General features: G+C 68.4%; 59 protein-coding genes (1 of these 59 cut by a window edge). 26 read left to right on the top strand and 33 right to left on the bottom strand.

Going from position 1 to position 54475, the window contains the following annotated elements; genetic code table 11:
- Nucleotides 1-134: 134 nt before the first annotated feature.
- Nucleotides 135-1232, bottom strand: coding sequence for a ScyD/ScyE family protein (locus AB0J62_RS27385; protein WP_363877040.1), 1098 nt, complete (start codon nucleotides 1230-1232; stop codon nucleotides 135-137).
- A 97-nt stretch (nucleotides 1233-1329) separates the two neighbouring features.
- Entirely contained in the window at nucleotides 1330-2301 is a 972-nt protein-coding gene (locus AB0J62_RS27390; protein WP_363877042.1) for a heme o synthase, read from the bottom strand.
- 287 nt (nucleotides 2302-2588) lie between these two features.
- On the opposite strand from AB0J62_RS27390, the gene tkt reads away from it, so the two are divergent.
- From tkt to AB0J62_RS27430, 8 genes are read left to right on the top strand one after another with little or no spacing between them, the layout of a single operon-like run.
- Entirely contained in the window at nucleotides 2589-4790 is a 2202-nt protein-coding gene (gene tkt / locus AB0J62_RS27395) for a transketolase (RefSeq protein WP_363877044.1), read from the top strand.
- A 42-nt stretch (nucleotides 4791-4832) separates the two neighbouring features.
- Nucleotides 4833-5942, top strand: coding sequence for a transaldolase (gene tal, locus AB0J62_RS27400; RefSeq protein ID WP_363877046.1), 1110 nt, complete (start codon nucleotides 4833-4835; stop codon nucleotides 5940-5942).
- Nucleotides 5939-7522, top strand: coding sequence for a glucose-6-phosphate isomerase (locus tag AB0J62_RS27405; protein ID WP_363877049.1), 1584 nt, complete (start codon nucleotides 5939-5941; stop codon nucleotides 7520-7522). Before tal ends, AB0J62_RS27405 begins: the two co-directional genes overlap by 4 nt.
- A gap of 21 nt (nucleotides 7523-7543) precedes the next feature.
- Entirely contained in the window at nucleotides 7544-9103 is a 1560-nt protein-coding gene (gene zwf / locus AB0J62_RS27410; protein WP_363877051.1) for a glucose-6-phosphate dehydrogenase, read from the top strand.
- Nucleotides 9100-10233 carry a glucose-6-phosphate dehydrogenase assembly protein OpcA gene (locus AB0J62_RS27415; RefSeq protein WP_363877053.1) on the top strand — a complete coding sequence of 378 codons (1134 nt, stop codon included), beginning with the start codon at nucleotides 9100-9102 and terminating at the stop codon, nucleotides 10231-10233. The genes zwf and AB0J62_RS27415 overlap by 4 nt, the downstream gene beginning before the upstream one ends.
- Nucleotides 10230-10949, top strand: a complete 720-nt coding sequence (gene pgl / locus AB0J62_RS27420; protein ID WP_363877056.1) for a 6-phosphogluconolactonase — start codon at nucleotides 10230-10232, stop codon at nucleotides 10947-10949. The genes AB0J62_RS27415 and pgl overlap by 4 nt, the downstream gene beginning before the upstream one ends.
- Before the next feature lie 40 nt (nucleotides 10950-10989).
- Nucleotides 10990-11805 (top strand): isocitrate lyase/phosphoenolpyruvate mutase family protein, encoded by an 816-nt coding sequence (locus AB0J62_RS27425; protein WP_363877058.1) that lies wholly within the window; start codon nucleotides 10990-10992, stop codon nucleotides 11803-11805.
- Nucleotides 11795-12325: a hypothetical protein gene (locus tag AB0J62_RS27430; RefSeq protein ID WP_363877060.1), complete on the top strand. Its 531-nt coding sequence runs from the start codon at nucleotides 11795-11797 to the stop codon at nucleotides 12323-12325. Before AB0J62_RS27425 ends, AB0J62_RS27430 begins: the two co-directional genes overlap by 11 nt.
- On the opposite strand, the gene AB0J62_RS27435 is transcribed toward AB0J62_RS27430, so the two are convergent.
- A complete protein-coding gene (locus AB0J62_RS27435) occupies nucleotides 12284-12901 on the bottom strand; it encodes an NAD(P)-binding domain-containing protein (RefSeq protein WP_363877062.1) in 618 nt (205 codons plus the stop codon). The two genes, AB0J62_RS27430 and AB0J62_RS27435, sit on opposite strands and share 42 nt — an antisense overlap.
- Nucleotides 12902-12954: 53 nt before the next feature.
- On the opposite strand from AB0J62_RS27435, the gene AB0J62_RS27440 reads away from it, so the two are divergent.
- From AB0J62_RS27440 to AB0J62_RS27450, 3 genes are read left to right on the top strand one after another with little or no spacing between them, the layout of a single operon-like run.
- Nucleotides 12955-13389 (top strand): VOC family protein, encoded by a 435-nt coding sequence (locus AB0J62_RS27440; protein WP_363877064.1) that lies wholly within the window; start codon nucleotides 12955-12957, stop codon nucleotides 13387-13389.
- Nucleotides 13390-13435: 46 nt separating this feature from the next.
- Nucleotides 13436-13774 (top strand): helix-turn-helix domain-containing protein, encoded by a 339-nt coding sequence (locus tag AB0J62_RS27445; protein ID WP_363877066.1) that lies wholly within the window; start codon nucleotides 13436-13438, stop codon nucleotides 13772-13774.
- Between the two features lie 48 nt (nucleotides 13775-13822).
- Entirely contained in the window at nucleotides 13823-14230 is a 408-nt protein-coding gene (locus AB0J62_RS27450) for an SRPBCC domain-containing protein (protein ID WP_363877068.1), read from the top strand.
- Here the strand turns inward: AB0J62_RS27450 and AB0J62_RS27455 are convergent.
- Complete coding sequence (locus AB0J62_RS27455) at nucleotides 14220-15827, bottom strand: AAA family ATPase (RefSeq protein WP_363877070.1); 1608 nt, start codon at nucleotides 15825-15827, stop codon at nucleotides 14220-14222. The two genes, AB0J62_RS27450 and AB0J62_RS27455, sit on opposite strands and share 11 nt — an antisense overlap.
- A gap of 67 nt (nucleotides 15828-15894) precedes the next feature.
- On the opposite strand from AB0J62_RS27455, the gene AB0J62_RS27460 reads away from it, so the two are divergent.
- A complete protein-coding gene (locus tag AB0J62_RS27460; RefSeq protein WP_363877072.1) occupies nucleotides 15895-16710 on the top strand; it encodes an LLM class F420-dependent oxidoreductase in 816 nt (271 codons plus the stop codon).
- A gap of 84 nt (nucleotides 16711-16794) precedes the next feature.
- Complete coding sequence (gene def, locus AB0J62_RS27465) at nucleotides 16795-17400, top strand: peptide deformylase (RefSeq protein WP_363877074.1); 606 nt, start codon at nucleotides 16795-16797, stop codon at nucleotides 17398-17400.
- A 1-nt stretch (nucleotide 17401) separates the two neighbouring features.
- Here def (AB0J62_RS27465) and AB0J62_RS27470 read toward each other — a convergent pair whose 3' ends face one another.
- The 5 genes from AB0J62_RS27470 to cobT are packed head-to-tail and all read right to left on the bottom strand — an operon-like array spanning nucleotide 17402 to nucleotide 21610.
- Nucleotides 17402-17950, bottom strand: a complete 549-nt coding sequence (locus AB0J62_RS27470; RefSeq protein WP_363877076.1) for an AAA family ATPase — start codon at nucleotides 17948-17950, stop codon at nucleotides 17402-17404.
- On the bottom strand, nucleotides 17929-18474 hold the full coding sequence (locus AB0J62_RS27475; RefSeq protein ID WP_363877079.1) for a GNAT family N-acetyltransferase: 546 nt from the start codon (nucleotides 18472-18474) through the stop codon (nucleotides 17929-17931). Before AB0J62_RS27475 ends, AB0J62_RS27470 begins: the two co-directional genes overlap by 22 nt.
- 9 nt (nucleotides 18475-18483) lie before the next feature.
- Nucleotides 18484-19290 carry an RNA methyltransferase gene (locus AB0J62_RS27480; RefSeq protein ID WP_363877081.1) on the bottom strand — a complete coding sequence of 269 codons (807 nt, stop codon included), beginning with the start codon at nucleotides 19288-19290 and terminating at the stop codon, nucleotides 18484-18486.
- Nucleotides 19287-20561: a uroporphyrinogen-III C-methyltransferase gene (gene cobA, locus AB0J62_RS27485; protein ID WP_363877083.1), complete on the bottom strand. Its 1275-nt coding sequence runs from the start codon at nucleotides 20559-20561 to the stop codon at nucleotides 19287-19289. Before cobA ends, AB0J62_RS27480 begins: the two co-directional genes overlap by 4 nt.
- Nucleotides 20558-21610, bottom strand: coding sequence for a nicotinate-nucleotide--dimethylbenzimidazole phosphoribosyltransferase (cobT, locus tag AB0J62_RS27490; protein ID WP_363877085.1), 1053 nt, complete (start codon nucleotides 21608-21610; stop codon nucleotides 20558-20560). Before cobT ends, cobA begins: the two co-directional genes overlap by 4 nt.
- A gap of 192 nt (nucleotides 21611-21802) precedes the next feature.
- Here cobT and AB0J62_RS27495 point away from each other — a divergent pair, with 192 nt between their 5' ends.
- Nucleotides 21803-22333, top strand: coding sequence for a YbhB/YbcL family Raf kinase inhibitor-like protein (locus AB0J62_RS27495; protein ID WP_363877087.1), 531 nt, complete (start codon nucleotides 21803-21805; stop codon nucleotides 22331-22333).
- 39 nt (nucleotides 22334-22372) lie between these two features.
- On the opposite strand, the gene AB0J62_RS27500 is transcribed toward AB0J62_RS27495, so the two are convergent.
- The 3 genes from AB0J62_RS27500 to AB0J62_RS27510 all read right to left on the bottom strand — a co-directional run bounded on the left by AB0J62_RS27500 (nucleotide 22373) and on the right by AB0J62_RS27510 (nucleotide 23905).
- Nucleotides 22373-22828: a hypothetical protein gene (locus AB0J62_RS27500; RefSeq protein ID WP_363877089.1), complete on the bottom strand. Its 456-nt coding sequence runs from the start codon at nucleotides 22826-22828 to the stop codon at nucleotides 22373-22375.
- 283 nt (nucleotides 22829-23111) lie between these two features.
- Entirely contained in the window at nucleotides 23112-23495 is a 384-nt protein-coding gene (locus AB0J62_RS27505) for a hypothetical protein (protein ID WP_363877091.1), read from the bottom strand.
- Nucleotides 23496-23530: 35 nt separating this feature from the next.
- Nucleotides 23531-23905, bottom strand: a complete 375-nt coding sequence (locus AB0J62_RS27510) for a YchJ family protein (protein ID WP_363877093.1) — start codon at nucleotides 23903-23905, stop codon at nucleotides 23531-23533.
- A 49-nt stretch (nucleotides 23906-23954) separates the two neighbouring features.
- Here AB0J62_RS27510 and AB0J62_RS27515 point away from each other — a divergent pair, with 49 nt between their 5' ends.
- Nucleotides 23955-24842, top strand: coding sequence for a nucleotidyltransferase domain-containing protein (locus AB0J62_RS27515; protein ID WP_363877095.1), 888 nt, complete (start codon nucleotides 23955-23957; stop codon nucleotides 24840-24842).
- On the opposite strand, the gene AB0J62_RS27520 is transcribed toward AB0J62_RS27515, so the two are convergent.
- Nucleotides 24831-25781 (bottom strand): crosslink repair DNA glycosylase YcaQ family protein, encoded by a 951-nt coding sequence (locus tag AB0J62_RS27520; RefSeq protein WP_363877097.1) that lies wholly within the window; start codon nucleotides 25779-25781, stop codon nucleotides 24831-24833. The genes AB0J62_RS27515 and AB0J62_RS27520 overlap by 12 nt on opposite strands.
- A gap of 39 nt (nucleotides 25782-25820) precedes the next feature.
- The gene (locus tag AB0J62_RS27525) at nucleotides 25821-26450 is read right to left on the bottom strand and encodes a class I SAM-dependent methyltransferase (protein ID WP_363877099.1); all 630 of its coding nucleotides are present in this window, start codon (nucleotides 26448-26450) and stop codon (nucleotides 25821-25823) included.
- 65 nt (nucleotides 26451-26515) lie between these two features.
- Here AB0J62_RS27525 and AB0J62_RS27530 point away from each other — a divergent pair, with 65 nt between their 5' ends.
- Nucleotides 26516-27388 carry a GNAT family N-acetyltransferase gene (locus tag AB0J62_RS27530; protein ID WP_363877101.1) on the top strand — a complete coding sequence of 291 codons (873 nt, stop codon included), beginning with the start codon at nucleotides 26516-26518 and terminating at the stop codon, nucleotides 27386-27388.
- On the opposite strand, the gene AB0J62_RS27535 is transcribed toward AB0J62_RS27530, so the two are convergent.
- Nucleotides 27375-27755 carry a hypothetical protein gene (locus AB0J62_RS27535; RefSeq protein ID WP_363877103.1) on the bottom strand — a complete coding sequence of 127 codons (381 nt, stop codon included), beginning with the start codon at nucleotides 27753-27755 and terminating at the stop codon, nucleotides 27375-27377. The two genes, AB0J62_RS27530 and AB0J62_RS27535, sit on opposite strands and share 14 nt — an antisense overlap.
- Nucleotides 27756-27855: 100 nt before the next feature.
- A complete protein-coding gene (locus tag AB0J62_RS27540; protein ID WP_363877105.1) occupies nucleotides 27856-28356 on the bottom strand; it encodes a winged helix-turn-helix domain-containing protein in 501 nt (166 codons plus the stop codon).
- A gap of 60 nt (nucleotides 28357-28416) precedes the next feature.
- Here AB0J62_RS27540 and def (AB0J62_RS27545) point away from each other — a divergent pair, with 60 nt between their 5' ends.
- Nucleotides 28417-29040: a peptide deformylase gene (gene def, locus AB0J62_RS27545; protein ID WP_363877108.1), complete on the top strand. Its 624-nt coding sequence runs from the start codon at nucleotides 28417-28419 to the stop codon at nucleotides 29038-29040.
- Here def (AB0J62_RS27545) and AB0J62_RS27550 read toward each other — a convergent pair.
- Nucleotides 29026-29400 carry a MerR family transcriptional regulator gene (locus AB0J62_RS27550; RefSeq protein ID WP_134099100.1) on the bottom strand — a complete coding sequence of 125 codons (375 nt, stop codon included), beginning with the start codon at nucleotides 29398-29400 and terminating at the stop codon, nucleotides 29026-29028. The genes def (AB0J62_RS27545) and AB0J62_RS27550 overlap by 15 nt on opposite strands.
- A gap of 71 nt (nucleotides 29401-29471) precedes the next feature.
- On the opposite strand from AB0J62_RS27550, the gene AB0J62_RS27555 reads away from it, so the two are divergent.
- Together AB0J62_RS27555 and AB0J62_RS27560 are read left to right on the top strand one after the other, a co-directional pair.
- On the top strand, nucleotides 29472-29792 hold the full coding sequence (locus tag AB0J62_RS27555) for a multidrug efflux SMR transporter (RefSeq protein ID WP_363877111.1): 321 nt from the start codon (nucleotides 29472-29474) through the stop codon (nucleotides 29790-29792).
- 234 nt (nucleotides 29793-30026) lie between these two features.
- On the top strand, nucleotides 30027-30338 hold the full coding sequence (locus tag AB0J62_RS27560) for a multidrug efflux SMR transporter (RefSeq protein ID WP_363877113.1): 312 nt from the start codon (nucleotides 30027-30029) through the stop codon (nucleotides 30336-30338).
- A 462-nt stretch (nucleotides 30339-30800) separates the two neighbouring features.
- Here AB0J62_RS27560 and AB0J62_RS27565 read toward each other — a convergent pair whose 3' ends face one another.
- Entirely contained in the window at nucleotides 30801-32258 is a 1458-nt protein-coding gene (locus tag AB0J62_RS27565; protein WP_363877115.1) for a glycosyl hydrolase family 65 protein, read from the bottom strand.
- A 73-nt stretch (nucleotides 32259-32331) separates the two neighbouring features.
- On the opposite strand from AB0J62_RS27565, the gene AB0J62_RS27570 reads away from it, so the two are divergent.
- Entirely contained in the window at nucleotides 32332-33108 is a 777-nt protein-coding gene (locus tag AB0J62_RS27570) for a PIG-L deacetylase family protein (RefSeq protein ID WP_363877117.1), read from the top strand.
- A 79-nt stretch (nucleotides 33109-33187) separates the two neighbouring features.
- Here AB0J62_RS27570 and AB0J62_RS27575 read toward each other — a convergent pair whose 3' ends face one another.
- A complete protein-coding gene (locus AB0J62_RS27575) occupies nucleotides 33188-35365 on the bottom strand; it encodes an alkaline phosphatase family protein (RefSeq protein ID WP_363877119.1) in 2178 nt (725 codons plus the stop codon).
- A 205-nt stretch (nucleotides 35366-35570) separates the two neighbouring features.
- On the opposite strand from AB0J62_RS27575, the gene AB0J62_RS27580 reads away from it, so the two are divergent.
- On the top strand, nucleotides 35571-36728 hold the full coding sequence (locus tag AB0J62_RS27580; protein WP_363877121.1) for an EfeM/EfeO family lipoprotein: 1158 nt from the start codon (nucleotides 35571-35573) through the stop codon (nucleotides 36726-36728).
- Nucleotides 36721-38169, top strand: coding sequence for a Dyp-type peroxidase (locus AB0J62_RS27585; protein ID WP_363877123.1), 1449 nt, complete (start codon nucleotides 36721-36723; stop codon nucleotides 38167-38169). Before AB0J62_RS27580 ends, AB0J62_RS27585 begins: the two co-directional genes overlap by 8 nt.
- A 204-nt stretch (nucleotides 38170-38373) precedes the next feature.
- Here the strand turns inward: AB0J62_RS27585 and AB0J62_RS27590 are convergent, their stop codons facing one another.
- The 7 genes from AB0J62_RS27590 to AB0J62_RS27620 form a co-directional block, all read right to left on the bottom strand.
- A complete protein-coding gene (locus AB0J62_RS27590; RefSeq protein WP_363877125.1) occupies nucleotides 38374-38976 on the bottom strand; it encodes a DUF308 domain-containing protein in 603 nt (200 codons plus the stop codon).
- Nucleotides 38977-39052: 76 nt separating this feature from the next.
- Entirely contained in the window at nucleotides 39053-39430 is a 378-nt protein-coding gene (locus AB0J62_RS27595; protein WP_363877127.1) for a carboxymuconolactone decarboxylase family protein, read from the bottom strand.
- A gap of 620 nt (nucleotides 39431-40050) precedes the next feature.
- Entirely contained in the window at nucleotides 40051-40935 is an 885-nt protein-coding gene (locus AB0J62_RS27600) for a carbohydrate ABC transporter permease (RefSeq protein ID WP_363877129.1), read from the bottom strand.
- Entirely contained in the window at nucleotides 40935-41903 is a 969-nt protein-coding gene (locus tag AB0J62_RS27605; RefSeq protein ID WP_130450307.1) for a sugar ABC transporter permease, read from the bottom strand. The genes AB0J62_RS27600 and AB0J62_RS27605 overlap by 1 nt, the downstream gene beginning before the upstream one ends.
- Nucleotides 41900-43183, bottom strand: a complete 1284-nt coding sequence (locus tag AB0J62_RS27610; protein ID WP_363877132.1) for a sugar ABC transporter substrate-binding protein — start codon at nucleotides 43181-43183, stop codon at nucleotides 41900-41902. Before AB0J62_RS27610 ends, AB0J62_RS27605 begins: the two co-directional genes overlap by 4 nt.
- A gap of 208 nt (nucleotides 43184-43391) precedes the next feature.
- Nucleotides 43392-45527 carry a 3-hydroxyacyl-CoA dehydrogenase NAD-binding domain-containing protein gene (locus AB0J62_RS27615; RefSeq protein WP_363877134.1) on the bottom strand — a complete coding sequence of 712 codons (2136 nt, stop codon included), beginning with the start codon at nucleotides 45525-45527 and terminating at the stop codon, nucleotides 43392-43394.
- Nucleotides 45524-46744 carry an acetyl-CoA C-acetyltransferase gene (locus AB0J62_RS27620; RefSeq protein ID WP_363877136.1) on the bottom strand — a complete coding sequence of 407 codons (1221 nt, stop codon included), beginning with the start codon at nucleotides 46742-46744 and terminating at the stop codon, nucleotides 45524-45526. Before AB0J62_RS27620 ends, AB0J62_RS27615 begins: the two co-directional genes overlap by 4 nt.
- 62 nt (nucleotides 46745-46806) lie before the next feature.
- On the opposite strand from AB0J62_RS27620, the gene AB0J62_RS27625 reads away from it, so the two are divergent.
- Nucleotides 46807-47556 (top strand): MerR family transcriptional regulator, encoded by a 750-nt coding sequence (locus AB0J62_RS27625; protein ID WP_363877138.1) that lies wholly within the window; start codon nucleotides 46807-46809, stop codon nucleotides 47554-47556.
- Here the strand turns inward: AB0J62_RS27625 and AB0J62_RS27630 are convergent.
- The 3 genes from AB0J62_RS27630 to AB0J62_RS27640 are packed head-to-tail and all read right to left on the bottom strand — an operon-like array spanning nucleotide 47553 to nucleotide 49134.
- A complete protein-coding gene (locus AB0J62_RS27630; RefSeq protein ID WP_363877140.1) occupies nucleotides 47553-47819 on the bottom strand; it encodes a DUF6510 family protein in 267 nt (88 codons plus the stop codon). The two genes, AB0J62_RS27625 and AB0J62_RS27630, sit on opposite strands and share 4 nt — an antisense overlap.
- The gene (locus tag AB0J62_RS27635; RefSeq protein WP_363877142.1) at nucleotides 47816-48568 is read right to left on the bottom strand and encodes a ferredoxin reductase; all 753 of its coding nucleotides are present in this window, start codon (nucleotides 48566-48568) and stop codon (nucleotides 47816-47818) included. The genes AB0J62_RS27630 and AB0J62_RS27635 overlap by 4 nt, the downstream gene beginning before the upstream one ends.
- Nucleotides 48538-49134: a sulfite oxidase-like oxidoreductase gene (locus tag AB0J62_RS27640; RefSeq protein WP_363877144.1), complete on the bottom strand. Its 597-nt coding sequence runs from the start codon at nucleotides 49132-49134 to the stop codon at nucleotides 48538-48540. The genes AB0J62_RS27635 and AB0J62_RS27640 overlap by 31 nt, the downstream gene beginning before the upstream one ends.
- A gap of 151 nt (nucleotides 49135-49285) precedes the next feature.
- Here AB0J62_RS27640 and AB0J62_RS27645 point away from each other — a divergent pair, with 151 nt between their 5' ends.
- The 3 genes from AB0J62_RS27645 to AB0J62_RS27655 all read left to right on the top strand — a co-directional run bounded on the left by AB0J62_RS27645 (nucleotide 49286) and on the right by AB0J62_RS27655 (nucleotide 51113).
- On the top strand, nucleotides 49286-49414 hold the full coding sequence (locus AB0J62_RS27645) for a hypothetical protein (RefSeq protein WP_363877147.1): 129 nt from the start codon (nucleotides 49286-49288) through the stop codon (nucleotides 49412-49414).
- Between the two features lie 92 nt (nucleotides 49415-49506).
- Nucleotides 49507-50391 (top strand): ANTAR domain-containing protein, encoded by an 885-nt coding sequence (locus AB0J62_RS27650; protein WP_363877149.1) that lies wholly within the window; start codon nucleotides 49507-49509, stop codon nucleotides 50389-50391.
- Entirely contained in the window at nucleotides 50391-51113 is a 723-nt protein-coding gene (locus AB0J62_RS27655) for a GAF and ANTAR domain-containing protein (protein WP_363877151.1), read from the top strand. The genes AB0J62_RS27650 and AB0J62_RS27655 overlap by 1 nt, the downstream gene beginning before the upstream one ends.
- 209 nt (nucleotides 51114-51322) lie before the next feature.
- On the opposite strand, the gene AB0J62_RS27660 is transcribed toward AB0J62_RS27655, so the two are convergent.
- The 4 genes in view from AB0J62_RS27660 to AB0J62_RS27675 are tightly spaced (at most 34 nt apart) and all read right to left on the bottom strand, a layout consistent with a single transcriptional unit that may run on beyond the window.
- A complete protein-coding gene (locus AB0J62_RS27660) occupies nucleotides 51323-52465 on the bottom strand; it encodes an acyl-CoA dehydrogenase family protein (RefSeq protein ID WP_363877153.1) in 1143 nt (380 codons plus the stop codon).
- Between the two features lie 13 nt (nucleotides 52466-52478).
- The gene (locus AB0J62_RS27665; RefSeq protein WP_363877155.1) at nucleotides 52479-53603 is read right to left on the bottom strand and encodes a CaiB/BaiF CoA-transferase family protein; all 1125 of its coding nucleotides are present in this window, start codon (nucleotides 53601-53603) and stop codon (nucleotides 52479-52481) included.
- Nucleotides 53604-53637: 34 nt separating this feature from the next.
- Nucleotides 53638-54027 carry a DUF4345 family protein gene (locus AB0J62_RS27670; RefSeq protein ID WP_363877158.1) on the bottom strand — a complete coding sequence of 130 codons (390 nt, stop codon included), beginning with the start codon at nucleotides 54025-54027 and terminating at the stop codon, nucleotides 53638-53640.
- Nucleotides 54024-54475 carry the 3' portion of an NAD(P)H-binding protein gene (locus AB0J62_RS27675; protein ID WP_363877160.1) on the bottom strand. The gene runs 295 nt beyond the window's last position, so only the last 452 of its 747 coding nucleotides appear in the window; its start codon lies beyond the right edge, outside the window; the stop codon is at nucleotides 54024-54026. The genes AB0J62_RS27670 and AB0J62_RS27675 overlap by 4 nt, the downstream gene beginning before the upstream one ends.

The following is a 54475-nucleotide window of genomic DNA, read 5'->3' on the forward strand; positions in this document are numbered from 1 at the left end:
CTTGTTCTGTCGTGTGGCGTCCCGCTATGCCACCTCCTCCGCTCGGCTCCGCCGCCCTCCGACCGGGGGGGGGGGGGGGGCGCGGGGGGGGGGGCGCCCCCCCCCCCCCCCCCCCCGACGGTGACAACCGGCTACTACCTGTACAGAACCTTGTAGACGGCGCCCGGGCCGAAGACCGGTGCGGAGACGAACAGCTCGCCCCACCGGTTGAAGCCCGCCCCGCCTGGCAGCGTCAGCTGATCCTTCACCAGTTCCCGTGCATACCCTGCGCGATGGTTCCTGCCCGGGTACTGCAGGAAGAGCCCACCGTGCGTCGGGCCGCTCATCTCGAACTTCAGCCAGCTCGCCTTGTCCAACTCGACGACTGCGAGCGTGCCGCGCGGACCGCCGGCCAGGTCGACGATCGACGTGTAACCGTCTGCGTACCGCTTGCAGTTGCCCTTGTTCGGCTTGACCGGATCGCACACCGCGCCCACCGAGCCCGGCTTGATCCGCCAGATCTCCGACGTCCCCGGCGTTGCCGGGAAGCCACGGAGCTCACCGACGTACCAGTAGCCGTCCGAGCCCACCGTGACCGACGTGGCCACTGCTTCGGCGACGAACGGTGTACCGGCCGGCGGAGCCTCGCTACCGAGGCCAGCGGGCACCTTGACCGTGCGTGGCTTCAGCCGCGCGACCGTCTTGACGTGACCGTTCGGCCACACCCTCAGCAGATCGTTGTTCGCGGCATCGGACACCAGAACCGTGCCGTCACTCAGGGCCGCAACACCGAACGGGTTGGACTCCGTCGGTGAGTCGGCCTGGTTGTACGGGTCCGGGTCGTGCGTCTGGTACGCCGCGATGTCCGCGACCTTGATCGGCGCCTTCCCGTACCGCATCCGGTACAGCGTCGAGCTGCCCGGCACCGGCGGCTGTCCCGGCTCGCCGCCCGCACCCGTCAGTGCGTACGTCGTACCCCACTTGTTCGTGTCGATCGCGGGCGGGAACCCGCCCGTGCCCGGCACCGTGCCGAGTTTCACGGACCTGTGGCCGTTCGTCACGTACACCGAACCGTCGGTGACGCTGTAGATGACCAGGTTCTTGTACGTCGAGACGCCGCGCGGGCCGTTCAAACCCGTTGCCACCGGCTTCAAACTACTGCGATGACCACCGGCATCGGCCTGCCCGGCCACCAGCAACGAACCGGCCAACGCGAGTGCGGCGGCTGCCGCAACACGTGTTCGTACCCCCATACGAATCCCCCTGCCACTGTGTCTCCCCAGGCGTGGAAACGCCTCCACAGACCGGACCATCGCAACACGTGGTCACGATCTGGTCAAGCGCTGCGGGTCAGTGCAGGAGCGGATCGACGGCCGCTGCGATGAACAGCAACGCCAGGTAGATATTCGAGAAGTGGAAGAGCCGCATCGGCCGCAGGGCAGCGCCTTCCGCGCCGGTGTGGGCCCGGAGCAACAACCGGCGGGCCTCCCGGAGGAACACGAAACCGAGCACGATCGAGGCCAGCGGATACACGTACCCGGTGCCCGCGATGGGCCAGAGCGCGAGCGACGTGATCACCATGACAACGGAGTACGCCATGATCTGCCGCGCGGTGGCGACCGGGGTGGCGACTACCGGCAGCATCGGCACGTCGACGGATGCGTAGTCCTCGCGGTACCGCATCGCCAGCGACCAGGTGTGCGGCGGCGTCCAGAAGAACACGACCAGGAACAGCACGACCGGGGTCCAGGCCAGCTTGCCGGTGACCGCGGTCCAGCCGATCAGGGTCGGGAAGCAGCCGGCGATACCGCCCCAGACGATGTTCTGCACGGTCCGGCGCTTCAGCACCATCGTGTAGCCGAAGACGTAGAACAGGTTCGCCGCCAGCGCGAGGCCGGACGACAGCCAGTTCACGAAGAAGCCGAGCTCCAGCGTGGCCAGCACGCCGAGCACGACGCCGAAGATCGTCGCCGAGCGCGGGCTGACCGCGTGCCGCGGCAACGGGCGGCGCCGGGTCCGGCGCATCTGCTCGTCGATGTCGCGGTCGAGCACGCAGTTGATCGTGTTCGCGCTGCCGGAGGCGAGGATGCCGCCGATCAGGGTGGCCACCACGACCTCGAGCCCGGGCACTCCACCGGCGGCCAGGAACATCACCGGCACGGTGGTGATCAGCAGCAGCTCGATGATGCGCGGCTTGGTCAGACCGACGTACGCCTTCACCACGTCGCGCACCGACGGACTCACCACAGCAGTAGCGTCCGGCAGCGGCGTCGGGTACGACGTCGTCGCGGCGGGACGCGGGTCGACGGCCGTCACGAACACCTCGAACAAAGTGGGTTGACGCCGGACTTCCGGCGCTGACGATTCAGCAGTCTACGACGCCCCGTAGGAGGGTTCTCGCACCCCCCTCCGATGAGCCCGGCAAGAGCCCGGTACGAGCCCGGAACGAGCACAGTGTGACCTCGGAGACGTCGGGGAACAGCGGAAGTTGCTGAACGGTTGACAAACAGTCGAGCGGTGCGCAACAGGGACAGTCCCCCGCAGTAGGCTCATCCCGTGTGCGTACCGAGAAGGCACTGTGAGTCTGCATCGAGAGGAGCGCCGGCGGCGTGACGGAGAAGACCAGCCCCAAGCTTGAATGGACCGAGCTCGACCAGCGCGCGGTCGACACCGTCAGGGTGCTCGCGATGGACGCGGTGGAGAAGGTCGGCAACGGCCACCCCGGTACGGCGATGAGCCTCGCGCCGGCGGCGTACCTGCTGTTCCAGAAGGTGATGCGGCACAACCCGGCGGACCCGCACTGGCCGGGCCGCGACCGGTTCGTGCTGTCCGCGGGTCACTCGAGCCTGACGCTGTACATCCAGCTCTACCTGGCCGGCTTCGGCCTCGAGCTGGACGACCTGAAGGCGCTGCGGACCTGGGGCAGCAAGACCCCGGGCCACCCGGAGTACCGGCACACCCCCGGCGTCGAGACCACCACCGGCCCGCTCGGCCAGGGCGTCGGCAACGCCGTCGGCATGGCGATGGCGGCCCGCCGCGAGCGCGGCCTGCTCGAGCCGGACGCGCCGAAGGGCGAGGGTCTGTTCGATCACAACATCTACGTGATCGCGTCCGACGGTGACCTGGAGGAGGGCGTCTCGGCCGAGGCGTCGTCGCTGGCCGGTCACCAGAAGCTCGGCAACCTGACCGTCATCTACGACGCGAACAAGATCTCGATCGAGGACAACACCGACATCGCGTTCTCCGAGGACGTCGCGGCCCGGTACGCGGCGTACGGCTGGCACGTCCAGGACGTCGACTGGACCCAGGGCGGCACGGGCTACCACGAGGACGTCCAGGCGCTGTACGACGCGCTGGAGGCGGCCCGGGCGGTCACCGACAAGCCGAGCTTCATCCGGCTGCACACGATCATCGGCTGGCCGGCCCCGAACAAGCAGAACACCGGCAAGATCCACGGCTCGGCGCTCGGCGCCGACGAGGTCGCCGCGACCAAGAAGGTCCTCGGCTGGGACCCGGAGCAGTCGTTCCAGGTCGCCGACGACGTCCTCGCGCACACCCGCGAGGCGCTGGACCGCGGCAAGGCCCTCGAGGCCGAGTGGAACGAGAAGTTCGACGCGTGGAAGGCGGCGAACCCGGAGCGGGCCGCGCTGCTCGACCGGCTGTCGAAGCGCGAGCTGCCGGCCGGCTGGAAGGACGCGCTGCCGAGCTGGGACGCCGACGCCAAGGGCGTTGCCACCCGCGCGGCCTCCGGTGAGGTGCTGACGAAGCTGACCCCGGAGCTGCCGGAGCTGTGGGGCGGTTCGGCCGACCTGGCCGGCTCGAACAACACCACCCCGAAGAGCCAGCCGTCGTTCATCCCGCCGGAGTTCGCCACGAAGGAGTTCCAGGGCGACTGGTACGGCCGCGTGCTGCACTTCGGCATCCGCGAGCACGCCATGGGCTCGGTGATGAACGGCATCGCCCTGCACGGCCTGACCCGCCCCTACGGCGGTACGTTCCTGGTCTTCTCGGACTACATGCGCCCGGCGGTCCGGCTGGCCGCGTTGATGAAGCTGCCGGTGACGTACGTCTGGACGCACGACTCGATCGGCCTCGGCGAGGACGGCCCGACGCACCAGCCGGTCGAGCACCTGTCGGCGCTGCGGGCCATCCCGGGCTTGGACATCGTCCGCCCCGGCGATGCGAACGAGACGGCCGCCGCGTGGGCCGCGATCCTCGAGCACACCGACCGCCCGGCCGGCCTCGTGCTGACCCGGCAGAACGTGCCGACGTTCCCCCGCGGCACGGACGGATACGCCACGACGGAGAACGTCCACAAGGGCGCGTACGTGCTGCTGGACACCGAAGGCACGCCGGACGTCGTGCTGATCGGCACCGGCTCCGAGGTCCAGCTCGCGGTCGAGGCGCGGGCCAAGCTGGCCGAGGAGGGCGTCAACGCCCGCGTGGTCTCGATGGTCTCGCGCGAGTGGTTCGACGAGCAGGACGACGCGTACCGCGAGTCGGTCATCCCGGCAGACGTCCGCGCCCGGGTCTCGGTCGAGGCCGGGATCGCCCAGAGCTGGCACGACATCGTCGGCGACTCCGGCCGGTCGGTCAGCCTGGAGCACTACGGCGCCTCGGCGGCGTACCAGACGCTGTACGACGAGTTCGGCATCACGGCCGACGCGGTCGTCCAGGCAGCCAAGGACAGCATCGCCGCGGCCGCACAGATCAGCGGACCGGGCGTGCCGCCCGGCCGCGCCGCCGCCGGACCGGTCGGACCGGCGGACGCGGGCGAGGCCGGTGGCGGCCAGGTCGCCTCCGCGAACTGAGACACCCCAACAACAGAAGAGTTTCGGAAGAAGGCATCGGACATGAACGATCGCTTGAAAGCACTCGCCGACGCGGGTGTCTCCATCTGGCTCGACGACCTCTCCCGCCAGCGGCTGACCAGCGGCAGCCTGCAGGCGCTGATCGAGGACAAGCACGTGGTCGGTGTGACCACGAACCCGACCATCTTCGCCAAGGCCATCTCGGACGCCGACGCGTACGCCGAGACCGTCAGCCGGCTGGCCGCCCAGGGCGTGTCCACCGACGAGGCGATCCGGGTCATCACCACCAGCGACGTCCGGGACGCGGCCGACGTCTTCAAGCCGGCGTACGACGACTCCGAGGGCCAGGACGGCCGGGTGTCGATCGAGGTCGAGCCGACGCTCGCGCACGACACCGCGAAGACCGTCGAGCAGGCCAAGCAGCTGTGGGACATCGTCGGCCGGGAGAACATCTTCATCAAGATCCCCGCCACGAAGGCAGGGCTGCCGGCGATCACCCAGACGCTGGCCGCCGGGATCAGCGTGAACGTGACGCTGATCTTCTCCCTGGAGCGGTACAAGGCCGTCGTCGCCGCGTTCCTGGACGGCCTCGAGCAGGCCGTCGAGAACGGCCACGACGTGACCAAGATGGCCAGCGTCGCGTCGTTCTTCGTCAGCCGGGTGGACACCGAGGTGGACAAGCGGCTGGACGCGATCGGCACCGACGAGGCGAAGGCGCTGAAGGGCAAGGCCGGGATCGCCAACGCCCGGCTCGCCTTCGAGGCGTACGAGGAGATCTTCGACACCGACCGCTGGCGCGAGCTCGAGACCGCCGGCGCCAAGCCGCAGCGGCCGCTGTGGGCGTCCACCGGCACCAAGGACCCGTCGTACTCCCCCACGCTGTACGTCGACAACCTTGTCACCAAGGGCGTCGTGAACACGATGCCTGAGGCAACGATCAAGGCGGTCGAGGAGCACAGCGAGTTCTCCGGCGACACGGTCCGCGGCACCTATGACGAGTCCCGCAGGGTGATCGCCGACCTGGAGAAGCTGGGCATCTCCTACGACGAGGTCGTCCAGCTGCTGGAGGATGAGGGCGTGGCCAAGTTCGAGGCCTCTTGGTCCGAGCTGCAGAACACCGTCACAGCGGCCCTGAAGGGCGCGGCCAAGTGAGCGCTCCGAAGGTCAGCACGCAGAACGGCGACTGGGCCGAGGTCGTCGACAAGCTGGTCGCCGAGAAGATCGCGTCCCGGATCGCCGCGAAGGACGCGACGATCTGGGGCCCGGACGCCGAGCACGAAGCGTCGATCCGGCTGGGCTGGGTCGACCTGCACGACACCTCGCGGCCGCTGCTGGCCGAGATCGAGGCCCTGCAGGCGGACCTCCGGTCCGAGGGTCTGGACCGGATCGTCCTGTCCGGCATGGGCGGCTCGTCGCTGGCGCCCGAGGTCATCACCCGGACGGCGGGCGTCGAGCTCGTCGTGCTGGACTCGACCGACCCGAGCGTGGTCGGGCGGGCACTGGCCGGTGACCTCTCGAAGACCGTGATCGTCGTGTCGAGCAAGTCCGGCGGGACGGTCGAGACCGACAGCCACCGGCGGGTGTTCGTCAAGGCGTTCCAGGACGCGGGTATCGACGCCGCGTCGCGGGTCGTCGTGGTGACCGACCCGGGTTCGCCGTTCGAGAAGCTCGCGGCCGACGAGGGCTACCGCAAGACGTTCCTGGCCGACCCGAACGTGGGCGGCCGGTACAGCGCGCTCACGGCGTTCGGCCTGGTGCCGTCCGGCCTGGCCGGCGCGGACATCGCCGAACTGCTCGACCAGGCGGCCGAGGCGGCCCCAGAGCTGCAGGCCGACTCGACCGACAACCCGGCGCTCTGGCTGGGTGCTGTGCTCGCGGCGAGTGCCGGCCGGGACAAGGCGATCATCACCGCCGACGGGTCCGACATCGTCGGGTTCCCGGACTGGGCCGAGCAGCTGATCGCGGAGAGCACGGGCAAGAACGGCACCGGCGTACTGCCGGTCGCGGTCGAGGTCGGCGCGCCGGAGCTGCACAGCGACGCTGCTGATCTGACCAACGCGCTGCTCGCGGAGAAGGCGACCAGCGGTGTGCCGACGGCGCTGACTTCGGGCTCGCTCGGCGGTCAGATGCTGCTCTGGGAGACGGCGACGGCGGTGGCGGGCTACCTGCTCGGCATCAACCCGTTCGACCAGCCCGATGTGGAGAGCGCGAAGAAGGCCGCCCGCGGTCTGCTCGACGCGCAGCCGGAGCCGGAGGCGGCCGCCTTCGCCGAAGGCGCTGTCGAGGTCCGGGGGTCCGAGGGTCTGCTGGACGGCGTGGACTCGCTGCAGGGCGCGGTGGACGCGCTGCTCGGCAAGCTCGACGCCAAGGGGTACGTCGCGGTCATGGCGTACCTGGACTCCGAGCGCGACGCCGACCTGTTCGGCGTACGGCCGGCGCTGGCGACGAAGACCGGCCGTCCGGTGACCTTCGGCTGGGGCCCGCGGTTCCTGCACTCGACCGGTCAGTACCACAAGGGCGGACACCCCGAGGGCGTGTTCCTGCAGATCACCGGGGCGCACCCGACCGACGTGGAGATCCCCGATCGGCCGTTCAGTTTCGGTACGTTGATCACGGCGCAGGCCGCCGGCGATGCCGGAGTACTGGCGGAGCGCGGGCGTCCGGTCCTGCGTCTGCACCTGACCGACGTGGCGAACGGCGTACAGCAACTCCTGTCGTTGTTCGGCAACTGAGACACGGGGAGGAAGCGGGCAATGACCGCTGAGCTCGACGATGGGCCGGGCGACATCACGCCGCACCGGAACCCGCTGCGGGATCCGCAGGACCGGCGGCTGCCGCGGATCGCGGGGCCGTGCAGCCTGGTGATCTTCGGCGTGACCGGCGACCTGGCCCGCAAGAAGCTGATGCCGGCGGTCTACGACTTGGCGAACCGGGGGCTGCTGCCTCCCGGTTTCGCCCTGGTCGGGTTCGCCCGCCGCGACTACACCAATCAGGACTTCGCCCAGATCGTGCACGACTCGGTGAAGGAGCACGCCCGGACTCCGTTCCGCGAGGAGGTCTGGCAACAGCTCTCCGAGGGTTTCCGGTTCGTGCCGGGTGACCTGACCGACGACGTGGCGTTCGAGCGGCTGCGCGAGACGGTCGACGAGCTGGACGTCACCCGCGGTACGGGCGGCAATCACGCGTTCTACCTGTCGATCCCGCCGGGCCTGTTCCCGGAGGTCGTGCGGCAACTGTCCGAGCACGGGCTGACCGACGAGAAGCCCGGCTCGTGGCGGCGGGTCGTGATCGAGAAGCCGTTCGGGCACGACCTGCAGAGCGCCCGCGAGCTGAACCGCGTGGTCGAGTCCGTGTTCCCGCCGGAGGCGGTCTTCCGGATCGACCACTACCTGGGCAAGGAGACGGTCCAGAACATCCTGGCGCTGCGGTTCGCCAACGAGATGTTCGAGCCGATCTGGAACAGCAACTACGTCGACCACGTGCAGATCACGATGGCCGAGGACATCGGCATCGGCGGCCGCGCCGGGTACTACGACGGCATCGGCGCTGCCCGCGACGTGATCCAGAACCACCTGCTGCAACTGCTCGCGCTGGTCGCGATGGAAGAGCCGGTCAGCTTCGACGCCTGGTCGTTGCGCCAGGAGAAGAAGAAGGTGCTGAACGCCGTACAGCTGCCGGAGCGTCTGGACCTTCACAGCGCCCGCGGTCAGTACGCGGCCGGCTGGGCCGGTGGCGTGAAGGTCAAGGGATACCTGCAGGAAGACGGCATTCCGCCGACTTCGGCGACCGAGACGTTCGCGGCACTGCGGGTCGACGTCGACACCCGCCGGTGGGCGGGAGTCCCGTTCTACCTGCGCACCGGTAAGCGGCTCGGGCGCCGGGTGACCGAGGTCGCGGTGATGTTCAAGCGCGCGCCGCACCTGCCGTTCACCAAGACCGAGACCGAAGAGCTCGGGCAGAACGCACTGGTCCTGCGGATCCAGCCGGACGAGGGCATCACCATCCGCTTCGGCGCCAAGGTGCCCGGGACGACGATGGAGATCCGCGACGTGAACATGGACTTCCAGTACGGCGGTTCGTTCACCGAGTCCTCCCCGGAGGCGTACGAGCGGCTGATCCTCGACGTACTGCTCGGTGATCCACCGCTGTTCCCGCAGCACACCGAGGTGGAGCTGGGCTGGAAGATCCTCGATCCGGTGCTCGACTACTGGGCCAGGCACGGCAAGCCGGAGCAGTATCCCTCCGGCGACTGGGGACCGGACTCCGCGCACGAGATGCTCGCCCGCGACGGACGGTCCTGGAGGCGGCCATGATCATCGACCTGACCGATACGACGTCGAGCGAGATCGCCTCGGCGCTGCTGAAGGCCCGCCGGCATGCGGGTTCGCCGGCCATGGGCATGGTCGGCACGATCGTGGTCGTCGTCGACGAGGCGTCGCACCACGACGCGATGAAGGCCGCGAACGAAGCCGGTCGCGAACACCCGTCGCGCGTCCTGGTCGCGATCCTGCGGCCCGGCCGTGGCGCGCCGGGGCTGGACGCGGAGGTGCGCGTCGGCGAGGGCATCCCGGGCGAGGCCGTGCTGCTCCGGTTGCACGGTGAGCTGGCGAAGGTGCCGGAGTCGGTCATCACACCGCTGCTGCTGCCCGACTCCCCTGTCATCGTCTGGTGGCCAGGCGGCGGGCCGAAGGTTCCGGCCGACGACCCGCTGGGACGGCTCGGCCGGCGTCGCGTGACGGATGCTGCGTCGACGCGGCGGGCTTCGGTGGACTTCAGTGCGCGGGCCGAGGGCTACAAGCCCGGCGACACCGACTTCGCGTGGACGCGGTTGACGCCGTGGCGTGCGTTGATGGCGGCGGCGCTGGACCAGTACCCGACGAAGGTGACCGGCGCCGAGGTTGCGGCCGCCAAGGGCAACCCGAGCGCGGACCTGATGGCTGCATGGCTGCAGTCGCGGCTGAAGGTGCCCGTGGAGCAGCGGAATTCCCGCGGGCCGGGCGTGACCGCCGTACGGCTGTTCACGCCGTCCGGGCAGATCGCGCTGACGCGGCCGGATGGCGCGGTGGCGACGTTCAGCGTGCCGGGTCAGCCGGATCGCCCGGTGGCGTTGAAGCGGCGTACGACGTCCGAGCTGCTCAGCGAGGAGCTGCGCCGGCTCGACCCGGACGACGTGTACGCCAAGACGCTGGCGTGCATGGTCGAGCGGGACCAGATGCCGGCGGCCGAGAAGAAGGTCGACGCGACGGCCCGGAAGTCGACGGCGGCGAGCGTGAGCGCGGCGGGCAAGAAGGTGACTTCTGCGCAGCAGCCTGCCGCCGCGCAGAAGAAGGCGGCGGCCCCGAAGAAGGCGGCTGCAAAGAAGACCGGGGCGAAGAAGACCGCGGTCAAGAAGACGGGTGCGGCCAAGAAGGTTGCCGGGAGCAAGCGGGTGGCGAAGCGATGACTGTCGATCCGGAGTTGCTGATTCACACCGACGCCGAGGACCTGGCGTTCTCGGTGGCCGAGCGGTTGATCACTGCGCTCGCCGACGCCCAGAGCACCGGCGGGGTCGCGCACATCGTCCTCACCGGCGGCCGGGTGGCCGCCGAGGTGTATCGCGCGGTGGCGGGATCGCCGGCGAAGGTCGAGGTCGACTGGCACCGGGTCGAGTTCTGGTGGGGCGACGAACGCTTCCTGCCCGACGGCGACCCGGAGCGGAACGAGACGCAGGCGCGGGACGCCCTGCTGTCCGCGATCGACGTCGACCCGGCGCGGGTGCATCCGATGCCGGCCGACAACGGACAGGGCGCTGAGGCGGCGGCAGCGGCGTACGCCGACGAGCTGGAAGCAGCCGGTCCGCCGACGTTCGACGTACTGATGCTCGGCGTCGGGCCGGACGGCCATGTGGCGTCGCTGTTCCCGGGGTATCCGCAGCTCGAGGTCGTCGACGTCGCGGCGGTCGCGGTGCACGACTCCCCCAAGCCGCCGCCGACCCGGGTGTCGCTGACCATGCCGCTGCTCAATCGGACGCGCGAGGTCTGGTTCGTGGTGTCCGGCGAGGACAAGGCCGACGCGGTCGCGACGGCTCTGGCCGAAGGTGACGTCCCGGCCGCCCGGCCGAAGGGCGAGAACCGCACACTCTGGCTCCTGGACCAGGCAGCGGCCTCGAAGCTGTCGTAGTTCGCCGGGCACCGAAGCGTGAGGGTGACAGACTCGGCGAATGACCTTCCGCGAGTTGCACACCGCTCCGTTCGTGATGCCGAATGCCTGGGACGCCGGAAGTGCGGTGATCCTCGCGGCGGCCGGCTTCCCGGCGATCGCGACGACGAGCGCAGGGATCGCGTTCTCGATGGCGAAGGGCGATCACACACTGCCCGACGGCGCGCCGGCGGTGTCGCGGGAGGCGATGTTCGAGCGCGTGCGGGAGATCGCGGCCGCCAGCGCCGTACCGGTGAACGGGGACCTCGAGGACGGGTACGGCGCTGAGCCGGGGCGCGTCGCGGACACGATCACGCTGGCCCGCGAGGCCGGGCTGGCGGGCGGGAACATCGAGGACTTCGACGGGCGGAAGCTGTACGACGCCGAGCTGGCGGCCGAACGGATCGTGGCCGCGCGTGAGGCTGCGGGGTCCGAGTTCGTGCTGACCGCGCGGACGGACGGGCAGTTGCTGCGTACGCCGACGTCGCTGGCGGACTCGATCGATCGCGCCAACCGCTTCCGCGCGGCGGGTGCCGACTGCCTGTACGTACCTGGGGTGAACGACCTGGACGCGATCCGCCTGCTGGTGCGGGAGATCGACGGTCCGCTCAATGTGGTGATGGGCCTCGGTACGTCGACGCTCACCGTCGCCGATCTGCAGGGCGCCGGGGTGACCCGGATCAGTCTCGGCGGCAGCATCGCCCGGGCCGCACTTGGGTTCGTCCGCCGGAGTGCGGAGGAACTGGCGACGAAGGGAACGATCGCGTTCGCCGCCGACCAGATCCCGCAGGCTGAACTGAACGTGCTTTTTGCGCGATCATCCAAGGGTGAGCACTAGACCGGTTGCGACGGCCCACAGCATCGTGGGCTTCGTCACCTGCGCCTGCCTGATCATCTTCTACGCGGCCGGCGAACCCTTCGGGGCCATCAACGACCTCGGCAACGCGCTGCTGGGCCTGCTCAGCCTGGCCCTCGCCTGGCTGCTGCGCCCCGCGTCCCCGGTGTTGGTGGGCCTGGTCGCGCTGGGCGCGGCGCTGACGGTCGCAGGCACGGTGCTGGTGCTGACCGGCGTCACCGGGTTCTATCTCGCCGGGTTGTGGTCGAGTGCCGGATTCGGACTGATCGGCGTCTGGCTGGTGGGGACCAGCCGCCGGCTGCGGCCGACGGGGATGGTCGCCGGGGTGCTGATGCTACTTGGGCTCCTCGGCGTACCGGGGATCTTCATGGGCATCGACGACATGGACAACGCACCGGTGTGGACGTTCGTGGCCGGCGTCAGTTGGGCCGGAACGTACCTGCTCTTTCCCGCCTGGAGCCTACGACTGGCTCGGCAGAACCGTCCCGAACGCATCGGCTAGCCCTGGGAACATGCCGCGGACGTCTCCCCCGCCCACCCAGATCCCGATCGCCAACGCAGCAGTTGCCTCCAGCAACTTTGCCCGTGCCAACCCGCCGGCGGTGACGGGAACACAACCGACGCTTCGGACCAGGTCCGCGACGAGGTCGAATCCTCCGTCCCCGCAGATGGGCACACCCAGTCCGGACGGCGGGTTCCGCCAGACTGCGTCCGCGGCGAGGTTGAACGCCTTGACCACCTGCACCTCCGGGACCGCCCGGCTGATCGCCTCGGCAGTGGCCGGTTGCGCCAGCGTGAAATCCCTGTGATCCAAGGCGTTTGTGCAGTCGATCAGCGTCCGCCCCGGCGGCACGAGCTTCGCCACCTCCACCGCCACTTCTGCCGGTACGGCGAGCAGCACGACCTCGCCGTACGCCGCCGCCTCCGTCAACGAGCCCGGCACGGCGCCGATCCGCTTGGCGAGCTCGGCGGCCCGCTCCGGATCGCGACCGCCCACCATCACGTCGTGACCGGCCTCGATCCATCGACCGGCCAGCGCCTCGGCCATCAGTCCGTTGCCCAGTGTTCCTATTCTCATGGGCCCGACGGTAGACAGTCCGATGCGCACCTTCCGGTGTCTATGCTGGGCCGATGCCGTCCGTGAAGCAGTTCCAGGTCACCTTCGATTGCGCGGATCCGGAGCGCGTCGCGCGCTTCTGGTGCGAGGTGCTCGGGTACGTCGTACCGCCGCCGCCGGAGGGCTTCGCCGACTGGGGCGAGTTCGACCGGTCGTTGCCGCCGGAGAGCCAGGGCGCGGCGTTCGCGTGTGTCGACCCAACCGGCGTCGGGCCGCGGCTGTTCTTCCAGCGCGTCCCCGAGGGCAAGGTCGTGAAGAACCGCGTGCACCTCGACGTACGGGTCGGCACCGGTCTCGTACTTGAGGAGCGGCTGGCGGTCCTCGAGGCCGAATGTGTCCGGCTGGAGGCGCTCGGAGCGACGCGCGGGCCGCTGCTGCGTTACGACGGCGTCAACGAGTCGTGCCAGAACATGCAGGACGTCGAGGGCAACGAGTTCTGTCTGGACTGAGCGATGGGCACCAACTGGTGCCTATCGGGCGACGCACAATGGACGGGTGGAGCCGAGATTCTTCTCCGACTGTCAGGCGCGGGTCGCCGCCGACCTGATCAGCGGACGCTGGCCGATGGTCGTGCTGTACTCGCTCTCGCACGGCGCCGCCCGTCCCGGTGACCTCCGCCGCCGGATCGGCGGCATCAGCCAGAAGGTCCTCACCGAGACGCTGCGCCGCCTCGAACACAACGGTCTGGTCGAACGCCGCCGGTACGCCGAAGCGCCGCCGCGTGTCGAGTACTCGCTGACGACCGCGGGCAAGGACCTGCTGGTGCCGATCCGCGCGCTGGGCGACTGGGCCGAGGTTTACGCCGACCAGCTCCCGACCGAAAGCAAACCGTAAACGCCTCCAGGCACAGTGATCGAGTCATCCACACTGGAGGTTCTGATCATGTTCACGTTGCAGCAGGTCGTCGACGCCCCACCCGCCGAGGTCGTCCGCGCATTCACCGAGGCCGAGCCGTTCGCGGCCTGGTTCCTTGCCGAAGGTTTCACCACGCCGTCCGACCGCGTCACGCTCGACGTCCGGCCCGGGGGCCTGATCTCGGCCGTCTTCGTCGGCGAGGGCGACGTCGAGGTGCCGTTCACGCTCCGGTACGGCGAGCTCGACCTTCCGCACCATCTGGTCCTGTACTTCGACGACCCCGCCGAGGAGATCACCGTCGACTTGTCAGGACTACCTGATGGGAAGACGCAGCTCAGCTACCGCAGCGTCGGCCTCACCGACGAACAGCAAGTCCCGATCAAGCCCGGCGTCGCCACCATGCTCAACCACCTCGCGACCTACTTCAGCCGATGAACCCCTTGTACACCCCAGGCATCGGCCCTCGCTTAGGCAACATGCCTGCCCCCGCGCTCGGCCCCGCCAGCCCCGGCGCCGCGCCAGGCCGCGCCGCGCCCGGCCCGGCCATTCCTGGCTCCGGTGCGGTGCCCGGGCCTGGCGGATCGGCGGCGCCCGCCTGGTCGTCGTACGGCTCGCTTCCGGTCGCGCCGAGCAGGCGTCGGGTCAGCGTGTCGCGCGACGACAGCAGTTCCGCGACCGCGGCCCGAAGGTGATCCGCGCCCGGCGCCGTCCCCGCCTCCGCGGCGAGCAGCACCGTCCGTCGTACCAGCTCCTTCATGAATGATGCCGTCGTACCAGCCGTCTGCTCGACGATCTCGTCGACCAGCTCACCCGGAAGCTCCAGACCAGGCCCGTAGAGCCGCAGCAACCGCGCTCGCCCGTCAGCGTCCGGCAGCGGCACCTCCACAGCCATGTCCACCCGCCCTGGCCGCTGCATCAGCGCCGGCTCGAGCAGGTCCGCCCGGTTCGTGGTCAGCAGGAACGCCACATCCGCGTCCTGCGCCAGTCCGTCCATCTCGTTCAGCACCTGGAACAGCAGCGGATTCTCGGAGCCGTGTGAGTAGTCCCGCGCTTCGGCGACGAGATCGCAGTCCTCGAGGACGACGAGCGCCGGCTGCAGCATCCGTGCCAGCGCGCACGCCTGCGAGATGAAGTGGATGCTCGTCCCCGCCAGCAGCACGACCGTGAAGTCGGGCAACTGCGACAGGACATACCGTATGGTATGGGTCTTCCCGGTCCCGGGCGGGCCGTAGAGCAGAACGCCCCGCCGTAGGTGCTGACCCGCGGCCAGCAGCGTCTCCCGATGCGCGGCGATCCCGACGACCTCCCGCTCGATCCGCTCGAGCACACCGTCAGGCAGTACGACGTCCGCCCGCGTGATCCCCGGCCGCGGATGCAACCGGAACGGCCCGACACCCTGCCCGAACTCGTGCCCCTCGAACGACACCACCTTCGCGCGGAACACGTTGTGCTCCCGGATCAGCTCGGGCAGCGCCCCGAGGAACCGATCGCCGGCCGCCTTCTCCACCGCCAGGATCTCGAGGTCCACGCTCGAACGCCCGTACTGCGGATTCGCCGCCCGCAGCAGCGCGACGTACCGATCGTCGCCCCGCACCCCGAGGTAGAACCCGAAGGCGACGCAATCCATCTCCTCGCCGACGTCGATCTGCAGCCGCTGGTAGTCGACCGCCCCGATCCCGAACCGGTCGTACTCCGCCAGCTCCAGGAGCTCGCCGAGCGAGTGATGACCGCGGTTCGAACCGGCCAGCCCGACCACCTCGAACGAGTCGAACCAGGCCTCGATCGCCCGCTGCACGTTCGGCAGGTCGTACGGCGGAAAACTCGATGACACCACCGGCACCTGCTCGGGGTCGACACCGAGATGCTCCCGGAGCCGGTCCCGCAGGCTCTCCCGGCTGCTCCGGTGCCCGCTGACCTGCATCCGCTCCAGGAACCGCGTGAACAGCCGCGCGAACTCGTCGACCTCCGCCCCGTCATCGGACACGGCGTTGGACACAGTGTTGGACACACCGTCGGACTCAGCGTCTGGCATCCCGTCGTACCTCCTCGTTCTGGACCTATCCGGAGGGTCCTCCGAAACGCCGGATAGGATCTTCACCATGACAGCTTCCGAGTCCACCGACCGTCCGTACGGCGCTTTTCCGGTACGGATCGGTCTGCAGGTCCAGCCCCAGCACGCCCAGTACGCCGACATCCGGCGCACCGTCGCCGCGGCCGAAGAGATCGGCGTCGACGTGGTGTTCAACTGGGACCACTTCTACCCGCTCAGCGGTGAGCCCGAGGGCCTGCACTTCGAGTGCTGGACCATGCTGGCCGCCTGGGCCGAGGCGACCGAGCGGGTCGAGATCGGCGCCCTGGTCACCTGCAACTCCTACCGCAACCCCGACCTGCTCGCCGACATGGCGCGGACGGTCGACCACATCAGCGACGGCCGGCTGATCTTCGGCATCGGCTCCGGCTGGTTCGAGAAGGACTACGACGAGTACGGCTACGACTTCGGTACGGCGGGCGGCCGGCTGGACGCCCTCGGCGAGGCACTGCCGCGGATCGAGCAGCGCTGGACCAAGCTCAACCCGCGGCCGACCCGCGACATCCCGGTGCTGATCGGCGGCGGCGGTGAGAAGAAGACGCTGAAGCTCGTCGCCAAGCACGCGAACATCTGGCACGGCTTCGGCGACGCGGAGACGCTCGCGCACAAGCACGCCGTACTCGACGAGCACTGCAAGACGCTCGGCCGCGACCCGGGTGAGATCGAGCGCTCGGCCGGTGTCGGCGACAAGTCCCCCGAGGACATCGGCAAGTCGCTGCTCGACGTCGGCACCCGCCTGTTCACGGTCTCCTCCTCCGGTCCCGACTACGACCTCGGCCTGCTCCGCGAGTGGGTCACCTGGCGCGACGAGGTCAACGCCAAGTAGCACCTTGGGCACCCACCAACCACCGGCGCCCGCCGGAAACGGTTGGTGGGTGCCCGAAGTCGGGGGCAGGTTAGGATTTCGGGCATGTCTACGTTGCCTGGGAACGGTTCGGTGCGGCCCATCACCCGCTGGGGTGAGGACGTCATGCATCGGGTCAACAAGCCTGTCACCGACTTCGGGGACGAGCTGCAGACGCTGATCGCCGACATGGTCGCGACGATGAACGCGGCCGAGGGCGTCGGCCTGGCGGCGAACCAGGTCGGTGTCGACCTGCAGGTCTTCGTGTTCGACTGCCCCGACAAGGACGGCAACCGGGTGCAAGGCGTGGTGTGCAACCCGACGGTCGAGGTGCCGGAGGGCAAGGACCGCAACCTGGACGAGGGGGACGAGGGCTGCCTGTCGCTGCCCGGCGCGTTCACCAAGTGCGCGCGCCCCGACTTCGCCAAGGTCACCGGCGTCGACCAGCACGGCGAGCCGGTCAGCTTCGAGGGCAACGGCCTGCTGGCCCGCTGCCTGCAGCACGAGACCGATCACACCCAGGGCATGGTGTTCGGCGACCGGCTGTCCCGCAAGTACAAGAAGCGCCTGTTCGCCGAGGCCGAGGAGTTCGCCCCGGACTACCCGTCCGACTGGCCGGTCTCCCCGATGATCGAGCACGAGAACGACCACGAGGACACCCCCGCCACCTGATCTACCAGCGGGCCTTCTCCAGGTCGATCTCGTCGACTGTCTGGGCCGGGGTCTGGCCGGTGGTGTCCAACCACAGGCCCCGGCGCGGAGTCTCGTCGAGGCTCGTCATCAGCGCGCGGACACCCTCCTCGACCGAGGGACCCCAGTCCCGGTAGGCGTTGTTGCCCCCGCGCCCGATCTCCCGCTCGACGATCGACTCGACCGACGGCACGAGGACGACGAGGTACGGGTCGACGCCGCGCAGCCGCGAGAACCATCGCTCGACGTGCTCGCCCAGCACGATGTCGCTGCACACGAAGTCGAATCCGGCGTCGGCGTAGTGCTGCGCCACCAGTGCGCTCGCGTCGTACCGCAACTCAAGCTGCCGGATCGCCTCCGGGGACGGTTCCGGTGTCATGATCTCCGCGCCGGCGACGACGCCGCGGTAGAAGACGTCGCCGTCGAGAGTTGCTGCGGGCGGACCCATCCTTGCCGCGAGCAACGGCGCGATCGTCGACTTCCCGGCCGCCTGCATTCCGGTGACGAGGACTACCTTCGGCTTGCTTTCCATGCCGTCCATGCTTTCCAAGCCTCCGCCGTCAGCGAGTAGATGGTGGCGTCGAACGGTACGCCGTCCTCCTCCAGCACCGCCTCGTGATCGAAGCGCATCCCGAGCCGGCGCATGACCGCGATGCTACGGACGTTCGGGGTATCGGTCACCGCAATAATGCGCGGCAGGCCGAGCGTCGTGAACCCGTGCTCGATCCAGGAAGCCGCGGCCTCGGTCGCGTAGCCGTGACCCCAGAACTCGCGCGCGAGCCGCCAGCCGATCTCGAGGTCGTCCGGGTACCACTGCTCCTTCGAGAGACCGCAGGCGCCGAGGAAGACCCCGTCCGTACGACGCTCGACGGCCAGGAAGCCGTACCCGTGCGCGGCGTAGACCTCGTTGATACCGGCCGCGTCCCGGTCGCACTCGGCCCGGCTCAGCGGGCCTCCGAGGAACTGCGTGACTTGCGGATCCGCGTTCAGGGCGGCCCACGGCTCCAGGTCGGTGTCGCGGAACGGGCGCAGGACGAGGCGGTCCGTCGTACGCATGGCTCCCCCTCAGCGTCGAGTGGCGTAGAACGCTACTGCTGCTGAGGATGCCACGTTGAGGGAGTCGACGCCGCCCGCCATCGGGATGCGTACGGTGACGTCTGCCTGTTCGAGCACGTGCGGTTTGAGGCCGTGGCCTTCGGTGCCGAAGATCAGCGCGAGCTTGTCGTCGTCCCGGTCGGCGAGCTCGTCGAGGGTGATCGAGTCGTCAGTGAGGGCCATTGCGGCGGCGACGTACCCGTGCTCCTGGAGGAGTCGCAGGTCGCCCGGCCAGTTCTGGAGACGGGTCCACGGAACCTGGAAGACGGTGCCCATCGAGACCTTGATCGAACGCCGATACAGCGGGTCGGCGCAGGTCGGCGTCACCAGCACGAGGCCGACACCCAGCGCGGCCGCGGCGCGGAACCCGGCGCCAACGTTGGTGTGGTCAACGATATCGTCGAAGATCGCGATTCGTCGTACGTCGTCGGTCAGGAGGTCTGCGAGCGGTACGGCGGCGCGGCGCTTGTACGACGCGAGCGCGCCGCGGTGGACGTGGAATCCGGTGACCTGCTCGGCCAGCTCCTCCGACACGACGTACACGGGCTTGTCCGGCCACTTGTCGAGAACGTCCTGGAGCGAGTCCAGCCACCGCGGCGCGAGCAGGAACGACCGCGGCTCGTACCCGGTCTCCGCGGCCCGCCGGATCACTTTGTCGCCCTCGGCAATGAACAGCCCGTGCTCCTCCTCGAGCAACCGCCGCAGATTAACCTCCCGCAGTTGCACATAGTCGGCAAGCCGCGCATCCCCCGCATCCTCAACCGGAATCAGCGTCACCCCACCCCACCACCACCGCGCTCCACACCGCCACCGCCACCGCGCTCCGCCGCTCCCGCCGTGGCGCGCGCCAGCGCGGCTACCTCGACCACGTTGCCTATGACAACGATTGCTGGTGCGCCGACGCCATCGTCCTTCATCGCTTGAGCGATCCCGGCCAGGTCCGACGTCACCATCCGTTGACCAGGCAACGTTCCGTCGGCAATCCCCGCCGCCGGGGTGTTCGCCGGCCGACCAGCCGCGATCAACCGTTCGGCGATCGCCGGAAGGTTCTCGACCGCCATCAGAAGTACCAAAGTGCCGTGCAGCTGCGCGAGGGCATCCCAGTTGACCAATGAGTCCGGGTGTGACGGCGGGATGTGACCCGACACCACCGTGAACTCATGCGTCACCCCGCGATGGGTCACCGGGATCCCCGACACCGCCGGCACCGAGATCGAGCTCGTGATCCCCGGCACCACCGTCCACGGAACCCCAGCCTCAGCGCACGCCAGCGCCTCCTCGAAACCCCGCCCGAACACGTACGGATCCCCGCCCTTGAGCCGTACGACGACCTTCCCGGCCCGCCCGCGCTCCACCAGGATCCGGTTGATCTCCTCCTGCTGCGCCGCCCGCCCGCGCGGCAACTTCGCCGCGTCGAACAACTCGACATCCGGGTGCAGCTCGTCCAGCAACGGCTGCGGCGCCAACCGATCCGCCACAACCACGTCAGCCTCCGCCAGCAACCGCCGCCCGCGCACCGTGATCAGATCCGGATCGCCCGGTCCCCCGCCGACCAGGTACACCCCCGGTCGCCGATCCACGTCCCGCGCAGCCAGCTCACCGGTCCGCAGCCCTTCCAGAATCGCGTCCCGGACGGCGGCCGACTTCCGGTGATCGCCACCGCCGAGGACGCCGATCGTCACGTTGTCGTGCTGACCGGACGCCGGCGTCCACGCGGTCGCCTGCGAACGGTCGTCGGAGCGCACACAGAAGATCCGCCGCTCGTCCGCCTCGGCCGAGACCCGATCGTTGACCGAGGCATCATCCGTCGCGACCACGACGTACCAGGCCCCGTCGAGATCGCCGTCCTGGAACCCGCGCTCGATCCAGCTCAGTGACGGGTTCCCGAGCAGACCCTCGATGGTCGGGGTGATCGACGGTGAGATCAGGTCGATTCGCGCGCCCGACTCGAGCAGCCGCGGCAGCCGGCGCTGAGCGACCCCGCCACCGCCGACGACGACCACGCGCCGCCCTTCGAGCACGAGACCGGACAGGTACTGATGTGTCACTGACCGATCCCCGCGTCCTCGAACGTGGCCATCTCCGCGAGCGCACGCACCGCGCAGGTGAGGATCGGGTACGCGAGCACCGCACCGGTCCCCTCACCGAGACGCAGGTCGAGGTCCACGAGCGGCTGCAGGCCGAGCTTCTTCAGCGCGACCGCGTGACCGGGCTCAGCCGAGCGGTGCCCGGCGACGCAGTAGTCGACGACGGCCGGGTGGAACGCCTGTGCCACGAGCGCGGCCGCTCCGGCGATCACGCCGTCGAGGATCACCGGCGTACGGTTGGCCGCCGCTCCGAGGATGTATCCGGCAAGAGCTGCGTGCTCGAGACCGCCGTACGCCTGGAGCGCCTTGAGCGGATCAGCCGAAGGTACGTCGTGGAGCGCAAGCGCATCCCGTACCACGGCTGTCTTGTGCGCGAGCGCCGCGTCGTCGATGCCGGTGCCGCGGCCCGTAACGGCGTCGGCGGTCGACCCGGTGAAGGTCGCGATCAGCGCAGCCGAGGCGGTCGTGTTGGCAATGCCCATGTCGCCGGTCAGCAGGCAGCGATACCCGTCGTGCACCAGCTTGTCCGCGAGGTCGAACCCGACCGCGATCGCCGCCCGCGCCTCGTCCTCGGTGAGGGCGTCGGTCCGGGACAGGTCGCGGGTGCCCGGACGGACCTTGGCGTGGATGATGTCCAACTGCTCCACCGGTGTCGCCACGCCGACGTCCACGACCCGTACGTCGACCCGGTTGTTGGCCGCGAACGCGTTCACCGCGGCACCCCCGGCCGCGAAGTTCGCGAGCATCGCGGCGGTCACCTCCTGCGGCCACGGGGAGACGTTCTGCGCGTGTACGCCGTGATCCGCCGCGAACACCGTCACCACGGCAGGCTGTGGCACCTGTGGCGGGCAGGCCCCGGTCATCCCCGCCACTCGCACGGACAGCTCCTCGAGTACGCCGAGCGACCCGGCCGGCTTCGTCAGCTGCGCGTGCCGCCCCTCGGCCGCCTGCATCGCCGCCGAGTCGGCGGGAGCGATCCGCTCCAGGTACCCGTCCACCACGCCGTCCATCGAGTCCTCCATCCGTTCCCGGTCCACGGCGGGCCGTCCGCCCGCGCGGCAGTCCCGCTTGCCCGGTTCCGCCGTACCGGCTCGATCTTCGCATCTCCGATCGGGTGCCCCGGGGTGGGTCGGCGGCATATGGACAGTAATGTCGGAATCACCACACGTCGCAGACGCCTTCCAGATCCCGGAGGATCACCGATGTCGCTCGATCGTCCCGTCGCCCCGGACCCGTACGAACTGCTCCCGAAGGTGGGTTCGTTCACCGTCACCAGTACCGATGTCGCCGACGGCGAGCAGCTGTCGGACGACCACGCGTTCGGCGGCGGGAACAAGTCGCCGCAGCTCAGCTGGTCCGGGTTCCCCGCGGAGACCAAGGCCTTCGTCGTCACCTGCTACGACCCCGACGCGCCGATCGTGTCCGGCTTCTGGCACTGGGTCCTGGTCAACCTCCCGGCCACGGTCACGGAGCTCCCGACCGGCGCCGGCACTCCCGAACGCCTCGACAACGGCGCGTTCCACGTCCGCAACGACTTCGGCGCCAAGAACTTCGGCGGCGCGGCCCCGCCCGCAGGCGACCAGGTCCACCGCTACTACTTCGTCGTACATGCGATCGACGTGGAAGCCCTGGACGTCGACGCCGACGCCTCGCCCGCCGTGGTGGGCTTCAACCTCGCCTTCCACACGTTGGCGCGAGCCATCATCACCCCGACGTACCAGATCGCGGAGTGAAGTGCCTGGGAGCCGTCTCGTTCGAGGCGGCTCCCAGGGTCACATCAGCGGGGGTCTGCGTCGCTCGGCAGCCGATAGATCGGCCGCCTCCTGACCGTCCCATTCGACTCTGCTCGAACCGCCGAGCTCGTCGCGTACGTCGGACCACCGGGCGGTCAGCGCGTACAGCACGAAGACGTCCAGCGCGATCATCAGCAACGCCCAGACCGGATACGCGCCGAGCCAGGCGACCTGCGTGACAGCGTGCAGGCAGACGAGCACGATCGCGGCGATCCTGGCCCACGTCTGTGCCGTCAGCAGACAGGCGCCGACTGCCATCAGGAGCAGGCCGAAGATCAGGATGATCCAGCCCCACGCGGTCACGTCGACGATGATCAGGTTCTCCCGGGTGACGACCAGGCGCTCGTCCGAGAACAGCGCGATGAACCCCTCGAAGACGTTCACCAGTCCGGTCATCATGAGCAGCGCGCCGGCGAACACGATGAAGCCGGTCATCGCCGCCCGGCCTTTTTCGCAGCCATCCTGCTGTCTCCTCTCCTACGGCATGCCGCCGCCAAGCCGGCAACGGACCACCCCTGGATCGTGTCCCGCCGCCCGCCCCACCACCTCACCCCATGCGGATGAGGGCACCCCACCCCCCGCACCCACCCCTCGACCACCCGCCCCCCAACTCAACCGGATGGGGTGATGAAACGCACCACGATCGCCGGTCAGGCCGGGTAACACCCCCCCTCAACCCGGCGCGCCCCCGATCCCAGCCGCATTCCGGGCCGCGGGTCTAATCGTGACTCTGCGCCTCCTGCGCCCAGCGGGTGATTTGGTGGGCGGGGCTGTCTGGGGGTGGGGGGTCGCCGGAGAGTTCGGTTGAGGTTGCTTTGGGGGCGAAGCGGAGGTGGTCGATCTGGCCGTTGTGGCGGTGGATGTCCAGGTAGACGCCGAAGGGTTTGTAGTCGAACTTCGCGTAGGCGATCTCTGCGCGCGGGATCCGGGTGCCGCCGATCGGCTCTCGGAGGATCAGCTCCTCGTCGGTGAGGCGGAGTTCGTACCGCATCGCCCCGCCCAGGATCAGCAAGGCGGCCGGGATCGTCGGCCAGAGCAGGTGCTCGATCGCGGTTGCGACCAGCGCGGCCAGCACTAGGAGGCGGAGCAGGATCAGGGTCACGCGGTGTGTGCCCCATCTGCGAATCTCAGGTTCGGTCATAGCGCGGTGACGTAGACCCAGTGGCCGCCTTCGCGGGTGAAGGTGCTGTTCTCGTGCTGGACGCCGGGTTTGCCGGCTTCGGTGTAGTGGGCGCGAAACTCGACCGTGCCCTCCGTGTGGAACGCGCTCCCACCGGTCGTGCGCACGATCTCCAGCCCGGTCCACTCCCGGCCCGGTGGGAAGTCGATCCTCGCCGGTCGGGTCGTCAGCGACCAGGTTTGCTGGAGGTACGGCGCGTCGTGCATCACGAAGGCGGCGTACCGGGAGCGCATCAACTGCTCCGCGGTCGAGGCGGTCGCGTCACCGCGGTGGAGCGGACCACAGCAGGCGGCGTACGGCAGGTCCTGACCGCACGGACAGAGGGCTGGCATGGAGTGATTGTCGCCGATCGGTCGCGGGCCTGCGTGATCTACTGCCGTCATGGCGGTGACGGAGGCGGCTCGGTGGCGGCGTGAGGCTGTGCAGCCGGTCCTGAACACATTTGCGGCGGCTGACGGGGTCGACGCCGTGATCGTGAGCGGGTCGACCGCACGGGGAGACGCGGATCGGTGGTCGGACGTCGAGGTCGGGGTGTTCTGGGCACGTCGGCCCTCGCTCGCTGAGCGGGTCGCGGTGGCTGACGTTGCGGGGGCGGCTGACATTCGGACGGTGAATGAGGGAACGCCGCCCTGGTACGACCACATCTACCTCGGCGCGCCGCGATCCGACGGGCTGATGGTCGAGGTCGTGCACACGACCACGCCCGCGGTCGAGAACATGCTGGACGACGTACTCATCTCGCACCGCCCGGACGGACCGAGCCTGGACGCGATCAAGGGCATCGTGGACGGTCGCGACGTCCGCGGCCCGCGCGCCGAACTCGTCGCCGGCTGGCAGGGACGCGTGCAGCCCTACCCGCGTGAGCTCGCACTCGCCGTCGTACGGCGGGACGGGAACATCGAACAGTTCTGGCGCTGGCAGATGCTCGCCTACCGTCACAACCCGCTCCTCCTCGCCCGCGAATTCCTGCGCATCACGAGCCAACTGCTGACCGTCCTCCACGCCCTCAACGGCAAGTACTGCGGTCATCCGTCCGCGTTCAAACGCCTCGACAACCTGGGTCTGTCGTTGGCGCCACCATCATTGACGGCCCGCATCCGAGGCGTCTTCAACCGACCCCCACCCGAAGGCGCTCAACTGCTCCACGACCTCGTCGAAGAGACCTACGACCTGATCGAACTCCATCTCCCCGAGGTGGACGTCCACCTCCTCCGCACCAACTTCCGCAGCTACCGGAAGCCCCTCGACGCACTCCCCTCACCTGACTGACAGTTGCGGATCGCGCACCGGCATAGTTGCGACCTCTTCCTCCAAAGCGCCGTACTGCCTCGCGTCGAGCTTCTCGGACAGCACCACGTCCACCCGCCCGCCCTTCCGTCCCCACGCACCGACGATGCGACCGTCGACCAGCAAGCCGTTGGGATGAAAGGAATCCGCGACCGGCGTCAACTCCCGCAGACCCGGTCCGACGAACCGGCCGCCGTGATCCCGGCCGAACAGTCGCAGATCCGACGCGACGAGCAACCGAACCCCACGCGGCACAGTTGCCGACCGCAACCATTCTTCGTCCGCGCGAAGAATCCACCCGGCAACGCCCTCGAAATCGACCTCGACGAGCTCTTCCGCCAGCGAGTCCCAGACCGCCCGAGCATCCGCAGGCGACAGGCCGGACCACCATGAGAACGTCTTCGGCGTTGTGGGCCCGAAGCAACGAACGTGTCGCCGGCACAACTCCACCCGCGCCTCGGAGACGTCGATCGACGGCCGTGGAACCTCCCGCGCCCACAGCGACGTCGTGTCCCACCGCACCGCGATCCGCCCGCTCGCACACGCCTCGCGCAACTCGTGTCCCATGCCTCCCCGCCGCTCACGCCCGCCCAACGTCGCGCACAGCCGGTCCGCGAGTACGTCGATCCGCCGTACCGCGTCCGCGTCGAGCGGCAGTCGCCCCAGCGTGAACACGCCGAAATCGCGAACGGGCAGCACATACACCGCCGCCCGCGGGCTGTACGTCTGGATCAGGGAGGGGTGCTCCCAGTCCGACGGCACGCATCCCGCCATTCGAGCATGCAGCCCGAGCAACGCGTCCCGCGGCGCGGTGTCCTGCAGACCGACGTACGCCGCCTGCTCGTGCGATCCCGCCGGCAGTCGATCGACCAGGTAGTTCACGTGCAACCGATAGGCGACGGCCTGCTCCCGCGTGATCATGCTTGAGGACCTTACGGCGAAAACACGCCACTGCTTGGCTTAGTTTCGACGTACCGTCGCGAGCCAGCCCGGAGCGCCATTCTCATGCATTCGCGTCTCGATCCTGCGCGGTTCGATACTGACGACCCTCCAGCCGGAGTCGGCAGTGAACGCGGCATGCAAATCGATTTGCGAGATCGGGTGCGGAACGGCGTCGGGTTCTTCGTCGCTGAAACACAACACATAAAGAGTCGCGCCGGATTTGGCGACCGAAGCCAGACTCACGACGTACTGCGAGCGCTCGCCCGCATCGAAGGTGTGAAAGAGACCGCTGTCGAGAATCGTGTCGAAACTACGCCCCAACTCATCGAGCTGCAGCGCATCGGCGGCAACAAACTCGGCGTCGACGCCCTGCTCAGCGGCCTTCTCCCGGGCCCGCGCCAACGCGGTCTCGGCGACATCGAACCCAACCACGGGCACCCCGCTCGAAGCGATGAGCAGTGCGTTGTCACCACTCCCACAGCCCGCGTCGAGCACTGTCCCGTGGAATGCACCTTCGGACACCAACTGCACAACCGCCGGCTGCGGCCCGCCGAACTCCCACGGCGCGGGACCGTCCTGGTACGACGCATCCCACGGACGACCTGACATCCGCTCGTGACTCGTGGGCTGCCGCGTGCGCTCGGCCATCGTCGTACCCTTCGTGGCGTAGAGGTTCTCTACCCATCCTTACCCCAAGTGAAGGATCGATGCAGATGCTCGAGACCGCTCGGCTCGATCTGGTGGAGTTCGAGATGGAGCGCGATCTGCCGGCGCTGCACGCGATGTTCGCGGATCCGGAGTGGGCGAGCGGCGGATATATGACGCCGTCGACGTCCGAGAGCGAGTCGCGGGAGCGGTTGGAGCGGGAGTTCGGCGACAACGGCGGCTGGACGTGGGTACTGCGGGTCCGGCCGGAGCAGACCGCCGTCGGCGTCATCGCCGTCTTCTCCGATCAAGGCAGCTCGATCCGCGGCCTGAGCTGGTACCTGCGCCGCGATCGGTGGGGCGCCGGGCTGATGAGCGAGGCAGCCCGCGCGGTCGTCGATCACCTGCTCGAGCAGCCGTCGATCACCGGCGTCGAGGCATGGATCGACTCGCGCAACGTACGCTCGATCGCCGTCGCCCGGCACGCGGGCCTCGACCTCGTCGGCCGCCTGCCGCGGACGCTCGACGGCGAGATCGCGCAGTCCGTCGTGATGGGTCGCGCGGCGAGGCCGACGGATCCGATCACGTTCGGGATCATGCCGGTGCTGGAGGTTCGCGACCTCGCTGCCACGGTGCGCGTGCTGACCGAGTTGCTGGGGCTACGCGTCCGCTTCGAACTCGACGACCTCGTGCATCTCGGCTTCACCGAGTGGAACGGTCAGAGCGGCCTGGAGGTACGGCGCGCAACCGGCGCCATCTCACCCGCGACGATCACGTTCGATGTCGGCGTACTCGTCGATCCCCTGTACGACGCCGCGCTCGCAGCCGGCCTTGCGGAATCGACCGCGCCGGAGGACATGCCGTGGTACCGGCGTACGTTCACGCTGGTGTTGGCGGAGGGGCATCGGCTGATGATTTCGGGGCCGGTCAGCGGTAGTTGAGCACCATGATCCAGCCGATCCCGAGCGCCAGCACGCACAGCACCGCGCCGACGACGGCCAGCGGCTTCCCGCGCCGGGCGCCGATCAGCCCGGCAATCGCGAGCCCGACGCCCGGGAGCGCCAGCGGGAAGGCGGCGTACTGGCGGAATCCCGTCATATCGACGGGCAGGAAGGGCGCGACCAGGGCCGCGAGCCCGAGGACGAAGGCGAGTACGCCGAGCAGCGCCGTACCCTTCGGCTGAACCGGGATCGGCGCCTGAGGCTGCCAGGCAGGATCACTCGGCGCCTGCGAGTAGTCGGGCCAGAGGTGCTGCGGATACCCCCCTTGCTGGGAGTTGGGGTTGCGATCCGGCTGGCCGTAAGTCATGGGAACTCCGTGGTCGACAGGATGCCGTCGCCTGGGCTGACGCTCGGCCTTCCCGGTCGGTTCCGTCGGCTTACTGCTCTTCGTGTTACTGCTCTTCGCGTTACTGCTCTTCGCGGAGCGGGAAGGCGCGGATGATCACGGCCGTCGGTGTCACGGCCGTCGGTGTCGTGGCGTCCGATCTCGGCTCGGAGCCGACGAAGTCGCGCATTACCCGATGCAGGCGGGCCCGCAGTTCCGCGAGCTCCCCGTCGGCCAGCGTCACCACCTCGCTGAAGGCGAAGTCCTCGTCGTCGGACGTCTTCGCGGCCAGCCAGCTCGCGTACGCCGTGTCCTCGAGCTCGCGATTGAGCGTCGCCTGCTCCACGCGCATCCGCCGCCACGGCTTCACCCGCCCCACCGCGCCCGGCACCGCCTCGATCACCCCGAGCGCCTCCAGCCGCCGCAGGTGGAACGAGCACGACCCCGTGCTCTCCCCCAACTCCCGCGCCGCGATGGTCGACGTCGTCGTACCGTCCCGGTCGATCAGCTCCAGGAGCGCCTCCCGCAGCGGATGCGCACGCACGACGTCGCGCCGGTTCGGCGTACTGCGGTGGTCGGCCATGTCCTGCATCTTAAACCGTTCACTTTGCAAAGCGTGAACTTTGCAGACTACGATCTTTGCATGCCGACGTACGTCCAGGGCCGCCTGAGTCGCCGCCTGCCCGAGCTGACCGACGAGGTACGGCGCGGCACGCCGCGGCGGATCACGGAGTACGGCGAGGAGATCCTGCATCGGCCGTGCCAACCGGTGACAGAGTTCGGCGCGGAGCGCTGGGGTTCGCTGATCGACGACATGTTCACCACGATGTGGATCGCCGAGGGCTGCGGCCTCGCTGCGAACCAGGTCGACGTCGACGCGGCCCTATTCGTCTACGACCTGACGGACGAGTACGGCGACCGCCACGTCGGCCACGCGTTCAACCCGCGCATCGAAACCATGACCGCCCTCTTCGGCACCCAGCCCGGCACCGAAGGCTGCCTCTCCCTCCCGGGCGCCAACGCCCCACTCCCCCGCCCCGCCCGAGCCACCCTCCACGCCCAAGACGTCGAAGGCCGCCCTTTCACCCTCGACTCAACCGGCTACCTGGCCCGCTGCCTGATCCACGAAACCCAACACCTAGCCGGCACCGTCTACGTCGACCACCTCGCAGCCGCCGCCCACGCGAGCGCCCTGAACGAGTCAGCCACCAACCGCAACGGCGTCCTATCCCATCGCGCCGCTCGCCAGCTGCTACTCAGCAAGTAGGGCGTCGGCCCGCTGCGGGATGCTGACGTCCTGGCGGAGGGCTTGGAGTACTTCGAGTTCGCGGTCGATCTCGCGGCGCTTGGCCTCGAGGCGTTCGACGCCTTCTGCGAGGAGGACTTCGAGTACGCCGGTGCGCTCGGCCGGCGGAGCCTCCAGGCAGGGCAACAACTCCCCGATGGTCGTGCTGCCCAGGCCGGCTGCCAGCAGGTGCTGGATCATGACGACTCGCTCGACCATCGACGGGTCGAACTCGCGCCAGCCGCCCGCGGTCCGGTCCGAGCGGATCAGGCCCTGCTCTTCGTAGTACCGCAGGGAGCGTGTGCTGACGCCGGTGGCGTCCGCGAGTTCTCCGATGCGCATGGGCCAAGTCTTGCACTTCACACCAGTGTGAAGTCTGACCCTGATGAGGCAACCGCACTGAAGGGAACCTCATGCACTGGCTCTACCTGGCCGTCGCCGTCGTCTTCGAGATCGCCGTAGCGCTCTCCGCGGGCAAAGCCCAAGGCTTCACCCACCGCGGCTGGACCGCCACCACTCTCATCACCGGCGCCCTGGGCACGTACTTCCTCAGCCGAGCCCTCCTCACCTTCGACGTCGGCGTCGGCTACGCCCTCTGGACGTCACTCGCCGGTGTCGGCATCACGCTGCTAGGCGCCCTGCTCTTCGGCCAACAACTCACCTGGCGCAAGGCAATCGGCATCGCCCTGGTCATCACCGGCGTAGCAGGCCTCCAACTAACCGGCACCATCTGACTCCCTCAAGGACACCCCATGACACCCCAAAACCCCACGCAGCCACCGCACGCCACGCACCCATCCAAACCCGACCCGCCACACGCCTCACAGCACGCCTCGCCACATGCCTCACAGCACGCGTCACGGCACGCCTCGCCACACGCGTCACGGCACGCCACACAGCACGCTGAGGCCTCGCAGTACGCGCGCTCTGCTCAGCACGCGGCGTCTTCCCGCTCGGCTTGGCTCACGTTGCTGCTGGCTGGTGCGTTCGAGGTCGGCTACGCACTCTCCGTCGGTGGCAGCCGCGGCTTCACCGTGCCGTCCTGGTCCGCCGTAGCCGTCGTGTTCTTCCTGCTGACCCTTTGGGCACTCAGCCGCGCCCTCCGCACCATCGAAGTCGCCATCGGGTACGCCGTCTGGGCCGGCATCGGCGCCGTGGGAGCCGCCGTCCTGGGGCCGGTCTTCTTCGACGAGACCCTCACCACCGCAAAGGCCGCCTGGCTGGCCGTCATCATCACCGGCGTCATCTGGCTGAAGCTCGCCGACCGGCACCGCCGCTGATCCAACCCAAGACCGAATCCCGCGCCCGGCGCGGCGCGCCAGCCGGATCACGGGATACGCCGAAGCGACCGCCCAAGCGCGACATGCACGGCGCCGCAAGCGGCCAACAAAACAACCGCCGCGAAGCTGCGTCCGTTGCCCCCGGCCCGGCGAGACGCAGCGGGACGCCTCGTCAACGCCCACCGGACCACGGGATACGCCGAAGCGACCACCCAGGCCCGACATGCGCCCCGCCGCAGGCGGCCAACAAAACAGCCGCCGCGAAGCGGCGTCCGTTGCCCCGCGCCCGGGCCAGACGTGGCGGAAAGCCCGGTGAACACCCGCCGGACCACGCGATACGCCGAAGCCACCGGCCAGGCGCGACATGCACGCCGCCGCAGGCTGCTAACAAAATAGCCGCCGCGAAGCGGTGACCTTTTGCGCCTGCCCCGGGTGGTACGTGTCCGAGCGACAGCAAGCGTGCTACGCCGGGTTCAGGGTGATGTCGATTGTGTGGTGTCCGTGGAGGGAGGTCGGTACGGCGTACTCCGTCGACGGGGTGCCGTCGAGGTTGAAGGCGTGGATGACATTGCCTGTACCGCGAAGGGCCACTGTCAGGACAGAGTCTCGGTAGCGCACGCCGCTGAGTGTGACGTCGCCCCAGCCGGGCGGGAGGTTCGGTGCGAAGGTCAGGCCGCGGCTGTCGAAGGTCATGCCGAACAGGCCGGTGTGCATCATGTCGATGAAGGCCGTCGCGGACCAGGTCTGGTCGGGCTGCGAGTCCCAGTGGCGTTTGAGTACGCCGGTTGCGCCCTGGTAGCCACCCTCGACGGCACCGGTGTTCCCGTCGTAGATCTCCCAGAAACCGCCGCTGTTCCTAACCAGCTCCGCGAGCAACCTGGTCTCAGTCGCGAACCCCTCCACATCGCCGTGCTTGGCCAGACCCTTCGCCCAGAGTCCTTGCACGAGCGGCCAGACGATCGCGTTGTGCCGTCCGGGTTCCGCGCTGGAGTACCTGTCCCAGCGCGGAAAGGTGTCAGGCATTCCCCAAGTCATCCGCTGCGCATTCGAGATCACCGACCTGGCTTGCGAGCCGTCGGCGATCCCGAAAAGCAGGGCGAACGCCAGCCCCGCACCTTCCTGGTACGCCCCCGGCCTCCCGTCAGCCGTGAGCTCATAGTTGTAGCTTCCGGTGCGCGGATTCCAGAAGTGCTGGTTGATCGCCTGCTTGAGCCCCGCCGCCTTGGCTCGATGACCATCAGCCGGCCGACCGAGCGCGTCCGCCATCTCGGCCGCACGCATGTAGGCGGCGTAGTACAGCGCGTTGGTGCTCAGATACATCGCCGACACGACATCCGGGTACGACGTACTCTCGCTCCCCCGCGACTCCCCCGCGTCCGCCGTCGGCGCCGGGAAGCCGGAGACGCCGTCGTTGAAGAACGACGGACCGGTGAACAGCCCATACCGGGCATCGCGGCCGAAGACGGCGGCCTGCTCGCGGACGGCCAGCGTGTTCGTGACAACGTCGTACGCACGCTGCAGAAACTCCCGGTCGCCGGTCACCAGATAGTGGTGCCAGGCACCGATAGTCCAGATCACCTGATCCCACTGCTGGCTGTCCTGCTGCACGACGAGCTTGCCTTCGGCACCCTTTTCGACCACTGCCCACAGTGTGTTCGCGGCGAGTGCCGGCGCCAGCAGGCTCGTCGCGTTCCAGCTGTTGATCGTCGCGTCCCGCGTCCACGGCTGCTCGTACCCACCCCCGGCCCGAACCATCCCCACCGCCGGATCCATCAACCCACTCCTGGCATGCATCTCGCCGAACGGAACGGTATTGGTCCCCAGCAGGTTCTGGAGCGCCGCGGCGTAGATCGCGCTGTACAGAGCCTGGCTCGCCGCATCCTCGAACCGCAGTACCGGACGAGAGTCTGTCGTCGTCATGCCCCCATTCCATCAGCCGGCCCGACCAGCAGATGCACCCCGCCGGGACCCGGCGGGGTGCAAGGATGCTGGTATGACGTTGCCGGCTCTGCCTGAGGAATCCTTTCAGCGGGTGTTGTGTGTTGTGGCGCACCCTGACGACATGGAGTACGGGAGCTCCGCGGCCGTTGCCCGGTGGACCGCGCGCGGTATCGAGGTCGGGTACCTGCTGCTCACCCGGGGCGAGGCCGGGATGCCGAATCCTCCCGCGGAGACGGCTCAGCTGCGGCTTGCCGAGCAGCAGGCCGCCTGCGACGTCGTGGGAGTCACCCACCTGACCGTCCTCGAGCATCCGGACGGTGTGCTCGTCTACGGCCTCGACCTGCGCCGCGACATCTGCCGGGAGATCCGCCGGTTCAAGCCCGACGTCGTGCTCGGTGTCGGGTACGACGTCGAGACGCCGTTCGGCTTCGACCAGGCCGACCACCGCGCCGCCGGGCTCGCGACCCTGGACGCGATCCGTGACGCGGGCAACCGCTGGGTCTTCCCCGAACAGATCGACGACGAGCAACTCGAGCCGCACTCACCTCGCTGGTACCTCGTCCCCGGGCTGGGCGGCAACGCAACCCACGGCGTCGACGTCACCGGCGAACCGCTCCGCAAAGGCGTCGCCTCACTCGAGGCACACGCCGCGTACCTGGCCGCGCTCCCCTGGCACCCGGCCCCGGCCGAGTTCATCCCGATGTTCGCCAGGATGAGCGGCAAGGTCATGGGCGTCGAGCACGCCGTCCTCTTCCGCGCCCACGACCTGCAAGCCCCGCCGGCCTTCCCCACAGACGACGCCGACGGCACCGACGGCACCGAGGACTGACACCCCGCGACGCGGATGTGCCCGCGATCCGGTAGGAACGCGGGCACATCGCGATCAGCTCAGCACGGCGCGCGAAGGATCACTTCTGCGCAGCGCGACCGGCGTACCGCTGCTTGAAGTCCGCAGACTCCTTCGCGGTGATGATCACGTCGTAGTAGCCGTCCTCGGTCGGCCAGGTGACGACGCTGTGCTTGCCGGCCGGCACCACGATGGTCGTCGTCTTCCCGGCGAAGTCGTTCGCGGCCAGCGTGTAGGTCACTGACCGGCCGCCGTTGGCGGACAGGGTGAACGCGACCGTCGGGTCGACCCGCCCGTGTCCCTTGGCGAGCCGTACGTCGACCCGCGGCTGGGCCGAGGTCCGGTCGTTGGCCGGGACCACGGTGCCGGCGAAGGACCGGATGAAGTGGTCGGGGCCGTAGAAGGTGAAGGCGTACTTGCCGTTCGTCGCCTTGGTGTCCCACGCGTACGAGCTCGACCGGCGGTTGCTCGTCGTGAGGGGCAGCGCGTCCTGACCGATGCCGAGCGGCTCGGCGCCGGTCAGGGCGGGCACGTACTTGTCGGCCAGCCCGACCAGGTTGACTGCCTTGCCGTCGGGACCGCCTTCGACGGTGAAGGTGGCGGTCACGGCCCCGGTCACGGGGTTCTCGACGAGGACGCCATTGGGCTGGAAGGACAGCGGGCTGCGCTTCGCCTTGCCGGTGATCGTCTGGGTCGGCATGACCTGCGCACCGACGGCCGGCTGCGGCACGGGCGGCAGGCCGGCATCGGTCACGACCGACTTGAGCAGGTCCGCCGGCTTCGGAAGCTTCGGGAACGACGTGTCGAAGTTGCGGAAGTCGATCGCCGACAGCAGATTGCCGGCGACGCCGCGCCGCCAGTCGTTGATGTTCTCGCAGATGGCCGGCCTGCCGAGGCTCTTGGTCCACTCCTCGATCAGCTGGATCGTCGAGGTGTGGTCGAAGACCTCGGAGTTGACGAAGCCACCACGGGTCCACGGCGAGACCAGCACGAACGGCACTCGACCGCCCATGCCGGGCTTGATTCCGGGGGCGCGCTCGCCGACGGTACCGACCTCCGGGATCGGCGGTACGACGTGGTCGAAGAAGCCGCCTTCACCGATGCGGTTCGCGTGGTCGGGCTCGTCGTAGTTCAGGATGATCAGCGTCGACTCCCACAGTTCGGGGTTGTCGTGCACCGCCTGGATGACCCGGTCGGTGTAGACCGCGCCGTTGTTCGGAGCGTACGTCGGGTGCTCGGTCCACGCGGCGGGCGCGACGACCCAGGACACCTCGGGGATGTCACCCGACGCACAGTCGGCGATGAAGTCCCGCAGTACGTAGTCGACGTTGGAGGTGTCGTTCTTGATACCGGCCGGCTGCGTGGTGTGGGCGTACACAACGTTGCCGCGGGCAAGCAGTCCCTCGCGGGGCAGGGTGTTCTCCGGGGTCGCGTTCGCCGGGTTGAACGCTGCGAACGACCGGACGGTGTTGTCGGTGTAGTCGCCGAGGAAGTCGTCATCGGTGTCGTTGTTGACGTAGATCTGCCAGCTGACACCGGCGTCCTGCAGCGTCTCCGGGTAGGTCTTGAACTTGTAGGCGTAGCCGTAGTCGCCGTTGTTGTTGATGACCGGACCACCCTGCGCGCCGGCCGCGTCGTTCGTACCGGCCCACATCATGATGCGGTTCGGGCTGGTGCTGGTGTCGAGCGAGCAGAAGTAGTGGTCGCCGATGGTGAAAGCCTTGGCGATCGCGTGGTGCCACGGCACGTCGGCTTCCATGAAGTACCGGTTGCGCGCGCTGGTGTTCTGCGCGTTGTACTTGAGGCTGTCGGCGTGGTACGGCAGCAGGTAGCCCTCGGCACGGCTGTTGGGGTCGTAGTAGATCGTCTGGCCGTTCTGCCAGGTCAGCACCTGCTTGTCGCCGAAGCCGCGTGCGCCGGCCAGGTCGAGGGTGCCGAAGTAGTGGTCGAACGACCGGTTCTCCTGCATCAGGATCACGACGTGCTTCAGGTCCTTGATCGTGCCGGTACGACGCGAGTGCTGCGCCGTGGTCGAGCCGGACGTGCTGTCGGCCGTGCCAACCGTACCGGCCGTCGCGGTCGCGTCCGGTGCGGCGTCGGCCGGGGCGGTCGACAGCCCTCCGGCGGCGGCAACGGCGCCCGCGGCGCCCGCGGCCTGCATCAGCCGGCGTCGGCTGATCCGGTTGCGCTCCGTGGCCGCCCTGGTGCCGTCCGCGGATGCCGAATCGTTGTCAGACATAGGTTTGCTACCTAATCTCTCGTGGCGGGGATTCCTCCACGAGTCAACTGCCAAAGGTCCGGACCGCGCGAGCATCGCGTCATGAACAATCCCTGAAGACTCAGGGACTCCGTGCTCCCGACCTGCCCGGCCGGTCACCCGCTGTTCACCGGCGCGTTGTGGTCAGCATCGGATCCGTTCACAACTGCCGCCCAGCGTGGGCCCGGTGAGCAGTACGACGGCCTCGGCGGCCGCACGATCATTGCCGTCGAGCCGGCCACGGCCGATAGAGCTGGTCGTCGGCTCGCCGTACGGCATCGACGACTGGCTCGGCGGACCGGCCGGCCGCTACGACTTCGTCTTCGTGAACAACGAGGGCGCCGGCGCGGAGGTCTACCTGGAGGACCCCGCGACCGAGCGGATCTACCTCGAGGTCGAGCACTTCGGCCGCGGCGTCAGCCGTGCGGTCACGGCATCGGTGCCGCCCGGAACGTACCGCTGGGTCTGCATCACCGACTACACGATCAAGTACAGCCGGCCGGTCGTCGTCACCGGTGATCCGCTGCCGTACGACGTACACGGGATCGTCCCCGTGACCGGGCTCGATCTGCGGATCCCGATCAACTCCTACGTCGGCTGGATTACCGGGCAGCTGCCCAGGCTGACTGATGAGGTTGAACAGCTGCGGGGCGCGGTCGAGGTGGGCGACGCGGCCGCCGCCCGACGGCACTGGCTGACCGCCCACCTCACCTACGAGACACTGGGCGGCGCTTACCGTGCGTACGACGAGACCGGTGACGAGATCAACGCCGATCCGCCGCGCGGCGTCGCCCTTGACCGCCTCGCGAACGCGGATTTCGCGGGCTTCCGCAAGATCGAGGCGATGCTGTGGCACGACCGGCCGATGGCGACGATCGTGCCGCACGCCGACGCGCTGCTCGAGGCGATCGGGCGGCTCGCCGAGGAGCTGGCGCTGCCGAACGCGATCATGCCGATCGACATGGCCCGGCGGGCGCACGAGATCCTCGAGGACGCCCTGCAGTGGGACCTGAACGGCATCGGTGATGCCGGCAGCCAGACCGAGCTGGCGACCGTCGACGCCAACATCACCGGGGTCTGGCAGGCGCTGGACCCGCTGCGGCCGATCCTGCGAACGCAGAACCCATACCTGCACGAGACCGACGAGCAGCTCCGCCTCACCCAGCAGGTCATCCGCAGCCACCACCACGACGACGGCTGGGTCGGACTGGCCGCGCTGTCGGTCCGGCAGCGGGCCACGGTCAACGCGGCCGTACAACACAGCGTCGAACTGCTCTCTCACACCGCGGCCATCATCGACCCCCGCAACGCCACCCGCGACCGAGGCCCAATCACCCATGCCTGACCACAACACCACCGCCCCGGACACCACCACCCCGGACCTCGCCGCACCGGACACCGGCGCGCGGGACCTCGCCGTACAGGGCCTCGCCGCACGCGACACCACCGCCCCGGACCTCGTCGTACCGGAGCCCGCCGTACCGGACACCGGCGCACGGGACACCGCGGTACCGGACCTCGGCATACCGGACACCCCACGGGACACCGCGGCACGGGACACCGCGACACCAGACACTGCCGCACGCAGCACTGCCTTACTCGACACCACGGCACCGGACCCCGCTCCACCGGATGGGCGGCCGTTCGAAGGTGCTCACCAGGGCGGCATCCTGGAGCCTGCGCAGCAGGCGGGGATCGTCGTCGCGTTTCTCGTGACCGCCGCCGACCGGCCGGCGTTGCGACGGATGTTCCAGACGCTGACGGCGACCATCCGGTATCTGGTATCCGGCGAGGGTGCGCCGACCGGGCGCGGCAGCGACGACGGGCTCGTGTCGACGCCGTACGAGAACGGCGTACTCGGCCCGGGCACGGTGCCCGACGGTCTCACCGTCACGGTCAGCGTCGGTGCGAGCCTGTTCGACGACAGGTTCGGCCTCGCCGACGTCAAACCGGCCCGGCTGCGCCCGATGGACGAGTTCCCGAACGACGCACTCGACCCCGCACGCTGCGACGGTGACCTGCTGCTGCAGATCTGCGCCGATCACCGCGACACCGTCCTGCACGCGCTCCGCATCCTGATGCGCGCGACCCGCGCCGACCTGCAGGTGCTGTGGCAGATGGAAGGCTTCACCAGCCCACCGCGGCCGAGCGGGACGCCGCGCAACCTGTTCGGTTTCAAGGATGGCACGGCCAACCACGAGTTCCTCGACCGTCCCGAGCTGCTCGATCAGCTGGTGTGGACCAAGGCCGGCGGCGACGAACCGGACTGGGTCACCGGCGGTTCGTACCACGTGGTCCGGCTGATCCGGATGTTCGTGGAGTTCTGGGACCGGATCTCGATCAACGAGCAGCAACGAATCTTCGGCCGCGACCGCGACACCGGCGCACCGCTCTCCGGCCGCCCGGGCGAACGAGTACCCGGCCAAGAGGAGTTCCAGCTCCCCAGCTACTACCGGGACGCACACGGCAACACAGTGCCGCTAACAGCCCACACCCGCCTAGCGAACCCCCACGACGGCACCGCCGACGACCGCCGGATGCTACGCCGCGGCTTCAACTACAGCGCCGGCATCGAGCCCAACGGCCAGCTAGACATGGGCATGATCTTCATCTGCTTCAACGCCGACCTGGACCGCCAGTTCGTCGCCGTCCAAACCCTCCTCATCGACGAAGCCCTGGTCGACTACATCACCCCCTTCGGCGGCGGCTACTTCTTCGCCCTCCCCGGCATACAAGCCCCCAACGACTGGCTGGGTCGCACTCTCCTCGCCTCAACACCACGGTGAGATTGATCGGACCGCCAGGTGCATGAATAGCGCGCGCTGAAAGGGATCAGCGGTTAGAGGGTTCGACCGCGGCGAGCACCAAGCCGGCGGAACCCTTCTCAGTATCAGCGCAACGGTTGGCTGATGGCGTGAAGGTGCTGGAGCCCGCTGGTGGCGTTCCGAGCGCCGGCAGGCTGGCGACTTCGGTGCTCGCCGGGTCGTTGGCTAGCCAGGGCTGGTGTCGCCGAGCGTGCTAGCGGCCTCGTGTCCTGCGTGGCGGACAGTGAAGGCCATGACGATCTGGGAAAAGCCCCGGAACAGCGCCAGGAACCCGACCCAGAACAAGATCAGAAAGGCTCGCTGGCCCAGGTTGTACACCCGGTCCGAGCCCGACACCCAGAACGCCAGCAGGACCAGCAGGATCCCGGTGATCAGGCTGAGCCACCAGTACGGGTTCACCGGCCGCGAGGCGATGGCCTGGATAATGTCGAAGGCGCCGTACAAGAAGAGGATCAGTCCCAGCACCGAGGCAAGGGCGAAGAAGGTGTTGACCGGCCGGATGAAGCCGTATAGCGCGCCCAGGAAGAAGATGACGGCCAGGATGTAGTGCCAGATCTTCCAGCCGCCGGGGGTCAGGGTCGCCACCCCTACCTCGTTGATCCCGGCCAGGAGGAACACCACCCCCAACAGCACCCCGACGGTGGCGATCGAGGTGCTGTTCAGGCGTAGCACCAGCCAGGCGATCAGCAGCCACACGACCCCCGAGATCAGGAAGACCCACCAGTAGCGGGCTGCCTCCCGCACGATCATCCGCTCCGCGGTCACCATGTGGATCCCCCTTTGTCCAGTTCCACCAAGCGAGACCGACGCTATGCCGGGACGCTATGCCTGCAGAGATAGCGAATCAAGAGGTCGCGGATCCGTCCGACTGTGCGGCGCGGGATTCGGCGGCTTCCTCGGCGGCGGCCGTCAGTACGGCCTCGCTGAGGGCAACCGCGACGCCCAGCGACTGGACGATCTTCGTGGTGGCCGCCAGCACCCGGGGTGCGCCGACGATGGGTGCGACGGTGACGAGCACCGATTGGGCGACTTCGAGGGTCAGGCCGGCCTCGGCTGCCGGGCCGATGTTCAGCAGGTAGGACTCGGCGGGTGCGTCGACTGCGACGAGTGCGGCCAATCGCGCCACCATCAGGGTCTGCGGGTCGAGGTCGGACTCGATGAGCGACGCAGTCGTCATGGCGCTCAGAGTGTCGAGGATCGGTGTTGCGGCCTGGTCGTCCATGAGCTGAGCACTCCCTTCCGGGTCGCGAACGCGTGACCCATGGCTGTCGTCATCACGACCCTTCGATGAGATCGCGGCCACCGCTCAGATACGTCACCCGGAGCGGATGATCCGCGCAGCGGGTTCGACTCCAGCCGGCGCCAAGGAGGCATGGACACTGGGCCCTGTGGCATCAGAAGACGATGAGCACAAGCGCGGGACATTCCCGAGACGATTCGAGCCGTCCGCGCGCCGGCCAGCCTGACGCGGCGGGGAGCCGGGTGGACTCCCCGCCGGTTCGTGCGGCGCGCCGGGGCAGTTGCCCGGTGGACCGACACGCACGCCGCCGGAGGCGGCCAATAAGACAGCCCGCCGCGAAGCGGTGTCCCTTGGAGCGTGACCAGCGCAACGCGGCGGGGAGCCTGGTGGACTCCCCGCCGGTTCGTGCGGTGCGCCGGGCGATTGCCCAGTAGACCGATTCGTACGCCGCCGAAGGCGGCCAGCAAAACAGCCGCCGCGAAGCGGTGTCCTTTGGACCGCTGCCCGTCGGTTCGTGCCATTCGCCGGGCAGTTGCCCAGTGGACGGACATGCACGCCGCCGGAGGCGGCCAACAAAACAGCCGCCGCGGAGCGGTGTCCTTTTAGTCTTTGATGCCGGACTGGGTTACGCCTTGGATTAGGTAGCGCTGGAGGAAGGCGAAGATTAGGACCAGCGGGAGGATGGAGACCGCTACGGCCATGAAGAGTTCGTGGATGTTGATGGTTTGGGCGGTGATGAACGTCGACATGGCCACCTGGATCGTCCACGAGGACGAGTCCTGGCCGATGACCAACGGCCAGAGGAACGAGTTCCAGTTGCCGATGAAGGTGATGGCCGCCAAAGCAGCGAAGAACGGCAACGAGTTCGGTACGACGATCCGCCAGAACACCCCGAAATACCCGGCGCCGTCAACCCGCGCCGCCTCCTCGAGCTCCCGTGGGAAGCCGAGGAAGTACTGCCGGAACAGGAACGCCGCGAACCCGCTGAACAGCGTCGGGATGATCAGGCCCCGCAGGGACGACACCCAGCCGAGCGACGACACCACGATGAACGACGGGATGAAGGTCACGGCGCCCGGGATCATCAACGTGGCGACGATCGCGTAGAAGATCTTGTCCGCGTGACGGTAAGGGATCCGCGCCAATCCATACCCAGCCATAGATGCCAACAGCAACTGCCCCGCCGTACCCAGGATGCCGACAACGGCCGAGTTGTACAGCGCCCGCGCCATCGGGACCTGGGTGTCGTCGAACAGTTCCTTGATGTTGCTCCATTGCAGATGCGACGGGAACAACGTCCACGTCGGCGCCGTGATGTCGGCCTCGGTCGACAGCGCATTGCGCAGGATCAGGTAGAACGGCAGCAGGAACAGCACGACCGCGATGAACAGTGCGATCCACCGCAGCACCATGCCGACCCGCCCCATAGTGCTCTGGGTGAAGCCGATCGGTTGCGGCGTTCCCGTCGTACGCTCCGAGACTGCCATCAGTCGCCCGCCTTTCCGAAGCCGAAGATCCGGCTCTGCAGCAGCGTCACGATCATGATGATGACCGCCAGGATCAGGGCGCCGGCTGAGCCGTGCCCGAGGTCCTGGATCGAGCCGAGCGAGATGCCGTACAGGTAGACCAGCGGCGGCCGCGCGTAGTTCACGTTGCCGATCAGGTTGTAGAACTCGTCGAACGCCTGGTACGCCGCGATCAGGTTGAGGATCAGTACGGCGACCGACGTCGCCCGCAGTTGGGGCAGCGTGATGTACCGGAAGACCTGCCACCCGGGCTTCGCCCCGTCGACGTACGCCGCCTCGTACAGCGTCGGCGAGATCCGCTGCAGCCCCGCGATGAACAGGATCATGTAGAACCCGAGCTGCAACCACAACCGGACGGTGACCAGCGGGAGCCAGTACCACGGTGGCGAGACCGTCGAGAGCCAAGCAATGTTGTCGATCCCGAACCAGCCGAGCACCGTGTTGGCCAGGCCGAACCGGACACCGTTGAAGATCGACAAGCGCCAGATCAGCGACGCCACGACGTACGAGCACGCGGTCGGCAGGAAGAACACCGATCGGAAGAACGCCCGCGCGATCTTGACCTGGTTGACCAGCAACGCCAGCACGAGCGAGAGCACGAACGTCAGCGGCACGATGAACACCGCGAAGATCGTGAACGTGCCCAGGCTGGACAGGAAGTTGTGGTCGGTGAGCATGTCGATGTAGTTGCGGAGCCCGACGAACTTCGACGGCGTCGCGGTGTTGTAGGCCTCGAAGAAGCTGAGGACCAGGCTCCAGATGATCGGCAGGTACGAGAAGATCAGCAGGCCGAGCACGAACGGCCCGACGAACACCCAGAACCACAGGGTGTTTCCGGCGATCCCCTTCTGCCGGCGCCGCCGCGGTCTCCGTCGCTCACCAGTGGTGACGGAGTCCGCGGCCGACGGCGTCTTGGTCGGAGCGCTCATCCGAACAACCGGGAAAGCTCAGCGTTGACTGTCTTCTCGGCTTTCGCGATCTCGGCGGCGGGGTCGGCTCCCTTCTTGATGACGTTGGTCAGCATGTCCCCGAACGCCGTGCCCATCTTCGGCGTCCACGCCGGGTTGTCGGTGTAGCCGTGGTCCTGGGTCAGCTTGACCGTGTCGGCAGCGACGCCGCTCTGCAGCTTGGAGGCCTTGGCCGCAAGGCTCTTGCGCGGCGGAATGTGGAAGCCGTAGTTCAGCGACCAGTCCTCCTGGTAGTCCGTCTTGTCGATCCACAGCCACTTGACGAACTTCTTCGCCGCGTCGATGTTCGGGCTCTTCGCGGAGACGAACTGCGTCCAGCCGCCGGAGTACACGGCCGGCTGGGCCTGCGCGTCGAGCTTCGGGAACGGGATGACGCCGATGTCGTCGCCCAGCGCCTTCTGCATGCCCGGCACCGCCCACATGCCGATGAACTGCATCGCTACCAGGCCCTGGTTGATGGCGGTCGGGTCCCACCAGTCCGTCGGCGCGCCGAGCAGGATGCTCTTGCTCGCATAGAGCTCGTGAAGTTTGCCGAAGGCCTGGGCGGCCCGGGCATCGGTGAAGCCGGGCTTGTTGTCCTTGGTCAGGAACTCCCCGCCGGACGAATACAGCGCCGGCCCGCCCATGACGTTGCCGCCGTCGTTGCCGACGAAGATGCCCTTCACCTTGTTCGTGGTGAGTTCCTTCGCCGCGGAGATCAGGTCGTCGACCGTCTCCGGCGGCTTGATTCCGGCCTTGTCCAACAGGCTCTTGCGGTAGTAGATGACCTGCGGGTCGATGATCATCCGGATCCCGTAGATCTTGCCGTCGAGCGTGTTGGTTGCCAGGTCGCCCGGCTGGAAGTCGTCCTTGACGTCGGACATGATGTCGTCCAGCGGCACCACCTGGTTGCTCTTCACCATGGCGATGTTGAAGTGACCCTCGAAGACATCCGGGCCTTTGCTGGACAGCAGGCCGGACGCGAGTTTGGCGTCGTAGTCACCTGGGGTCCACTGCACCGCGACGTTCGCGTCGGTGTAGGCCTTGGCGTACCTCTGCGCGGCCTGCTGGGTGCCTGTCTCGCCGTACTGGTGGTACCACTGCGACAGGTTGACCTTCGTTCCGCCGCCTCCGCCCCCTGAGGACGGTCGGCCGGTATTGCCGCCGCAGGCCGCGGTGAACGCGGCGAGTGCGGCCAGTCCACCGGTCCGCTTGAGTAGATCCCGCCGGGACAATCCGGCGTTCGGAACATGAGCAGGCATGAATTCCACCTTCCCGAGAGGGAACGTCGCAGGGGTACGACGCACGGTTCCGAGTTACTTAACGACGTTAAGCATCTCTGAGTTGGCACACATTACTACAGGTCAATCGTTGTAGAAGTGCCTAGCACGATGACTCAAAAGTGCGCCGTGCGCAAGACCGGACTGCGACCTTCTTTGTTGGAATGTGTGGAATGTTGTCAGGCCGTGATCACGTAAACATCTCACCGGCGGCAGACCTTCGGACCAGCGGTTCCGACGGCTCGAAGCGTGCACCGTATACAGCGGCCAATTCGCGCGACCGGGCAACGAAAGCTTGCAGCCCGTAGGCGTTGACGTACTGCAGCGCACCTCCGTGCAGCGGCGGGAAACCGATGCCGAAGATCGATCCGATGTTGGCATCCGGCACCGATCGCAGCACTCCCTCGTCGAGACACTTCACGGTCTCGAGCGCCATCGCGAACAACATCCGCTCCTGCAGATCGATCAGCGGTACGTCGTTGTCACGGGCAAAGTGCTCCCACAGTCCTGGCCACAAACGCTTCGGGCCGTCCGACGGATAGTCGTAGAACCCGGCACCAGCGGCCTTACCGCGCCGGCCGAACTCGTTGACCAGCCGATCGGCAACCGCCATCCCGGGATGCTCGTCGAATGCCCCGGCGCTGTCGCCGGCCGCGCGAGCAGCGTCGCGGATCTTCTGCGGCAGGGTCAGCGTCACCTCGTCGAGCATCGCCAGCGGCGGCGCCGGGAAACCGGCCTGGGTTGCGGCCCGCTCGATCATCACCGGGTCGATACCCTCGGCAACCATCGCGGCGCCTTCCATCACGAGCGTGCCGAAGACCCGCGACGTGAAGAACCCGCGGCTGTCGTTGACCACGATCGGCGTCTTCTTGATCTGCCGTACGACGTCGTAGGCGCGGGCGATCGCCGTGTCGGACGTCTTCGCCCCCACGATCAGCTCGACCAGCGGCATCCGGTCGACCGGCGAGAAGAAGTGCATGCCGATGAAGTCGTCCGGCCGGTCGATCCCGTCGGCCAGCGAGGTGATCGGCAGCGTCGACGTGTTCGAGCAGAGCAACGCGTCCGGCTCGACCACGCCGGCGATCTCCGCGAACACCTTCTGCTTGAGACCCGCGTCCTCGAAGACCGCCTCGATCACCAGGTCGCACCCGGCCAGATCGTTCGGGTCCCCGGTCGGCGTGATCCGGCTGAGGAACTCCTCGACCTCCGACGCGGACATGCGGCCCTTCGACACCTGCTTCGCGAGCAGCTTCTCGGAGTACTCCTTGCCGCGCGCAGCCGCCTCCAGCGAGACGTCCTTCAGCACGACCTCGATGCCGGCCTTCGCGCACACGTACGCGATCCCCGCGCCCATCATCCCCGCACCCAGGACCCCGACCTTGCGAGCCGAGAAGCGAGGTACGTCGGAAGGCCGCGACCCGCCCGCGTTGATCGACTGCAGGTCGAAGAAGAACGCCTGGATCATGTTCTTCGCGATCTGCCCGGTGGCGAGCGAGACGAAATACCGCGACTCGATCCGCGAGGCCGTCGCGAAGTCGACCTGGCTGCCCTCGACCGCAGCGCTCATGATCGCTCGCGGCGCCGGGTACGGCGCGCCCTTGAGCTGCTTGCGCAGGTTCGCCGGAAAGGCCGGCAGGAACGCGGCCAGCTTCGGCGAGGACGGCGTACCACCCGGGATCTTGTAGCCCTCCCGGTCCCACGGTTGCTTGGCGTCACCGTCGTACGCCGTGATCCACCGGCGCGCCGCGTCGAGCAAATCCTCAGGGGCTACGACCTCATCGACGATCCCGACCGACAAGGCATGCGCGGGCTTCATCCGCTGGCCCTGCAGCAGCACCTTCATCAGCGCGTCCTGCAGTCCAAGCATCCGGACCGTGCGGGTCACTCCCCCGCCGCCCGGCAGCAGACCGAGCGTGACCTCGGGTACGCCGAGTTCGATCCGGTTGTCGTCGGCAACGATCCGGTGATGGCAGGCGAGCGCGATCTCCAGGCCGCCGCCGAGCGCCGATCCGTTGATCGCGGCAACGACCGGTACACCCAACGTTTCCAGGGCCCTGAGCTGCCGCTTCACCTCCTCGACGGTGTCGAACACCTGTGGTGCATCCGACGGCTGGATCTTCGACAGCATCTCCAGGTTGCCGCCCGCGAAGAACGTCGGCTTGGCGCTGGTGATGACGACGCCGCGCACCGACTCCTTCTCCGCCTGCAGCCGCTCGACGGCCGAGCCCATCGCCGCCAGATACGCGTCGTTCATCGTGTTCGCCGAGGCGGACGGGTCGTTCAGGGTCAGCGTGACGATGCCGTCGGAGTTGGTCCAGTCGATCATGCCGCAAGCCTCTCGATGATCGTCGCGACGCCCATCCCGCCGCCGACGCACAGGGTGGCCAGTCCGTACCGGAGCTCGCGCCGCTCCAGCTCGTCCAGCAGGGTTCCGATCAGCATCGCGCCGGTGGCGCCGAGCGGGTGACCGAGCGCGATCGCGCCGCCGTTCACGTTCACCTTCTCGTGCGGTACGCCGAGATCCTTCATGAAGTGCATGACCGCGGCCGCGAACGCCTCGTTCATCTCGAAGAGATCGATGTCCGAAGCATCCAGTCCGGCGCGAGCCAGCGCCTTCCGGGCGGCCGGCGCCGGGCCGGTCAGCATGATGGTCGGATCCGCGCCGCTGACACCGACAGCGACCACCCGGCCGCGCGGGGCCTGACCGAGCGCCTCACCGGCCTTCTCGTTGCCCACAGCAACCAGCGCGGCGCCGTCGACGATGCCGGACGAGTTGCCGGCGTGATGCACGTGCTCGATCCGCTCGACGGTCAGGTACTTCTCCAGCGCGACCGCGGCGAACCCGCCGTGCTCCCCGATCGCCGCGAACGACAGCGGCAGCCCCGCGAGCGTCTCGACCGAAGTTCCCGGGCGGACCAGTTGGTCATGGTCCAGGATCTGCAGGCCGTTGCGATCCGTCACCGGTACGACGGAGCGGGCGAAGTACCCGTTCGCCCAGGCCTTCGCGGCGCGGGCGTGCGACTCGGCGGCGTACGCGTCGACATCGGTCCGCGAGAAACCGTCGATGGTCGCGATCAGGTCGGCGCTGATGCCCTGCGGGATGAAGCCGGTCTCGAGCGCCGTCTCCGGATCCATCGCCCAAGCACCGCCGTCGGAGCCCATCTTGACCCGCGACATCGACTCGACACCGCCGGCGAGGATGAAGTCCTCCCAACCGGACCGCACCCGTTGCGCCGCCTGGTTGACCGCCTCCAGACCGGAGGCACAGAAGCGGTTCAGCTGGACGCCGCCGGTCGTCTCCGGATAGCCGGCCATCAGTACGGCGGTGCGCGCGATATCCATGCCCTGGTCACCGATCGGCGTGACGACCCCGAGGACGACGTCGTCGATCGCGGTGGCGTCCAGGTCGGGATGCCGCGTGCGCAGCTCCTGCAGCAAGCCGGTGATCAGCTGGATCGGCTTGACCTCGTGCAGCGCGCCGGTCGGTTTGCCCTTGCCGCGCGGAGTCCGGATCGCGTCGTACAGAAACGCTTCACTGGTCATGGAGCCGATTGTGACAGTTGAACTGTCATGATGGTCAAGTGCGGGTCGTTATGATCTCCGCCATGTCGGATGTCTCGGGGGCTGGCACACACACCGATGACGCCACGCTGACAGTTGACGAACTGTCGGCGCGCGTCGGAATGACTGTGCGCACTTTGCGGTTCTACGCGGGCCGGGGCCTGATCCCGCCGCCGATCAGACGCGGAAGGGTCGGGTACTACGGACCCGAGCACATCGCCCGCCTCGACCTCGTGCGCGAACTCCAGGCGCACGGTTTCACGCTGCAGGCGATCGAGGGATACCTCGACCGGATCCCGGCCGACGCGACCCCGCAGGACATCGCGCTGCATCGCACACTGCTGACGCCGTGGATGCGCGACCTCCCTGAAACGCTTGATCGGACAGCGCTGGTACGGCGTACCGGCCGCGAGCTCAGCGACGACGACATCGAGATGCTGGTCGCGCTCGGCGTCGTCGAGCCGACGCCGGACGAGGACGTGTTCCAGGTCGCGACCGCGCACCTCAGCCTCGGCGTCGAACTGCTCGACCTGGACCTGCCGGTCGAGGCGGTGCTGGACGCCGGCCGCATCTTCACCGAACACGGCCGCGCCCTCGCTGAGGAACTGACCGAGGTCTTCCGCACCAAGGTCTGGCCGCACTACCGCGACTCCGGCGGCCCGCCCGAGCACATCCAGCACCTGGTCGAACGCTTCAAGCCCGTCACGATCCAGGGCCTGGTCCTCGCCTACGAACGAGCCGTCGGAGAGACCCAGCGCGACACGATCCGCCGGACCCGGAACAAACCTCGTTAGGAGCTCGGGACCCGCAGGTAGGTCAGCCCTCGGAGGTCGAGGTACGTATCGTTCGGCCGGGTGACGACGCGCAGGAGCACGGAGTCGCAGCCCGGGCAGCGGGCCACCATGCCCGGAGCGTCGACGAAGACGTGGGCCTCCGCGAAGACGCTCGTGCGGCCGCAGCCGTTGCACTGCGCGATGGCCGAGGTCAGATCGACGGCGAAGAGCTCGCTCAGGGATCCGGCGGCCGCGTTGCCGTCCAGATAGTTCGTCTCACTCATCGCGAGCCTCCAGTCGGTCCGAATCGTTCTGTCCTCACGCGCGCCGGATCGTGCCCCGCCGCGACGAGTAGATCCGCCACCGTCTCCACGAACGGCGTCGGCCCGCACACGTACGTCGTCGCGCCGTCCTCCGGCTTGAACGCGTACTCCGAGAGCACGTCGGCATCGATCCGGCCGACGCGCGGCTCCCCCGCCGGCGCATCCCGCGTGTACACCAGCCGGACGTCGACATCGTCCGACGAGGCGAGCTCCTTGAGGTCGCTCACGTAGATCACGGACTCCGGACGCCGCACGGAGTACAGCAGCCGGAACGGCGTCGTACTGCCGGCCGAGGCATGCGCACGCAACATCGCGCGCAGCGGGACGACACCCGATCCGCCGCCGATCAGCTGCACCGGGCCGTCCTGCTCCGGCTTCCAGACGAACCAGCCGCCGACCGGTCCGCGGATCTCCAGCGGATCGCCGACGTTCAGCACGTCGACCAGGTACGGCGAGACCTCGCCGCCGGGCACCTGCTCCACCGTCAGTTCAATGGTCGACCCGCTCCACGCCGAGGCGATCGAGTACGACCTCGATGCCCGGTATCCGTCGGGCGCGGTCAGCCGTACGTCGAGGTGCTGCCCGGCGACATGCCCCGGCCAGTCCGGTACCTCAAGCTCGATCGTCCGAGCCGTCTCGGTCTCACGCCGTACGCCGGTGACCGTGGCGACCTGCCACATCAGTCGCCGGCGTATCGCTGTTCTTTCCATGGGTCTCCGTACTCGTGGTAGCCGGCCGTCTCCCAGAAGCCGAGGTCCTCGGTGTCGGAAAGCACCAGGCCGCGGACCCACTTGGCGCTCTTCCAGAAGTACAGATGCGGGACGAGCAGCCGGGCCGGTCCGCCGTGCTCGGGGTCCAGCGGCTCGCCGTCGTACTCGTAGGCGATCCAGGACTGCCCGTCGAGCAGGTCGTCCATGGGCACGTTCGTCGTGTAACCGCCGTAGCTGTGTGCCATCGCGTAGTCGGCGCCGGTCTCGACGTCCGCGAGCAGCGTGTCGAGCGACACGCCCTTCCAGGTCGTCTCCAGCTTCGACCACCGGGTCACGCAGTGGATGTCCTTGGTGATCTCCTCGGCCGGCAACGCCATCAGCGCGGCCCAGTCCCACCTGTACTTCTCACCCGTCTCGCTGGTGACGGTGAACTCCCAGTGCTCCGGAAGCACATGCGGGGTCGGTCCCGCTGACAAGACCGGGAAATCACGGGTCAGGTACTGCCCGGGCGGAAGCTCTGTCCCGCCACGCCGCCGACCGGTGAATCCAGGAGACACGATGCCCATGACGACCTCCCTCGACTCCTGCAGGCAGTCAATCATGCCGACCCGCGCTACGGCAGCGCCACGGGGCCCGCATCGGACTAGACTTTTGGATTCACACGGCGCTGCCCCGGACCCTGGCTCGCGCATCGCGCTGCGTCCGGGAGGAGCACTGATGAGCGAGTGGCATGGCGTGCCGTCGGCAATCACCGACAGGACGACCCCGCGGACCCGGCCCGAGGAAGCCACGGCGCCGGAGTCCGACGTAGAGGCGCCGCCCGACGAAGACCCTGTCGAGGAGTGAGGATCGCGAGATCAGGCACTGGTCACACGCGAGTGGTTGCCGCAGCGACGGGTCGACGGACCTCGCTCGAGGCGACAGTACAAGGACGCTTGGTGGCGCGCGGCGCGATGAAACAGATCATCGACGATTCGGCCGTTAGGGTGGAGCATCCGCCCGACGGCGGTTCGAGTCTGGACGGACAGGTGGATCACGACCGCAGCGCGAGGGTGTGGGGGGCAATCAGAGCCGTTGCCGACGGCGAAGGCACTGCCCCGTCGCTGCAACACGCTGTGTCGGCCTGTGCACAGGCGCTCTCGGCAACGGGTGCCGGGCTGGCGATGACGCGGTCCGGCGGACTTCTCGAGCCTCTGCTCGCCACCGATCCGGAGATCGGTGAGCTGGACGAGCTCCAGTTCGAGCTGGGCGAGGGCCCGAGCGGCGAGGCGAGCGCCGCCAATGCACCGGTGTTCGAGACGGAGCTGGCCGGCGTTGCGGCCGGACGTCGGTGGCCCGCGTTCGCAACCGCCGGCACCGACCGCGGCGTGCACGGCGTCTTCGCGTTCCCGGTTGCTGCCGGAGCTGCCAAGCTCGGCGTCCTGACCGTGTACCGGACACAACCGGGACCGCTGTACAGCGACCAGGTGGCCGACGCGCTGGTGTATGCCGATGCCGTGTTCGTGCTCGCGCTGGACCAGCGCCAGGGCATCAGCGCGGACCTGGACGGGGTCATCGACGCGGCCTTCACCGCCCGACGGGCCGAAGTACATCAGGCGGCCGGCCGCCTGGCATCGCAGGAGCGCATCAGCGTGACCGACGCGCTGGCCCGTCTGCGGGCTCACGCCTACAGCAACGGACTGTCGTTGCAGAGCGTCGCGATCGACGTGATGGCCGGTCGTCTGCAGCTCGACGGCGACACCGGCGACCCCGACCCGCCAGGATCATCCGGACCGAAGACAAAACGCCCCGGCAACGTCGAGAAGGAACAGGAGGAGGACTGATGACTGCATCCGACCGAAGGGTGCGAGAGGTGTTCATCGAGCTGTCGGACACTCTCGTCGACGATTTCGACATCATCGAGTTCCTGGACCGGCTCGCCGCACGCTGCAGCGAGCTGCTCGGCGTCTCGGCCTGCGGCATCCTGCTGGCCGACCATCACGGCGCACTGAACCTGGTCGCGGCGTCCACCGAGCAGGCCCGCATGGTCGAGCTCGCCCAGTTACAGAGCCTCGAAGGCCCCTGTATGGACGCGTTCACCACCGGTCAGCCGGTGCAGCATCCCGACCTCCGCAACGCCCGTGGCCGCTGGCCCCGCTTCACCGCGACCGCGATCGACGGCGGCTACCTGTCGGTGCAGGCGCTGCCGATGCGGTTGCGTGACACTGTCCTCGGCGCGGTCAACCTGTTCAGCAAGAGCACCGGCCAACAGGATGCCGACACGATCACCTTGGGTCAGGCATTGGCCGACGCCGCAACCATCGGCATCCTCCACCAGCGCGCCCTCGCCCGCCAGGAGATCGTCACCGAGCAGCTCCAGAACGCGCTGAACAGCCGGATCCTGATCGAGCAGGCAAAGGGATTCCTCAGCCACAGCCTCGACATCGCCGTCGACGTGGCGTTCGACATACTGCGCTCGTACGCGCGAGCCAACAACCGGCGCCTCACCGATGTCGCCTCCGATGTCGTCGAAGCCCGGCTGACCCTGGTCAAGTCGCCGGACTGAGCTGTGGTGCGTCGCTGACAAGCCCGTTATTCTGGGCAAATCTGTTCAGGCATGCCCTAGACCCCGGCGCCGGCTGTGGCGCGCTCCTGGGAGGGGTTAGCGCGACACCAGGTCAGCTTGGACGCCTCCCACTGCATCGCTGACGAACAGACGCAGGCCCCGCCGCCACGACGTCACCGCGTGCGCACCGGGCGACGGGCACCCTGCGGCTAGACCCCCAGCGTGCGGCCGATGATCTCCTTCATGATCTCGGTGGTGCCGCCGTAGATGGTCTGGATGCGGGTGTCGAGGTAGGCCTTCGCGATCGGGTATTCGGTCATGAAGCCGTAGCCGCCGTGGAGCTGCAGGCAACGGTCGACGACCTTCTTCTGCAGTTCGGTGGTCCACCATTTCGCCATCGCGGCCTCGGCCACGGTCAACGTGCCGGCGTTCAGCTCCTCGATGCAGCGATCGACGAACACCCGGGCGATCTGAGTCTCGGTGGCGAGCTCCGCGAGGACGAAGCGGCTGTTCTGGAACGAACCGATAGGGCGGCCGAACGCCTTGCGGTCCTTCACGTAGCGCAACGTGTCGTCGAGCATGTTCTCGCACGCCGCGGCCGCGACGACCGCGATCGTCAGACGCTCCTGTGGCAGCTTCTCCATCAGGTAGATGAAGCCCTTACCCTCCTCACCGAGCAGATTCTCCACCGGCACCCGGACGTCGTCGAAGAACAGCTCCGCGGTGTCCTGCGCCTTGAGGCCGATCTTGTCCAGGTTCCGCCCGCGCTCGAACCCGGGCATGCCCCGCTCGACCACGATCAGCGAGATGCCCTGCGCACCGGCGGCCGGGTCGGTCTTCGCGACCACGATCACCAGGTCGGCGAGGATCCCGTTGGAGATGAACGTCTTCTGCCCGTTCAGCACATAGTGGTCGCCGTCGCGGCGCGCGGTGGTCTGGATGCCTTGCAGGTCACTGCCCGCGCCGGGCTCCGTCATCGCGATCGCGCTGATCGTCTCCCCCGCGCAGAACGCCGGCAGCCAGCGTTGCTTCTGCTCCGGCGTCGCATAGTCGAGCAGGTACGCCGAGTTGATGTCGGTGTGGATCGTGAAGCCGACCCCACTCGCGCGGACCCGGGTCAGCTCCTCGATCAGCACGGCGTTGAACCGGAAGTCCCGCGCACCACCCCCGCCGTACTCCTCCGGCATCATGAAGCCGAGCAGGCCCGCCTCGCCGGCTGCGGTCCACAGTTCGCGCGGCACGATCCCGGCGTCCTCCCAGCTGTCGTGGTGCGGGACGATCTCCTTCTCGCAGAACGCGCGAACGCTCTCCCGGAAGGCATCGTGATCGGCGTCGAAGAGCTGACGTTCCACGGGCGGTTTCCTCTCAGTTCTGCGGTGTTGAATCCTGTTGGGCGGCGCCGGATTCCAGCAGGTCGTCGACGTCGGTGATGCCCCAGTCGGTCAGGGCCTCCCGGGTGTGCTCTCCCGGACGCGCCGGCGGACGGCCCAGGCTGGTCGGCGTACGGTCGAAACGTGGTGCGGGGGCCGGCTGCCGGACGCCGTGGTGGTCCACAAAGGTGCCTCGGGCAACGAGATGCGGGTGGTCGGCGGCGAGTGGCAGGACGGGTGCGACGCAGGCATCCGAGCCATCGAACAGTGCCGTCCATTCCGCCTGGGTCCGTTGCCGGAAAGTCTCGGCGAGGAGCTTGCGGAGGGCAGGCCAGTTCGACGGGTCGTTGCGGTCGGGCGCATCGATGCCGAGCTTCTCGATCAGTTCCGCGTAGAACTGCGGTTCGAGCGCACCGACCGACAGGTGCTTCCCGTCGGCAGTTTCGTAGACGTCGTAGAACGGCGCACCCGTGTCGAGCAGGTTCGTCCCGCGGTCCTGCCGCCATGACCCGGCCGCGAGCGCACCGAGCAACATCGTGGTCAGATGCGCCGATCCGTCCACGATTGCCGCGTCGACAACCTGGCCCTCACCACTGTGCAGCGCCGCGAGTACGCCGATCACCAGGTAGAGCGATCCGCCTGCGAAGTCGCCGAGCAGGTTCGCGGGCACCTGCGGCGGTCCGCCGGCTCGGCCGATCAGGTGCAGGGCGCCCGACAACCCGAGGTAGTCGATGTCGTGCCCGGCCGTCTGCGCGAGCGGACCGTCCTGGCCCCAGCCGGTCATCCGCCCGTAGACCAGGCGCGGGTTGATCGCGTGGCACTCCTCCGGCCCGAGCCCGAGCCGCTCGGCAACACCGGGCCGGAAACCTTCGATCAGTACATCGGCCTGCGCGACAAGCCGCCGTACGACGTCGACCGCGGCCGGCTGCTTGAGGTCGAGTACCGCGCTCCGGCGGCCGCGGTTCAGTAGGTCGAGTTCAGGCGGACCCATCGACACGTTGCCGCCGGGGCGATCGATGCGGAGCACGTCGGCGCCGAGCTCGGCCAGCATCATGCACGCGAACGGCGCCGGGCCGATCCCGGCCAGCTCGACCACCTTCACGCCCTCGAGTGGACCCATGGGCGCTATTGTGACAGTTCTACTGTCACAGTCGTCAAGTCAACTTGCGAGTCCCGGCCAGCGCGCTGAGTGGGAGCGCGACCATCAGCGCGAGGATCACCGCCAGCCCGATCGACAGTGTGCGCTCGTCGCCGTCGAGGTGGCCGAGGTGGAAGATCAGGTGCGGCCCGGCGTACGCCAGGTAGGCGATCAGAGCGATGACGGTCCAGAACCGATCGAGCCGGATCGCGGCCGCGGTCAGCACGATGCCGAGGCCGAGACTCGCGCCGCCGAAGTCGTGGAACAGGTGATCGCTGTACGGCGGCGTCCAGTTCACCGTCGGCACCTGGTCGTAGAACGTCTTCGGGACGATCATCAGCCACAACCCGAGCAGCAGCTCCATCACGGCGAGGATCCACAGGACGATACGAACGTAGGTCCTCATCCGAGGTACTCCCCGAACGTGATCCGCCCGTACGCCGGCCCGTCGACCATCGCCGCACCGTCCGCGAACGCGCGGAACGTCTTGCCCGCAAGCCGCAGCGGGACAACCGGGCGACGCGCCGCCCGAGCCTGCTTCCATTGCCGGGCCAGCTCCGGCACGGACCGCCGTTCCGGACCACCGATGTCAGGCGCCCGTCCGTTCACCGGTGGCTGATCAACCAACTCGGCAAGGCGTACGGCGACATCCTCGACGGCGATCGGCTGCAAGGAGACGCTCGGGGCGATCACGGCCGGGAAGAACCGCTGGACGCTCAGGACCCGGTCGATCAGGTTGTGGAACTGGGTCGCCCGCAGGATCGTGTACGGCACGCCGGACTCTGCGACCACACGTTCGGCCGCCAGCTTGGAGCGGTAGTACGACAGTGGGATGCGGTCGATCCCGGCGATCG

The sequence above is a fragment of the Kribbella sp. NPDC049584 genome (assembly GCF_040675555.1).
GTDB lineage: Bacteria > Actinomycetota > Actinomycetes > Propionibacteriales > Kribbellaceae > Kribbella.

What these genes read in the sequence shown, in the direction of transcription:
- AB0J62_RS27565 (WP_363877115.1), bottom strand. Translation starts at nt 32,258, where the DNA reads ATGACGACGACAGACTCTCGTCCGGTACTGCGGTTCGAGGATGCGGCG.
- AB0J62_RS27475 (WP_363877079.1), bottom strand. Translation starts at nt 18,474, where the DNA reads ATGCGTACGACGGACCGCCTCGTCCTGCGCCCGTTCCGCGACACCGAC.
- AB0J62_RS27415 (WP_363877053.1), top strand. Translation starts at nt 9,100, where the DNA reads ATGATCATCGACCTGACCGATACGACGTCGAGCGAGATCGCCTCGGCG.
- AB0J62_RS27655 (WP_363877151.1), top strand. Translation starts at nt 50,391, where the DNA reads ATGACTGCATCCGACCGAAGGGTGCGAGAGGTGTTCATCGAGCTGTCG.
- AB0J62_RS27550 (WP_134099100.1), bottom strand. Translation starts at nt 29,400, where the DNA reads ATGCGCATCGGAGAACTCGCGGACGCCACCGGCGTCAGCACACGCTCC.
- AB0J62_RS27525 (WP_363877099.1), bottom strand. Translation starts at nt 26,450, where the DNA reads ATGGCCGAGCGCACGCGGCAGCCCACGAGTCACGAGCGGATGTCAGGT.
- AB0J62_RS27575 (WP_363877119.1), bottom strand. Translation starts at nt 35,365, where the DNA reads ATGTCTGACAACGATTCGGCATCCGCGGACGGCACCAGGGCGGCCACG.
- AB0J62_RS27495 (WP_363877087.1), top strand. Translation starts at nt 21,803, where the DNA reads ATGTCGCTCGATCGTCCCGTCGCCCCGGACCCGTACGAACTGCTCCCG.
- AB0J62_RS27520 (WP_363877097.1), bottom strand. Translation starts at nt 25,781, where the DNA reads ATGATCACGCGGGAGCAGGCCGTCGCCTATCGGTTGCACGTGAACTAC.
- cobT (WP_363877085.1), bottom strand. Translation starts at nt 21,610, where the DNA reads ATGGACGGCGTGGTGGACGGGTACCTGGAGCGGATCGCTCCCGCCGAC.
- AB0J62_RS27510 (WP_363877093.1), bottom strand. Translation starts at nt 23,905, where the DNA reads ATGCCAGCCCTCTGTCCGTGCGGTCAGGACCTGCCGTACGCCGCCTGC.
- AB0J62_RS27635 (WP_363877142.1), bottom strand. Translation starts at nt 48,568, where the DNA reads ATGGAAAGAACAGCGATACGCCGGCGACTGATGTGGCAGGTCGCCACG.
- AB0J62_RS27500 (WP_363877089.1), bottom strand. Translation starts at nt 22,828, where the DNA reads ATGACCGGCTTCATCGTGTTCGCCGGCGCGCTGCTCATGATGACCGGA.
- AB0J62_RS27590 (WP_363877125.1), bottom strand. Translation starts at nt 38,976, where the DNA reads ATGGTGACCGCGGAGCGGATGATCGTGCGGGAGGCAGCCCGCTACTGG.
- AB0J62_RS27535 (WP_363877103.1), bottom strand. Translation starts at nt 27,755, where the DNA reads ATGACTTACGGCCAGCCGGATCGCAACCCCAACTCCCAGCAAGGGGGG.
- AB0J62_RS27455 (WP_363877070.1), bottom strand. Translation starts at nt 15,827, where the DNA reads ATGCCAGACGCTGAGTCCGACGGTGTGTCCAACACTGTGTCCAACGCC.
- AB0J62_RS27460 (WP_363877072.1), top strand. Translation starts at nt 15,895, where the DNA reads ATGACAGCTTCCGAGTCCACCGACCGTCCGTACGGCGCTTTTCCGGTA.
- AB0J62_RS27425 (WP_363877058.1), top strand. Translation starts at nt 10,990, where the DNA reads ATGACCTTCCGCGAGTTGCACACCGCTCCGTTCGTGATGCCGAATGCC.
- AB0J62_RS27470 (WP_363877076.1), bottom strand. Translation starts at nt 17,950, where the DNA reads ATGGAAAGCAAGCCGAAGGTAGTCCTCGTCACCGGAATGCAGGCGGCC.
- AB0J62_RS27620 (WP_363877136.1), bottom strand. Translation starts at nt 46,744, where the DNA reads ATGACCAGTGAAGCGTTTCTGTACGACGCGATCCGGACTCCGCGCGGC.
- AB0J62_RS27605 (WP_130450307.1), bottom strand. Translation starts at nt 41,903, where the DNA reads ATGAGCGCTCCGACCAAGACGCCGTCGGCCGCGGACTCCGTCACCACT.
- AB0J62_RS27640 (WP_363877144.1), bottom strand. Translation starts at nt 49,134, where the DNA reads ATGGGCATCGTGTCTCCTGGATTCACCGGTCGGCGGCGTGGCGGGACA.
- tal (WP_363877046.1), top strand. Translation starts at nt 4,833, where the DNA reads ATGAACGATCGCTTGAAAGCACTCGCCGACGCGGGTGTCTCCATCTGG.
- AB0J62_RS27600 (WP_363877129.1), bottom strand. Translation starts at nt 40,935, where the DNA reads ATGGCAGTCTCGGAGCGTACGACGGGAACGCCGCAACCGATCGGCTTC.
- AB0J62_RS27645 (WP_363877147.1), top strand. Translation starts at nt 49,286, where the DNA reads ATGAGCGAGTGGCATGGCGTGCCGTCGGCAATCACCGACAGGACGACC.
- AB0J62_RS27585 (WP_363877123.1), top strand. Translation starts at nt 36,721, where the DNA reads ATGCCTGACCACAACACCACCGCCCCGGACACCACCACCCCGGACCTC.
- AB0J62_RS27450 (WP_363877068.1), top strand. Translation starts at nt 13,823, where the DNA reads ATGTTCACGTTGCAGCAGGTCGTCGACGCCCCACCCGCCGAGGTCGTC.
- AB0J62_RS27615 (WP_363877134.1), bottom strand. Translation starts at nt 45,527, where the DNA reads ATGATCGACTGGACCAACTCCGACGGCATCGTCACGCTGACCCTGAAC.
- AB0J62_RS27630 (WP_363877140.1), bottom strand. Translation starts at nt 47,819, where the DNA reads ATGAGTGAGACGAACTATCTGGACGGCAACGCGGCCGCCGGATCCCTG.
- AB0J62_RS27540 (WP_363877105.1), bottom strand. Translation starts at nt 28,356, where the DNA reads ATGGCCGACCACCGCAGTACGCCGAACCGGCGCGACGTCGTGCGTGCG.
- AB0J62_RS27595 (WP_363877127.1), bottom strand. Translation starts at nt 39,430, where the DNA reads ATGGACGACCAGGCCGCAACACCGATCCTCGACACTCTGAGCGCCATG.
- AB0J62_RS27435 (WP_363877062.1), bottom strand. Translation starts at nt 12,901, where the DNA reads ATGAGAATAGGAACACTGGGCAACGGACTGATGGCCGAGGCGCTGGCC.
- AB0J62_RS27530 (WP_363877101.1), top strand. Translation starts at nt 26,516, where the DNA reads ATGCTCGAGACCGCTCGGCTCGATCTGGTGGAGTTCGAGATGGAGCGC.
- AB0J62_RS27570 (WP_363877117.1), top strand. Translation starts at nt 32,332, where the DNA reads ATGACGTTGCCGGCTCTGCCTGAGGAATCCTTTCAGCGGGTGTTGTGT.
- AB0J62_RS27670 (WP_363877158.1), bottom strand. Translation starts at nt 54,027, where the DNA reads ATGAGGACCTACGTTCGTATCGTCCTGTGGATCCTCGCCGTGATGGAG.
- pgl (WP_363877056.1), top strand. Translation starts at nt 10,230, where the DNA reads ATGACTGTCGATCCGGAGTTGCTGATTCACACCGACGCCGAGGACCTG.
- zwf (WP_363877051.1), top strand. Translation starts at nt 7,544, where the DNA reads ATGACCGCTGAGCTCGACGATGGGCCGGGCGACATCACGCCGCACCGG.
- AB0J62_RS27515 (WP_363877095.1), top strand. Translation starts at nt 23,955, where the DNA reads ATGGCGGTGACGGAGGCGGCTCGGTGGCGGCGTGAGGCTGTGCAGCCG.
- def (WP_363877074.1), top strand. Translation starts at nt 16,795, where the DNA reads ATGTCTACGTTGCCTGGGAACGGTTCGGTGCGGCCCATCACCCGCTGG.
- AB0J62_RS27665 (WP_363877155.1), bottom strand. Translation starts at nt 53,603, where the DNA reads ATGGGTCCACTCGAGGGCGTGAAGGTGGTCGAGCTGGCCGGGATCGGC.
- AB0J62_RS27625 (WP_363877138.1), top strand. Translation starts at nt 46,807, where the DNA reads ATGTCGGATGTCTCGGGGGCTGGCACACACACCGATGACGCCACGCTG.
- AB0J62_RS27555 (WP_363877111.1), top strand. Translation starts at nt 29,472, where the DNA reads ATGCACTGGCTCTACCTGGCCGTCGCCGTCGTCTTCGAGATCGCCGTA.
- AB0J62_RS27385 (WP_363877040.1), bottom strand. Translation starts at nt 1,232, where the DNA reads ATGGGGGTACGAACACGTGTTGCGGCAGCCGCCGCACTCGCGTTGGCC.
- AB0J62_RS27610 (WP_363877132.1), bottom strand. Translation starts at nt 43,183, where the DNA reads ATGCCTGCTCATGTTCCGAACGCCGGATTGTCCCGGCGGGATCTACTC.
- AB0J62_RS27440 (WP_363877064.1), top strand. Translation starts at nt 12,955, where the DNA reads ATGCCGTCCGTGAAGCAGTTCCAGGTCACCTTCGATTGCGCGGATCCG.
- def (WP_363877108.1), top strand. Translation starts at nt 28,417, where the DNA reads ATGCCGACGTACGTCCAGGGCCGCCTGAGTCGCCGCCTGCCCGAGCTG.